Raw genomic sequence first — 57,671 nt, 5'->3', positions numbered from 1 at the left:
TGCGGACTCGTCGCCGGCGGCGGCTGGTGGGCGCTTTACCGGTATGGCCGGCCGCTCGTCAGCATCCGTCGCGCGGTGTGCGCGGCCGATCCGCGGATGCCGTTCGTCAGCACGACGGTTCACGCGCTGCTGCAGATCGTCACCGTCGCGCTCGGCTCGCCGCTCGGCCGCGAAGTCGCGCCGCGCGAGATCGGTTCGCTGCTCGCCGGGCGGTTCGCCCATGCGGCGGGACTCACGCCCGACGATTGCCGGCTGATGGTCGCGTGCGGCGCCGGCGCGGGGCTCGCGGCCGTCTACAACGTGCCGCTCGGCGGCGCGATCTTCGTGCTGGAGGTGCTGCTCGGTACGTTCGAGCTGCGTGCGCTGATCGTGGCGGTCGTGACGTCCGCGATCGCGGCGATCGTCGCGTGGATCGGCCTCGGCAACGAGCATCAGTACACGGTGCCGGCGTTCGTGCTGAGCACGCCGCTCGTCGCATGGTCGGTCGTCTGCGGGCCGCTGTTCGGCTTCGCCGCGTACGGTTTCGTGCGGCTCACGACCCGCGCGCGGGCGAACGCGCCGAAGGACTGGCGGCTGCCGGTGTTCGCGCTGCTCAACTTCGCGGTGATCGGCTTGCTAGCGATCGGGTTTCCGCAACTGCTCGGCAACGGCAAGGGGCCGGCGTCGCTGGGTTTCGACGGCACGCTGACGATCGGGCTTGCCGCGGCGTTGCTGGTGCTGAAGGTGCTGATCGAGGCCGGCAGCCTGCGGGCCGGCGCGGAAGGCGGATTGCTGACGCCGGGCCTCGCGAACGGCGCGCTGCTCGGCGTCGTGCTCGGCGGGCTGTGGAGCGCCTTATGGCCCGGCGCATCGCTCGGCGGATGCGCGCTGATCGGCGCGACCGCGTTTCTCGCCGCGTCGATGCAGATGCCGATCACGGCCGTCGTGCTGATGCTCGAATTCACGCGCGCGAATCACGACTGCCTCGTGCCGATGTTGCTCGCCGTGGCCGGTTCGCTCGTGGCGTACCGGTTCGCGCAGCGGGTGGCGGAGGGGCGTGCGCGGGCGATCGCAGCTGTCAGCACGCTGGAAGCGGCTGCCCGCTAGCCGGGCTCACGACCGGCCACATCCAAGGTACTGGCGAGCGCGACGAACCGCACCACGACTTGGCGTGTTCGGCGGGCGTCGCGTGGATACTGGAAGGGCACGGGGCGCGCGCGTAATTCCCTTTTGAAGTGGATTAGAACCGAACATCTCACGGTAAGACCCAACAATCGGGGATTATATTTCTTGAGCGTATCTCGCTCATAACTCTATAATATTGTGAGTTATCAGAGATAAAGCGTTCTAAGATCCACTATGTTGGAATTAAGTTTCCGCAAGCCCGACGAAATCGTCACCCTCCTTTGTGCGCGGCTTCGCACGGAGCGGCTCGCGTTGCAACTGACGCAGAGCGACGTAGCCGCGCGTGCCGGCGTCGGTGTCAATACCGTGTCCAATCTCGAAGCTGGCCGCAATGTGAGCCTCGAGACGGTAATCCGTATAGCGATGGTTCTGGGACGAAGCAAGGAACTCGAGGGACTTTTCCTGCCGAAGCTCGATAGCCTGGAAGACGTTCACCGGTATGAAAAAAGTGCCAAACGCCGGCGCGTCAAGAGGGGTAACCAGAAATGATCGAGCGGATCGATGTCTACTACGACGGCTGGGGGGAACACTGGCTGTGGGGATCGATGGTTTCCACGACCGCGATCACGGGGCGCCCGTTGGTCGTATTCGAATATAGCGACGACGCGCGCAAGAGGGGGCTGGAACTGTCGTCTTATGCGCTCCCATTGCATGGGGCGAGGCTGCGCAAGGACTTTCCGGTCCACCAGCTTGGATTGCCCGGACCGGTCTATGACGCGTTGCCCGATGGATGGGGCATGTTGCTGATGGACCGCTTGTTCAAACGCCGCGGTCTCAACGCCGCACGTATCGGGCCGCTGGAGCGATTGGCTTACATTGGCAACCATGCAATGGGCGCCCTGTCGTTCGAGCCTGTCGCGCCCGAGATCCTGGCGCCGCGGCAGGATATCCCCCTCGCTCGGCTTGCGGCCGAGGTACAGGAAGTTCTCGATGGCGAGGGTGGCGAATTCCTTCATCAATTGCTGCAGGTCGGTGGCTCTCCGCAAGGCGCCAGGCCAAAGGCCCTGGTCTATCGTGATCCGCGGTCCGGCGTATTTACCACGGCCGCGGTGGCGGGCTTTGAAGCGTGGTTGGTCAAGTTCCCGGCTTGGCAAGAGCATCCCGAGGTGTGTGCGATCGAAATGGTCTACGCCGAGTGCTTGCGCATGTGCGGCATCGAGACCCCGGACACGCTGCATTTCAATTTGCCTGACGGGATGGCGGCATTTGCGTCCCGGCGTTTCGATCGACTGGACGGTCTGCGCGTGCCCATGCAAAGCGTTGCCGCGTTCACCGGCGCCGATTACAAAACGCCGGGTGCGCTGGATTACGTGAATTTCTTGCGCGCCACTCACATGTGCACCAACGACGTACGCGAGAAGGCGCGGGCGTTTGAACGGGCTGTCTTCAATGTCGCATTCAACAATCGCGACGATCATCCGAAGAACTTCGCGTACGTCATGTCGCGATCCGGCGAGTGGAAGCTCGCGCCGGCCTACGACGTGACATTCTGCGAGGGGCCGGGCGGTTACCACCAAATGGACGTCATGGGCGAGGCGCTGCGGATCGACCGAGCCGCATTGCTCGGACTGGCAAAGGAAGCGGAGCTTCCCGCAGCCGCTGCCGGCGACATGATCGACGGAATGTGCGGCGTGGCCAGCCAGTTTTCGACCATTGCGAAGTGCCGCTACGAGGGGATCATCACCGAAGACACCCTCATGGACATCCAGCGCCGAATCGACGAGAACGTTGCGCTGCTGCACTAGGGGCTCGGCATGCGCGACATCATGGGGTATTGCGTGACGACGATGCTGTTCTCGGGCGTCGTGTTCGTCGGGGCGATGTATCTGTTCTGACGACGTGAGGCGAGAGGCGGGCGGGGCTGAGCCCACCTCCCGCCAGCTTGATTCCAGCCTGCCTGTCAGCCGCGCGACCGCGCGTCGGCGCGCTCGTGCCCGTGACGCAACGCGAGGCTCGCGACCGCCGCGACGACGAGCGCGGCTGCCAGCAGCGTCAGTCCGTTCTTCGCGTTGCCGGTCGCCTGTTCGATCGCGCCGACGACGGTCGGCCCGACGAAGCCGCCGAGCAACCCGCACGTATTCACAAGTCCGAGCCCGCCGGCCAGTGCGCTGCCCGCGAGGCGCGACGCCGGAAACGTGAACACGATCGACTGCACGACGAAGAACGTCGACGCGGCCACGCACACGCAGAGCAGCCCCGCCACCGGCGACGCATGCGCGGCGCCGACCATCCCGGCCGCCATCACGACGAGCCCCGCGCACAGCATCCGCCGCGAATGACGCGATTCGCGTGCGAAGCGCGGCAGCGTCCCGGCCCCGAGTGCGGCGGCGAGCCAGGGCAACGACGTCAGCAACCCGACCGCCACCGGTGAAAGACGTCCCGACGCGCCGATGATGCCCGGCAGGAAGAAGATCACCGTGTAGATGGTCAACTGGTGGCAGAAGTACACGAAGATCGCGAGCCAGATCTGCGGATCGCGCAGCGCGGCGCCGAATGCATGGCCGCCGTGCGCGGCGACGCCCGCGTCCTGTTCGGCCGCGAGCTTCCGCTCGAGCGCGCGGGCTGTTTCCGGCGCGAGCCACGGCGCGGCGCTCGGACGGTCGGGCAACCGTGCCCACACGACGAACGCGAGCAGGATCGCCGGAATGCCTTCGATGACGAACAGCCATTGCCAGCCGTGGAAGCCGAACGTGCCGTCGAGCTCGATCAGCGCACCGGCGAGCGGCCCGCCGACGATGTTGGCGATGCACACGCCGAGCAGGAAGTAACCGGTCGCGCGCGCACGCTCCTCGCGGCCGAACCAGTACGTCAGATACAGCATCACGCCCGGAAACAGGCCGGCTTCGGCCACACCGAGCAGCAGGCGCATCACGTAGAACGACGTCTCGCCGCGGACGAACGCCATCGCGACCGACAGCGCGCCCCACGTGATCATGATCCGCGTGATCCAGAAGCGCGCGCCGACGCGATGCATGATCAGGTTGCTCGGGATCTCGAAAAGCGCGTAGGTCAGGAAGAACAGCCCCGCGCCGAGCCCGTACGCGGCCGACGAAATGCCGAGATCGACCCCCATCGAATGTTTGGCGAACGCGATGTTGGTGCGGTCGAGAAAGCTGATCACGTAGGCGGCGATCAGCAGCGGCATGAGTTTGCGGAACAGCAGCCGGTTCAGCGACGCGTGCGCGTCGCCGGCGGCGGAAGGCAAGGCCTGGGCGTGATGAGTGGACATGCGGACGACTCCGGTAAGGGCGAACCGGCGCGCACGGCAAGCACGGCGCGCCGCGTTCGGCAAATGCCGCTGCGGTCGCAGCGGATGGGCAGACGACGGAGCCGCGCCGGCGGCGCTCGAATGGAGCGGGGCGATCAAGGGCGCCTTGTCACTGCGCTTGCGGATGCTGCTGTTGGGGGATGGCCCTGCGCTCAGAAATTCACCGCGTCCCCGCCCTTGAGCGCGAGCATCGCGCGCGCCTCGGCCGGCGTCGCGATCTCAAGCGACAGGCCTTCGAGCACCTGGCGCATTTTCAGGACCTGGGCGGCGCTCGATTCCGCGAGCTTGCCGGGCGCGATCCACAGCGAATCCTCGAGCCCGACGCGTACGTTCGCGCCCTGCGCGGCGCCGATCGTCGCGAGCGGAACCTGGTTGCGCCCGGCGCCGAGGATCGACCACACGTAATCGCCGCCGAACAGGCGGTCGGCTGTGCGCCGCATGTGCATCAAATCCTCCGGATGCGCGCCGATCCCGCCGAGCAGCCCGAATACGCTTTGCACGAAGAACGGCGGCTTCGCGAGCCCGCGATCGACGAAATGCGCGAGGTTGTACAGGTGCGAGATGTCGTAGCACTCGAATTCGAACCGCGTGCCGTTCGCGCCGCAGCGCGTGAGGATCGTCTCGATGTCCGCGAACGTGTTCTTGAACACGAGATCGCGGCTTTTCTCGAGATGCTCGCGCTCCCACGGATGCTTCAGCTCGCGAAAGCGCTCGAGCATCGGGTACAGCCCGAAGTTCATCGAGCCCATGTTCAGCGACGCGATCTCGGGCTGGAAGTGCAGTGCGGGTTGCAATCGTTCGTCAACCGTCATGTGCGGACTGCCGCCCGACGTGAGGTTGATCACCGCGTCGGTCTGCGCCTTGATGCGCGGCAGGAATTCGGCGAACACGGCCGGATCCTGCGTCGGCCTGCCGTCGGACGGGTTGCGTGCGTGCAGGTGCAGGATCGCCGCGCCGGCCTGCGCGGCCGCGACCGCGGCCGTTTCGATTTCGTGCGGCGTCACGGGCAGGTACGGCGACATCGACGGCGTATGGATCGCGCCGGTCGGCGCACAGGTGATGATGACTTTGCGAGCGTTTGCCACGGATGGATTCCTTTCGATGAACGATGCAGGAGGGCTCAGAGCACTTCGACGTTGCCGCAGACGGAGATCGCCTGGCCCGTGATCCCGTGCCCGCCCGGCGAGCACAGGAACAGCGCGGTCGCGGCGATTTCGGCCGGATCGGTCATACGCCGCAGCGAGATCTTCTCGAGATAGCGCTTTTCCATTTCGTCGTAGCCGATGCCGAGCTGCTGCGCGCGCGCCTCGATCACGCGGCGCATTCGCGGGCCGCGCACGATGCCGGGCTGGATCGCGTTCACGCGGATGCCGAGCGGCCCGAGCTCGATCGCGAGGCTCTTCACGAGGCCGACCACCGCCCATTTGGTGGCCGCGTACGGCGTGCGGAACGCATAGCCGAGCCGGCCGGCGACCGACGACAGCGCGATGATCGCGCCGCCGTGTTTCGACTCGCGCAGCAGCGGCACCGCGCGGCGGGCGAACTGGAATTGCGCGCTCAGGTTGATCGCGACGGTCTGCTCCCACTGCACGGGGTCGATTTCGTCGATGCCGCCGGTCGGGCCGGCGATGCCCGCGTTGTTGACCAGCACGTCGAGGCCGCCGAGCGTGGTCGACACGTCCGCGAACACGCGCTCGACGGCGGCCGGGTCGGATACGTCGGCGAGCGTCGCGCCGATCGCACGGGCCGCGGCGCGCGGCGGCCGGTCGGCGAGCGCCGCGATCGCGGCTTGCGACGCGTCGCACACGTGCACGCGCGCGCCGCATTCGGCGAACGCGTTGGCGATTTCGAGGCCGATGCCCGACGCGCCGCCCGTCACGAGGACGCGCAGGCCGTCATAGGGTTTCAGTAGTTCGGAAGCTGTCATGCCGGGTCGTCTCCATCGTTGGTGTAGTGGGATGGCGGCCGCTCGTGCGGCGGGCGGCCGTGGCAAGCGGTCGCTACGGTTTCGCGTTCACGGTCCGCGGTGTCTGTTCGGCCCGCAGCGTCTCGGCGAGATCGTGCGCGGCGCCGCCGATGTCGAGCGCGATGCCGGCCCGCACGCCCGCGCCGTCGCGCCGTTCGAGCGCATCGACGATCGCGCGGTGCGCATCCATCGAGCGCCGCATGTGCGGGATGTCGAGCGCGACCATGTTGAGGAACGGGCCGACGCGCATCCACAGGTTCTCGACGATCGCGAGCGTGTTTTCGCTGGCGCCGTGCGCGTAGATCGCGCTGTGGAACGCGAAATTGCTTTGCAGGTAGGCGCGCGAGCGGCCGGCCTCGGCGTGCGCCTGCATCGTTTCGCAGGTCTTGCGCACGGCCGCGATCTGCGCGTCGGTCATTCGGGCGCACGCGCGCTCGGCGATGCCGCCTTCGAGCGCGATGCGCACGTCGCGCAGTTCGTCGAGCATGTCGAGCGTCATCGGCGGGACGACGAGCGCCCGATTCGGGCCGTCGACCAGCGCGCGTTCGGCGCGCAGCCGCGTGAGCGCGGCACGCACGGGCATCGTCGACGAGCCGACCGCCTCGGCGACGCTGCGCAGGCTCAGCGCCTGGCCAGGCGCGAAGCGGCCGCTCATCAGCGCTTCGCGCAGTTGCTGGTAGACCTTGTCTCCCATCGTTTCCTGTTCGATGGCTTTCAGGGCGGGCGGAACGATACGAGGCGGCAAGGCGGGGTTCTCCTGGGTTTGATCTGCGATCTGTGATCACACTGGCGATGGGTGAAGTCTTGACGATCGGGGGAGCCGAGTCAAGTCGAACGGGATCGGGGAAAACGAGGGGGCGGGTGGGCGAACAGGCTCGCAGACCGATGCGTATCCAGTCGCTCTTTCTTGTCGAAACCCTTCCATTCAGGGCCGCGACAGTCGGCAATACTTTTCCACGTCAAGGTTCGATCCGGGTCTCGCGGCACGGGTCCCGCGTTGCGCAACATCGATCGGGATGGCATGGAGCCGAGCCACGCTATTCAACGGGCGCACATGTTAGGACCATTGCTACTTCAACGAGCCGGGCGCGCGGTATCGTACCGATCGCGCAAATTTTTGGAGCTTGTCATGAGGGGAGTCCGGATCGCTGCCGCGTTCGCGTGCATCGCGTTTCAACCGGCGATGGTCGTGGCGAAGGACGCCGCACAGCCGTCGCCCGAAGCCGGCTCACGGACTCACCTCCAGAACTTCAAGGACATGGTGCTTGCGGAGTGCCTGGCTACCGCTTATAAGCACGAGCCCGGCGCGAGCACGGACATCGGCAGCAGCGCCAGCGCGTTGCGCGACTGGACCTACTACGACATGGAACGTGCACCGGACGTGATTCACGCGCTGGTCGCGAAGTATCTGGCGCGCGACTATCGGAATCCGATTGTCGAATCCGAAGTCCGGGATGTGAAGTTCGACTTCCTGAAGTGCATCGATCTGTATCACGGCAAGGAACTGGACGCTGCGGCGAAGAAGCTCGTATTGCGCCCGAACGGTACCTACCGGGCCGAGCATTCCCCAAAGCCGCGGTAGCGATCAAACGCCGCTGCGCAATGCAGCGGCGCGCCGTGCGTCATTTCCCCGGCGCTATTCAAGCGTCCGGATCGAATTGCTGATGCCGCGCGCGCAGTCGATCACCGCCGGCGCGAGCTTGCGGCGCGCGTCGTCGAACGTCCAGCGGCTCGTCGGTGCGACCACGTGCACGGCCGCGACCGGCTGTCCCTGACTGCCGAGCACCGGCGCCGCGATCGACATGTCCCCGATGAACAATTCTTCCTGGTTGGTCGCGTAGCCTTCGCGCCGCGCGCCATCGAGCAGCGCGACGAGCTCGTCGAGCGCCGTGACCGTGCGCGGCGTATGCGGCGTGCGCACCATGCCGTCGAGCCGCGCGCGCGCATCGTCCGGCGGCAACGCGCTCAGGAACGCACGGCCGGAGCCCGTGCAATACATCGGGATACGGCTGCCGATCGGCATGTGGATCGGCACGAACTTGGTGGACACGAAACGCGCGACGTACACCATTTCATCCTCGTCCGGCTCGGTGAGGTTGGTGGTTTCGCCGGTCAGGTTCGTGAGCTCGGACAGGAACGGATTCGCGACGTCGATCAACGTGTCGGCCGCGAGATAGTTGAAGCCGATCCGCATCACGTGCGGTGTGAGCTGGTAGCGGCGCGTGACCGGATGCTTGCGGATGTAGCCGAGCTTCTCGAGCGTGTAGACCATTCGCTGCGCGGAGCTTTTCGTCATCCCGGCCGCGTCGGCCACTTCCGCCAGCGTCATCGTGCGCCGTTTCGCGCTGAACGCGCGCAGCACGTTCAGCCCTTTCTCGAGCGACTGGTTGAACAGCAGATCGTTTGATTGGTCGGGCAAGGTGTCCATGGCGAGGGGCGCGAGCGATTCGATATCGCATCATATCGTATCGAATATCGATACGCAAAAATCTGTTTGCGATATTTTTGATTCGTTCTAAGATCGGGTCATCGTCGCAGTGTCGATCAGCGGCCGGCCGGCGCATCGGATTATTCGAGAAGGAGTCACCATGGTTCCGTTCATCAAGCGGTTCGGCGCACTGGCCGCCGGTTTCGCCACCTGTATCGCACTCTCCACGGCTTCGGCGAGCGCCGTTGCCGCCGAGCCCACGCTGAAGGTCGGCGCGACGGCCACCGGCGTGCCGTTCACGTTTCTCGACGTCAAGAGCAATTCGATCCAGGGGATGATGGTCGATGCGATCACCGCGGCCGGGAAGTCGGCCGGGTTTCGCGTCGACGTGCAGCAGACCGTGTTCTCCGCGCTGATCCCGTCGCTCACCACGCAGAAGATCGACATCATCTCGGCCGCGATGCTGAAGACGCCGGCGCGCCAGCAGGTCGTCGATTTCTCCGACACCGTCTACTCGTTCGGCGAAGGTCTGATCGTGAAGGCCGACGACCCGGGCCGCTACACGTCGATGGACGATTTCAAGGGGCAGGCGGTCGGCGCGCAGGTCGGCACGGCCTTCGTCGACGCGCTCAACAAGAAGGGCATCTTCAAGGAAGTCCGGACCTACGATTCGATCGCCGACATCATGCGCGACGTCGCGCTCGGGCGCATCAAGGCCGGCTTCGCCGACCAGCCGATCGTCGCGTACCAGATCGAGCACGGCGTCAATCGCCAGGTGCGGCTCGTGCCCGAATACCAGAGCGTCGTGAAGGGGCAGGTGTGCTTCATCGTGCGCAAGGGCGACACCGCCATGCTCGAACAGCTCAACGGCGCGATCCGCAAGATGAAGAGCGACGGCACGCTGCAGCAGATCCTGCAGAAGTGGCACATGAGCTGAGCGTCCGCGCCCGAGTTCCGACCGGTATCGCCCGCGCGTCGCGGGCATCCCCAGCGGCGGGCCGTCCGGGCGTCGCATAGGAGACCTCATGTTTTTCCAGAACGCGATCGATTTCCTGCCGATCCTGCTGAAGGGCGCGGTGGTCACGATCGAGATCACCGCATGCGCGTTCGTGCTCAGCTCGGTGCTCGGGCTGATCCTCGCATTGCTGAAGGTGTCGCGCAATCGGGCCGTATCGACGGCCGGCAGCACGATCATCAACGTGATCCGCGGGCTGCCGATCATCGTGCAACTGTTCTATATGTACTTTGTGCTGCCCGATCTCGGCGTGCAGCTGTCGGCGTTCCAGGCTGGCGTGCTGGGCCTCGGCATCGCGTATTCGGCGTATCAGGCCGAGAATTTCCGCGCCGGCATCGAGGCGATCGACCGCGGCCAGATCGAGGCCGCGCACGCGATCGGCATGCGCGGCCCGATGATCATGCGGCGCGTGGTGCTGCCGCAGGCGTTCCGCATCGCGCTGCCGCCGTACGGCAACACGCTGGTGATGCTGCTGAAGGATTCGTCGGTCGCGTCGACGATCACGGTCGCCGAGATCACGCGCGCCGGCCAGCTGATCGCGTCGTCGACGTTCCAGAACATGAGCGTCTACACGCTCGTCGCGCTGCTGTATCTCGCGCTCGGCCTGCCGCTGATGTTCGGCGTGAACCGGCTCGGCAAGCGGCTCGCACTGAGGAGAGGCGCATGATCCGGATCGATTCGATACACAAGCGGTTTCAGCAGCACGCGGTGCTGAAGGGCGTGAGCCTCGACGTGCGGCAGGGGGAGGTCGTGTGCCTGATCGGGCCGTCGGGTTCCGGCAAGTCGACCGTGCTGCGCTGTATCAACGGCTTCGAGACCTACGACGAAGGGTCGATCACGATCGACGGCGTGAAGGTCGACGCGCATTCGAAGCGGATCCACGAACTGCGAATACGGGTCGGCATGGTGTTCCAGCGCTTCAACCTGTTCGCGCACCGCACCGCGCTCGAGAACGTGATGGAAGGGCCCGTGCACGTGCGGCGCATGCCGGCCGCGCAGGCGCGCGAGCAGGCCCGCGCACTGCTCGACAAGGTCGGGCTCGCGCACCGGATGAATGCGTATCCGTCGGAGCTGTCGGGCGGGCAGCAGCAGCGCGTCGCGATCGCGCGCGCGCTCGCGATGGAGCCGCAGGCGATTCTGTTCGACGAGCCGACGTCGGCACTCGACCCCGAGCTCGTCGGCGAAGTGCTCGGCGTGATGCGCGGGCTCGCTCGCGACGGGATGACCATGGTGGTCGTCACGCATGAAATGGCATTCGCCCGCGAGGTGGCCGATCGCGTGTGCTTCCTGCACGACGGCACGATCTGCGAGAGCGGACCGGCGCGCGACGTGCTCACGCAGCCGACGCATCCCCGTACGCAGGAATTCCTGCGCCGCCTGCTGGCGTCGGACGGCGCCGACCACCCGGATCGAACATGAGCGCAACGAACGCGGCACCCGGATGGCCCGGCTCGCGGTGGCCGGATTCGCTGTGGGCGGCGACCGCCGCGCCGGCGCCCGATACGCCCGCGCTCGACGCGTCCGCGTCGTGCGACGTGGCGATCGTCGGCGCCGGCTTCACCGGCCTGTCGACCGCACTTCATCTGGCCGAGCGCGGCGTGAACGTCCGCGTGATCGACGGCGCGCAGCCGGGGTGGGGCGCGTCGGGCCGCAACGGCGGGCAGGTGATTCCCGGGCTGAAATACGACCCCGACGAACTGGTGCGCCGGTTCGGCGACGCGGCCGGCGAGCAGCTTGCCGGCATCGTCGGCGGCGCGGCCGACACGGTGTTCGACCTGATCGCGCGGCACGCGATCGACTGCGATGCGCGTCGCGAGGGCTGGATCCAGCCGGCGCCGACCGCCGCGATGCTCGATACGGTCGCGCGCCGCGCGCAGCAATGGGCCGCGCGCGGCGCGCCGGTCGACGTGCTCGGCCGCGACGACGTCGCGCGACGGCTCGGCACGCCAGCGTATGCGGGCGGCTGGATCGATCGCCGCGCGGGCAGCGTGCAGCCGCTCAGCTATACGCGCGGCCTGGTGCGCGCCGTGCAGGCGAGCGGGGCGGTCGTGCACGGAGCGACCCGCGCCGTCGGGCTGACGCGGGCCGACGGCCGCTGGCGGATCGCGACGTCCGGCGGCGCGACGCTGTCGGCCGAGCGCGTCGTGATCGCGACCAACGGCTATACGGACGGGCTGTGGCCCGGCTTGCGTCAGTCGGTGATCGCCGCGAACAGTTTCATCGTCGCGACGGAACCGCTCGCGCCGGCGCTTGGCCGCGACATCCTCGCCGGCGGCGAAGTCGCGTCGGATGCGCGGCGCCTGCTGCTGTACTTTCGCCGTGACGCGGCCGGGCGCCTGCTGATGGGGGGGCGCGGCCCGTTCGCGGAACCGCGCGCGCCGAGCGACTGGCGCCATCTCGAACGCGCGACGACGCTGCTGTATCCGCAACTGAAGGGCGTGCGGTTCGAATACCGCTGGGCGGGGCGCGTCGCGATCACCGCGGATTTCCTGCCGCACGTGCACGAGCCGGCGCCGGGCGTGACGATCGCGCTTGGCTACAACGGCCGCGGCATCGCGATGGCGACGACGCTCGGCAAGCACCTGGCCGCGCATCTGTCGGGCGATGCGCAACTGCCGCTGCCGTTGCGCGTCACGCCGATCCGGCCGATTCCGTTGCACGGGCTGCAGCGCTTCTACATCGCGGCCGGGGTCGCCTGGTATCGGTTGCTCGACAGCCTGTCGTGACGCAGGCGCGACAAGATCGCCGTCCAGGTCGCCATCCGTCGTCCGATCGGGCAGAATCGGCCAGCCCAGTTTCCACCGACGGATGCCGGATGACCGAACCGAATGACCCGACCCAATCGCCCGGCCGCCGCGCTTACGCGAGCTTCGCGCAACGCTATGCGGACATCGCGCCGACGAAGGCACACAACGCGCTTTACGAGCGGCCGGCTACGATGGCGCTGCTCGGCGACGTCGACGGCCTGACGGTGCTCGACGCCGGCTGCGGGCCTGGCATCTGCAGCGCGCATCTGGCCCATCACGGCGCGACCGTGCATGCGTTCGACGTGACGCCGGAGATGGTCGCGCTCGCGCGAACGCGCTGCGCCGGGCTGGCGGTCGACGTCACGGAAGGCGATCTGGAGGCGCCGCTCGCGTGGCTGCCCGACGCGTCGGTCGACAAGGTGCTGTGCTCGCTCGCGCTCGACTACGTGCGCGACCTCGCACCGACGCTGCGGGAATTCCGGCGCGTCGCGCGTGCCGGGGCAACGCTCGTGTTCTCGATGGCGCATCCGATGCGCGACTGGTTGGACGAACGCACGCGTGGCGACGGCACCTACTTCGATACCTCGCGCTTCGGTTTTCACTGGTCGGGGTTCGGCGAGCCGCGGCCGTACGTCGAAGCCTGGCGGCGGCCGCTCGCCGACATCCTGAACGCGGTCTCCGACGGCGGCTGGCGGCTCGACCGCTTCGTCGAACCGAAGCCGCTGCCGGAAATGAAAGCCGTGTCGGAACGGCTTCATGCGGAGCTGTCGCTCGCGCCGGCGTTTCTCTGCATTCGCGCGCGCTGCTGACGCGGCGCTGCGCTCGGCCGGCGTTCAGCGCTGCGGCGACGGGTCCGTCAGCGTGCCGAGAAACGCTTCGATATCCTTGATGTCCTGCGCCGTCATCGCAGGCTTGTCGCCCGGCTTGCGATCGAACGGCGCGTCGGTCACGTCGACGTTCGCGCGATATTTCGGCGGGATGTCGTCGTATTCGTCGATCTTGCCGTCCGGCCCGCGCGGATAGAACTTCTGCGGCGAGATGCTGCGCTCGTTGTAGAACGCCATCACCTGGTCGAGCGTATGGAATACGCCGTTGTGGAAGAACACGTGGCGCGTCGCCGCGTTGCGCAGCGTCGGCGTCAGGAACATCCCACAGTACTGCGTCTGGTCCTTCAGGTCGTCGCGGAACGGCCCGCACACGCCGAGATCGTGGAACGCCGGGTTGCGGTTCTGCGCGAGCGCGCGGTTGCGCGGCGCGCCCAGCGCCTCGTACTGGTAGTCGGTAAACATCGGCGGCAAGCCGTCCTTGCCGGGCTTCGACAGGTGGCAGCCCGCGCAATTGGCCTTGTCCGGATCGTTGAACAGGCGCAGCCCGCGCAACTCGGCCTGCGTGAGGCGTGCGCGGCCTTCGAGCCAGCGGTCGTACTTGCTGTCGTACGGATGAAACGACGGGTCCTCGACCTGGTAGCGCGCGATCGCGAACATCGCTTCCGATACCGCGAGCTGCGGCGTGGAGAACACGCGCGCGCCGAACAGCTGCTCGAATTGCGCGCGATGCGACGACTGCGCGAGCTTGCGCGCGACGTCGTCGACGCTCGCGTTCGCCATCTCGACCGGATTCAGCAGCGGCCCGAACGCCTGTTGCTGCAGCGTATCGGCGCGGCCGTCCCAGAACATCCCGCCCTGCGGCACGAGCTGCGGCGCCGCCGACGTGCCGGCCACCTTCTGCGCCTTGACGACGCCGGCCGCCGCCGTGGCCTGCTGCGCGACACTGGGCGCGGCGTCGTTCTCGCCGGCATCGGGACCGATGCTGAAGTTCGGCTGGCGGTACAGGTACATCAGCGACGGCGGCGGACGATAGCCCTGCTGCGTCATCGCGAGGCCGCCCGGCTGCACGTCGAGCGCATTCGGCGGGCCGTACGCGTGATCGGGGCTGTGACACGACGCGCACGACTGCTTGCCCGACGCCGACAGCGACGGATCGTGGAACAGCGCGCGTCCGAGCTGCGCGACCGCCGACAACGGCTGTGCGGCAGGCCGCTGCAACACGACCGGATGCAGGTTCGCGCCCGTCCAGTCGGCGACCACGGCGCCGATCGCCGCCGGCACCTGCGCGGGAAACGCGATCGCGAACGCGCCATAGCCGAGCACGGCCGCGCCGAGCACGAACGCCGCGCGGCGCAGCAGGCGGAAAGGGGCGCGCGGCGCGGGCGCGCCGGCGGCATCGGGAGACGGAAACGCGGGGCGAGCTGTCATGCTGTCGGTCGAAAATCGGGCGCCGCACGAGGCGGCGCGTTAAATGGAAACGGCCGGCGCGCGATGCGCCGGCCATGCGCTCAGGCCGTCCCCGTCAGATCGCCGGGGCCGCGCTCAATGCGGTGCCAAGCGTCGGGTCGAGATACAGCGGCGTCGTGTTCGGCTTCGACGTGAAGTCGAACAGGTTGCGCAGGTCGCCTGCCGTCGCATCGAACGAACCGCCGCCGATCCGCTGGCCGCCGAGCCAGTTGTCCTCGATGAAGCGCACGATGGACGCCTGGTCGAGCATCGTGTGGTCGACGTAGTTCTGCTTCGCGTACGGCGAGATCACGACCAGCGGAATGCGCACGCCCGGGCCGCAGCGGCCGTTCACGGTCGCGCCGTTCACGCCGGTGGTGCCGCCCGTGCCGCACTTGCCGGGGCCGTTGAGCTGGTCGACCGGGTCCGACGATGCGTGCGTCGGCGCCGTGTACACGTGGTCGTACCAGCCGTCCGAGTCGTCATAGGTGACGATCACGGCCGTGTTCTGCCAGTCCGGCTGCTGCTGCTGCAGGAAGTTGACGACCTTCGTCACGAACGCCTGCTCGTCGAGCGGATCCGAATAGCCCGCGTGCCCGTCCTGCGCGGCCGGCGCCTTCAGGTAGCTCACCGAGGGGAAGTTGCCGGCCTTCACGGCGGCGAAGAAGTCGTCCGTGTCGTACTGGTGGTTCGCCGGTTCGGGCGTCTTGCCGTCGGTCTCGACGCTCGAACCGATCGCCGCGATCGAGCTCGGACGCGTGTGTTGCGGGTTCGCGGTCGACGCGTAGTACTGGAACCAGTTGTGATGCGGGATGTAGTCGGCCGTCGCGGCGTTTACGGCGGTGGCGACCGTGCTGCGCGCGCAGCCCGTCGTGCCGTTGCCGTTCGTCGTCGACAGGTTGAAGCCGCCCATGAAGCCGCCCCACGTGATCTTCGCGGCGTTCAGCAGGTCGCCGATGTTCTTGCCGGTCATCATCGCCTGGTCGGTCGTGCTCGAACACACGTCGAAGCCCGGGTCGACGTCGTTGATCATCGTGAAGCCGCCCTGGCCGTCGTTGATGTAGTACGAGGTCGCGGCGAGCGTCGACGGCTGCTTCGACGTCTTGACGATCTGCATCCCGTTGGTCTGGCCCGACACGACGTTCAGCGCGCCCGGCGTCGACGGGCCGTAGACCGTCGTGTACGTGTTGTCGCTCATCGCGAAGCGCTGTGCGTAGTTCCACAACGCGGTCACCGTGTTGCCGTCGAAATAGCCCATCACCTGGCCTTTCGTGCCGAACGCGCCGGCGCCGCCGGACGAGCCCTTGCCCGTGTACTTCGGGAACAGGTCCGCAAGACCGTTGTCCTCGGCCTGCTGTTCGGCCGTGTACGCGTGGTTCTGGTCGGCGGTCGCGGCCTGCGTGCGGTCGAGGCGGAACGGGTTCGCCGCGTCGGTGCCGTTGGCCGTGTTCGTGAAGTTCGGGTTCGCGGTGAGCAGCGTGCCCGTCAGGCCGTTCGGCGTCGGCGTGCCGGGTTTCGCGGTGAACGCCGGTTCGCCCGACGGGTTCGTCGCGTTCGGATAGGTGCCGAAGTAATGATCGAACGAGATGTTTTCGCCGTAGATCACGACGACGTGCTTGATCGGCGTGGCGGTCTGCAGCGCATCCTGCGACGACACGGCGGCCGTCGGCGTGGAATCGTCACTGCCGCCGCAGGCGAACAGCGCAAGCGTGGCGCCGGCGCAGGCGGTGACGAGCAAGGCTTGACGGAACATCGGGAAACTCCAGGGTAAGGCCTTCGATGGTGGAGAACGGCCCCGTCGCCGTGTCGGTTCGGCGCGGAGCTCGTGAGGAAGCACGCGCATTGGAACAGCCGCGTATGAAAATATGGGGACGGAGTGTTTTCGCGACGGTTGCGCCGCGGTATCGGTTTCATTACGACCCGGCGCGATGCGAAAGACAACGGAAAGGGGCGGACTGTCCGCAACCTCCACGTCACAGGTCGCCGCATGCCGGTCGCTTGCGACGCCAGCATTGCCGGGCGGGCGACGGGCAGCCGCCGGCCGGATCCTTGGCAGGGCGTCGCGCGTCGCTTTTTTGACAATACGGTGACGCGTTCATACGATGAACGCCTGCCGTGCACCGTGCGGCTTCCGACCGTCAGGGAGTATTGAGCGTGCCGATCCCCGTTCTGTTTGCCGTTCTGTGCGCGGCGTTCCTGCACGCATCATGGAATGCGCTCGTGCGCAGCAGCGGCGACCGGCTGCGCTCGGCCACGGTGCTGCAGATCGCGATCGGGCTGTTCGCGCTGCTGTTCCTGCCGGCCGCCGCGCCGATCACGCCGGCGAGCTGGCTCTGCGTCGTCGCGTCGGCCGTGATCCACGTCGTCTACACGCTGCTGCTCGTCCGTGCTTACGAGCACGGCGACCTGAGCGTCGCGTACCCGGTCGCGCGCGGCACCGCGCCGCTGCTGGTCACGCTCGGCGCGGCGGCGTTCGCGGGCGAGCGCCTGAACGTCGGCGCGCAATGCGGGCTCGTGCTGATCTGCGCGGGCATCATGGCGATCGGACTGGAGCGCGGGCGCGGCGCGAAACACCGGATGATGCAGGTGCTGCCGACCGCGTTCGCGACCGGCGTGTCGATCGCGGCGTACAGCGTGGTCGACGGGATCGGCGTGCGCGAGAGCGGCAGTACGGTCGGCTATACCGCGTGGATGTTCGTGCTGACAGGCGCGATGATGGCCGCGTACTACCGGCTGCGGGCGGGGCCGCTGCGGCTGACGCAGGATGTCGGCGAAACGGCGAAGGCGGCCTGCGGCGGCGTGTTCGCGGCGCTCGCGTACGGCATCGTGATCTGGGCGATGGATCGCGCGCCGATGGGGCCGGTGTCGGCGCTGCGGGAAACGAGCGTGGTGTTCGCGGCGCTGATCGCGCGCGTGTATCTCGGCGAGCGGCTGACGCCGCGTCGGGCGGCAGGGTGCCTCGTGATTGCTTGCGGCGCGCTGCTGATCAGTGCGTTCGAAGCGGTGCGGTGAGCGCGCCGGCGCGGTGCGCCGGGCCGGTCAACCTTCCACCGGCATCGCGCTCGTGCACTTGATCTCGTCGAGACACACGCTCGAATGCACGCCGCTCACGCCCGGAATGCGCATCAGCGTTTCGAGCAAGAACGTCGACAGCCCCTTCAGGTCGTGCGCGACGACCTTCAGCACGTAGTCGATATCGCCCGTGACCGAGAAACATTCCTGGATCTGCGCGAGATCCGACACGAGTTTCTGGAACTTCGACAGATCGCGGATATGCCCGCGCTCCATCGTCACGTGCACGAACGCGGTGACGCCGAACCCGAGCGTATCGGGGCACAGCCGGGTTTCATAACGGCGGATCGCGCCGATTTCCTCCAGCCGCCGATGGCGCCGCAAGGTCTGCGCGGGCGACAGCCCGACGGCCTTCGCTAGGTCGAGGTTCGACGCACGGCCGTTCTCCTGCAACACCGACAGCAAGTGGCGATCGATGCGGTCGAGAAGCGGTTCAGGCATTTTTGTTTCCTCATCTGTCTCCTGGGCGCAATCTTATCTCATAATGTAGGGTTTGCATGAGCGGGTTACGCAACCCGATTTCGCCGTCGCGACGCTAAACTGACGCCGGATTTTCGTGTTCGGCCGCGGCAATGCGGCATGGGCGACGAGTCGGCGGCCGGTCTGGCCGGCACGCCGACGCGAATCGGGTGTCGCCCGCGCGAAAATTGCAGTCCCCAACCCGGCGTCCCCACGAACGGCCGCCGGCACAGCAAAAACAGCGCCCGGCACACCGAGGCGCGCCGCACCGCTTCCGGCGGAGGCGGGAAGAATGGAGAAGACATGGTTTCTGGAAACGAGAGCGCTGGCCTCAAGCGCGGGCTGAAGAACCGGCACATCCAGCTGATCGCGCTCGGTGGCGCGCTCGGCACGGGGCTGTTCCTCGGCATCGCGCAGACGATCAAGATGGCCGGCCCGTCCGTGCTGCTCGGCTACGCGGTGGCCGGCATCGTCGCGTTTTTCATCATGCGCCAGCTCGGCGAGATGGTCGTCGACGAACCCGTCGCCGGCTCGTTCAGCTATTTCGCCGACAAATACGTCGGCCACTTCACCGGTTTCCTGTCCGGCTGGAACTACTGGGTGCTGTACATCCTCGTCAGCATGGCCGAGCTGTCGGCCGTCGGAATCTACGTGCAGTACTGGTGGCCCGGCGTGCCGACCTGGGTGTCGGCGCTGGTGTTCTTCGTCGCGATCAACCTGCTGAACCTGGCGAGCGTGAAGTCGTACGGCGAGACGGAATTCTGGTTCTCGATCATCAAGGTCGCCGCGATCGTCGGGATGATCGGCTTCGGCGGCTGGCTGCTCGCGAGCGGGCAAGCGGGGCCCGAAGCGAGCATCGCGAACCTGTGGCGGCACGGCGGTTTCTTCCCGAACGGCGTATCGGGGCTCGTGATGTCGATGGCCGCGATCATGTTCTCGTTCGGCGGGCTGGAACTGATCGGCATCACAGCGGCCGAGGCGGACGATCCGAAGCACAGCATTCCGCGCGCGACCAACCAGGTGATCTACCGGATCCTGATTTTCTACATCGGCGCGCTCGCCGTGCTGCTGTCGCTGTATCCGTGGGAAAAGGTCGTCACCGGCGGCAGCCCGTTCGTGCTGATCTTCCATGCGCTGAGCAGCAACGTGGTCGCGAACGTGCTGAACGTCGTCGTGCTGACGGCCGCGCTGTCGGTCTACAACAGCGGCGTGTACAGCAACAGCCGGATGCTGTTCGGCCTCGCGAAGCAGGGCAACGCGCCGAAGGTGCTGTGCTCGGTGAACAAGCGCGGCATTCCGCTCGCCGCGCTCGGCGCGTCGGCGCTCGCGACCGGCGTGTGCGTGCTGGTCAACTACTTCATGCCGGGCAAGGCGTTCGAGGTGCTGATGGGCCTCGTCGTGTCGGCGCTGATCATCAACTGGGCGATGATCACGCTGATCCACCTGAAGTTCCGCCAGGCCAAGCGTGCTGCCGGGGACGAGACATCCTTCCGCAGTGTGGGCTATCCTTTCACGAATTACCTGTGCCTGGCGTTCATGGCCGGCATTCTCGTCGTGATGTACCTGACGCCGGATCTCCGCCTGTCGGTGTACCTGATCCCGGTATGGCTCGCGGTGCTCGCGATCGGGTATCGCTTCCGTCAGAAGAATGCGGGCTTGGCGGTGCACGACGGCGTCTCCGCACGCTGACGCAGGCCACGACCGACCATTGTTCCAAACGAGACCGACTCAAGCCATGTTCGAACACATCGACGCGTACCCGGGCGACCCGATCCTGACGCTCAACGAGAATTTCCAGCAAGATCCGCGCGACCGGAAGGTCAACCTGAGCATCGGGATCTATTTCGACGCCGAAGGCCGGATCCCGGTGATGGGCGCCGTGCGCGAAGCCGAAACCGCGCTGCAGCGCGACAGCGGCCCGAAGCCGTACCTGCCGATGGTCGGCCTGGCCGCGTATCGCGACGCCGTGCAATCGCTCGTGTTCGGCGCCGATCACCCGGCCCGCGCGGCCGGCCGCATCGCGACGCTGCAGACGCTCGGCGGCTCGGGCGCGCTGAAGGTCGGCGCCGATTTCCTGAAGCGCTATTTCCCGGATTCGCAGGTGTGGCTGAGCGATCCGAGCTGGGAAAACCACCGCTTCATCTTCGAGCGCGCCGGCTTCACGGTGAACACGTACCCGTACTACGACGAAGCGACGGGCGGCCTGAAGTTCGACGCGATGCTCGCGGCCATCGACGCGCTGCCGGCGCGCAGCATCGTGCTGCTGCACGCGTGCTGCCATAACCCGACCGGCGTCGATCTCGACGAAGGCCAGTGGGAGAAGCTGATCGACGTGATCGAGGCGCGCGGCCTGCTGCCGTTCGTCGACATGGCGTACCAGGGCTTCGGCGCGGGGCTCGATGCGGACGCGTTCGCCGTGCGCGAGCTGGCCCGCCGCGGCGTGCCGACGCTCGTCGCGAACTCGTTCTCGAAGAACTTCTCGCTGTACGGCGAGCGCGTGGGCGGCCTGAGCGTCGTCTGCGAGGACGCGGCCGCCGCCGACCGCGTGCTCGGCCAACTGGCCGGCGCCGTGCGCTCGAACTACAGCAACCCGCAGACCTACGGCGCGAAGGTCGTCGCGGCCGTGCTCGGCACGCCGGCGCTGCGCAAGCAGTGGGAAGAGGAACTGTCGGCGATGTGCCGCCGCATCGCGCGGATGCGCCAGTCGATCCACGACGGCCTGCGCGACCACGTGAGCGGCGAGGCACTCACGCGCTACGTGAAGCAGCGCGGGATGTTCACGTACACGGGCCTGACCGACTCGCAGGTCGACGCGCTGCGCGAGGTGCACGGCGTGTACATCCTGCGCTCGGGCCGGATGTGCGTGGCGGGCCTGAACGACTCGAACGTCGGCATCGTCGCGGACGCGATCGGCAAGGTGCTGAAGAGCGGCGTCTGAACGCGGCGCGCCTCGGCGCGTCACGATGAAGAACCGGCTGTGTCCCGTCGCGGGAGCAGCCGGTTTTTCGTTGGGCGGCCGTCATGTGCGATGCCCGGCTGACGCGCGGGCGGGCGCGGCGGTACGATCACGGGATCGCATGCACGACCGAGGAGCAGAGAAACGACATGGGCATCCGGATCATCCAGCTCGGCACGCCGCGCGCGGCCGGCGAAGGCCTGCGGATCGGCACGGTGCGGCGGCCGCCGCGCGGCGTGCCGAAGGCGGAATTCGCGTCGCGCAACTACTATGATGTATGGTTGCCGACGCTGTCGCCGAGCCCCGAACTCGTCGCGCAGGCGCAGGCCGCCGAAACCGACGCCGAATGGAAGGCGTTCAAGCGCCACTTCCGCGCGGAGATGGCGCACGGCGATCCGGCGAAGGTGCTGGACCTGCTGGCCGCGCTGTCGGCGACCACCGCGTTCTCGATCGGCTGTTATTGCGACGACGAAAACCATTGCCACCGCAGCGTGCTGCGCGAGCTGCTCGCGGAGCGCGGCGCGACGATCGAGCCCGACGCGGGCTGAAGCGGGCGGAGGCGGCGTCGCGCGGCGGCGCGATCGTGCGGTGCGGCGAACCGGTTGACGTGGGTCAAGCGCGCGGCCGCGCGCGCCACTATGCTCTCGTCATGGAGCCATCACGACGATGACAGACCGACAGATGCACATTGCTTTCCCGTCCGAACCGCCGGAATACTGCGCGCGCGACCTGGTCGTCGCGTTTTCGGCGCTGGTCGACGGGCGTTGCGTCCAGTGCGCGGTCACGGCCGAGGCGCTGGAGGACCATTTCGGCGCGCGCTCGCTGCTCGAGCGCGATCTGCTGAGCGCATTCGACGCGCACCGCCCGGCCATCGAGGCGATGGCACGACGCATGCTCGAGGAAATCGGCGGCCGGCCGGTGCTGCTGCACAGCGGGCACTTCCGGCTCGAAGGCTGATACCGCAGGAGGGCGCATGACACTGCAGGGCAACATTCACGAACGCGACTGGTCGGTCGAAGTGGAGACGCGCCCGTGCGAATCGGGCGAGTTCCGCTGCCGCGTGTCGGTCGAGCACGGCGCCGGCGCCGCGCGGTTTCATCATACCTTCGAGCACAGCCACGCGTATCCGACGGAGCGCGAAGCGATGATCGAAGGGCTGCGGGCCGGCATGACGTGGATCGAGATGAAGGCGTCGCAGACCTTCAACGTATGAACGGTCCCGCGCCAGCCAGGCGCGGGCAGACTATCGGCCGGCCGCGATCGAACCATGCGCGCCGCGCCACGGGAAACACGTGCCCCCGCACGGCGATGCGGACGGCACTTGCAAGGCGGTCGACGAGCGGCGGCCCCGTCAGGAGACACGACATGGGCGTGGGCATGCAGATCGCCTGCCTGGGATTCACGGGTTCGGCGGCGGTCGAGGCCGAAGCCGGCGCGCAACTGGTGAGGCTCGAACGGTTTCGCGCATTGATCGACGGCTGCCACCTCGCGATCGAATTGCGCACGGCGGCCGATGGCGAGCGCGTGTACGACGTACGGGTCGACCTGGTGATGCACGACGCGGCGCTCAGGCCTTTGCCGCTGCCGCCATGCGTCGGCGCCGATGTGGACGATGCGCTGCGTCGCGCGTTCGCGCAGGCCGAGCACGCGCTGATCGCGTGGCAGCGGGGCGCCGCCACGGCGGCGCTGCGCGACACCATGCAATGACGTGGCGCCGGCGATCCGGCGCCCTGCGTCAGACCCGCGCGAGCGCTTGCGCGTCGATGATGCGCACGCGCTTGCCGCGCGTTTCGACGAGCGCTTCGCGATGGAACCGCGAGAACATCCGGCTGACGGTTTCGAGCTTCATCCCGAGATAGCAGCCGATTTCCTCGCGCGTCATCCGCAGGTTGAATTCGGTCGCCGAATAGCCGCGCGCCTCGAACCGCGACGACAGGTTCAGCAGGAAATGCGCGACGCGCTGCTCGGCCGACATCGTGCCGAGCAGCAGCATCTGGCTCGATTCGCGGACGATCTCGCTGCTCAGCATCTGGTAGAGAAAGTGCTGCATCGGCTTCATCTCGCGGCACGCGGCTTCGAGCGCGCCGAACGGGATGATGCACACCACGCTGTCCTCCAGCGCGATCGCGTCGCAGCAATGCTGGCCGCCGCCGATGCCGTCCATCCCGAGCGTTTCGCCGGCGATCTGGAAGCCGGTTACGTGCTCGCGGCCGTCGCGATGCATCATCACCGTCTTGAACGAACCCGCGCGCACCGCGTAGATGCTCTGGAACGGATCGTCGGTGCGAAACAGCGCGTCGCCCTGGCGGACCTGCCGCGTCGTGCAGATGATCGCGTCGAGGCGGCCGTATTCGGCGGGCGTCAGGTGCGGCGGCAGGCACATCGAGCGCATCGCGCAGGCCGAGCAGCGGGCGGCCGGATGTTTGGCGGCGTCGGCGCGCGCGGCCGGGCGCAGCGGGATCGTTGGCCGGGGTACGACGGACACGTCGGCGGCGAAGGCGGTGGCGGTGGACATGAGTCGCTCCGGCTCGTCAGGTGCGGCGCACGCGAGCGTGCACCAGGGATTCGATCACATGGCATGCGGCGTCGAATTCGACGGTCTTGTCGAAGAAGTAGTCGGCTCCCGCCGTCGCGCATGCCTCTCTGAATGCCGGTGCCGAGTGGTTCGTCAGCACGATCGTGACGATGCGCGGCGCGGCTTTCGACAGCATCCCGATCAGGTCGAGACCGCTGCCGTCCGCGAGCCGCACGTCGACGATCACCACGTCCGCGCCACTGCTGCGGATATGCGTCCACGCGTCCTGGCCGTCTTCCGCTTCGCCCACGACCGCAACCCCGCGGATCGCGCCGACGAGCAGCGCGATCCGCTGGCGAACGGCGACCGCATGATCGACGAGAAACACCCTGAGCAAGGCGGGCGACAGGCTGGCATTCATGCCGGCAGTATCGTGTTGCGCCGCCGAAATTGAAATCGGCCGAATTGGAAGTTCGTGTAGGCCGCTTCGACGCGGTGTAGGGCGTTTCCTACACCGCGTACGGGAAATCGCCGGTATGAATCCGACGAGGCGATGCCGCGCGAGCGGTGCGAACGGTCGCGCGGCCGGGTCAGCCGGCGCCGCGCGCGGCCAGTGCGTCGCGCGCGGTGCGGCAAGCGGCCAGGTCCCACGCGGCGCAGCCGACGCTCTTGAACAGCAGCGGGCCGCCGCGGGCGAAGGTGCCGTTCAGCACGTCGGCGAGCGATGCGACGTGCCGCCAGTCGACTTGCGCGACGATCAAGTCGCCGGCTTCGTGGCGCGCGCCGGCCGGATCGTCGACGACGAGCCGGCTGCCCCGCACCGTGTTCGCGTCGATCTCGGCGGCATCCGCGGTGAACGCGCCGACGCCGACCACGAGCCGGCCTTCGCGCACGGCTTCGCGGTAGACGGGCGTGCGGCTCGTCGTCAGCGTGACGACCACGTCGATCGCGTCGGGAATCGCGTCGCCGTCGAGCGGCGCGAGGTGCGGCGCATGCGCGCGGTGGGCCGCGCAGAACGCGGCCGCGCTGTCCGCGCGCGTGCCGCGCACGTGAAGGCGCGCGTCCGGAAAGATCGCCGCGAGCGCTTCCGCATGATTGGCGGCCTGCTTGCCGGTGCCGATCAGCAGGATCTCGCGCGGCGCGGCGCCGTGCAGCGCGTGGATGCCGAGCGCGGTGATCGCCGCCGTGCGGCGGCCGGTGACGGTCGGGCCGTCGAGCGCGAAGCGCATTTCCCCGGTGGCGGCATCGTACGCGGTGACCTGGCCGAGGATCGTCGGCAACCCGCGCGCCCCGTTGCCGGGGCACACGTTCACGAGCTTGTGGCTCGCCAGGTCGTGCGCGCTCGACGGCATCGACAGCATCACGCCGCCACCTTGTAGCGGCACGACCAAGCGTTCGGGGCTGACGATCTCGCCTGCCGCATACTCGACGACCGCTTGCGTGAGCGTGGCGAGCAGCGCCGGGTAGTGGAGCAGCGCGGCCGTGTCGGCCGCGTCGAAAACGGGAATCGGGGAAAGGGCGGTCATCGTGTACGTCGGGGGCGTCGGTGAGTGTGGTCGGCGGACGCATGCCGCGCCCGCCGCGGGTCTGCCGGATACCGTGACACAGGGCAGTGGATCGAATCTATACCACTTGCTGGCGCGCCCGCAACCCAGAAAATAAAGCGCTTCGTGGATTTTGGTTCTAATATCTGGCCAGAAGGCTCGCCGATGCCGCGCTGCCCGCCCGCTCCGGTATAGTGCGAACCCATTCCAGATCCCACGCCCGCGAACGGGCAGGAGCCATACGATGATGTCCGCGCGCCCCGACTCACTCGAAGGCGGTTTCAGGCCGCTGCAGATCTACGAGCAGGTAGCCGAAAAGATCCGCGACGAGATTCGCGCCGGGCGCTACGCGGCCGAATCGCGGCTGCCGTCCGAGCGCGAGCTCGCGGCGCTGTTCCAGGTCGGCCGGCCGGCGGTGCGCGAAGCGCTCGGCGCGCTGCAGAACGAAGGTCTCGTCTTCACGAAGCGCAATTCGGGCACCTACGTCGTCGCGGCGCCGCTCGACGTGCTCTCGCGGCACGGCGACGCGCACACCGTGCTCGAGGCCGATTTCAGCCCGACGTCGACGCTCGACGTGCGGCTGATCCTGGAGCCCGCGATCGCGCGCCTCGCGGCCGCCCATGGCCGCGCCGACGCCGGCGCCGAGCGCTATCTCGCGCAGATGGAAACCATCACCGACATCGACGATCCGCACCAGCGCGCGCTGTGGAACGAGAGCGACCGGCTGTTCCACCGGCAGCTCGCGCTGATGACGGGCGACGCGCTGATCGTGAAGATCGCGGACGAGGTCGCGAAGACGATGGACCAGCCGCTGTGGAAGCGGCTGAAGGACGACGGCATCTACGACGCGGGCCGGATCCGGCTCTACGTGTCCGAACACCGGCTGATCTACGAGGCGATCGTGTCCGGCGATGCCGATGCGGCTGCGTTCTACGTCGAACAGCACATCCGCCGCGTGCGGCGCGACATCGCGCCGAAGTGACCGGCCCGCGCGCGCATCCGTTCTGGTCTTCAATATGACCAAAATGCCGACGATTATTTTTAAATTGCTTGCGATGTGACCACGCATGTCCTACATTGGTTTCACACAAAACCAATCAGGAGACATCATGCGACACCTCGTGACCGCGCTTTCGGTGGCCGTCGCCGCTGGCGCGCTGACTTCCGCGCATGCGCAGGAGGTCGTGATGATCGGCCATTCGGCGCCGCTCACGGGCCCGCAGGCCGCCAACGGCAAGGACAATGAAAACGGCGCGCGGCTGGCGGTCGACGAGCTCAACAAGGCTGGCGTGAAGGTCGGCGGAAAGACCGTGACCTTCAAACTGGTTTCCGAAGACGACCAGGCCGACCCGAAGGCCGGCGTGCAGGTCGCGCAGAACCTCGTCGACAAGGGCGTCGTCGCGGTGCTCGGGCCGTACAACTCGGGCGTCGCGATCCCCGCGTCGCGCGTGTATTCGAACGCCGGCGTGCCGATCCTGCCGGTCGCGTCGAACCCGGCGCTGACGAAGCAGGGCTTCAAGAACATCTTCCGGATCGGCGCGAGCGACGAGCAGCTCGGCGGCACGATGGCCACGTTCGCCGCGAAGACGCTGAACGCGAAAACCGCCGCCGTGATCGACGATCGCACCGCATACGGGCAGGGCGTCGCCGAGCAGTTCATGAACGTCGCGAAGGCGAACGGGATCAAGATCGTCGACCAGGAATACACGAATTCGTCGGCCACCGACTTCCTCGGCATTCTCACCAAGATCAAGGCCGCCAACCCCGACGTGATCTTCCTCGGCGGCTATGCGGCGCAGGGCGCGCCGATGGCCAAGCAGATGAAGCAGCGCGGCTTGCGGGCGAAGCTGCTCGGCGGTGACGGCATTTGTTCGGCCGACATGGGTAAGGTCGCGGGCGAGGCGGCGTCGATCGTCTACTGCGCGCAGGGCGGCGTCGCGCTCGAGAAGACGCCGGCCGGGCGCGCATTCCTGAAGAAGTACCACGACACCTATCACACCGATACGCAGGTCTACGGCGTCAATTACTACGACGGCGTGAAGCTGCTCGCCGACGCGATGGTCAAGGCCGGCACGACCACCGACAAGGCGAAGCTGAGCGCGCAGCTCGCGAAGTCGAACTACGCGGGCGTCGCCGGCACCTATTCGTTCGACGCGAACGGCGACCTGAAAGGCGCGCCGACCACCGTCTACGTGATCCGCAACGGCCTGCCGGAACCGTACGCGAAGTAATCCCGTCACCGGACGGCGGCCCGGCCGCCGTCCTTCGTTTCAACGCATCCAATTCGTCATGAAGATTTCCCGATCCCTTTCCACCGTCGAAGTGCATACCGGCGGCGAAGCGTTTCGCATCGTCACGAGCGGGCTGCCGCGGCTGCCCGGCGCGACGATCGTCCAGCGCCGCGCATGGCTCAAGGCGCATGCCGACGAAATCCGCCGCGCGCTGATGTTCGAACCGCGCGGCCATGCCGACATGTATGGCGGCTATCTGACCGAGCCCGTGTCGCCTAATGCCGATTTCGGCGTGATCTTCGTGCACAACGAAGGCTATAGCGACCATTGCGGACACGGTGTGATCGCGCTGTCGACAGCGGCCGTCGAGCTCGGCTGGGTGCAGCGCACGGTGCCCGAGACGCGGGTCGGCATCGACGCGCCGTGCGGCTTCATCGAGGCGTTCGTCCAGTGGGACGGCGAGCATGCGGGGCCGGTGCGCTTCGTCAACGTGCCGTCGTTCATCTGGCAACGCGACGTGTCGGTTCAGACGCCCTCGTTCGGCACCGTGACCGGCGACATCGCGTATGGCGGCGCGTTCTATTTCTATGTCGACGGCGCGCCATTCGACCTGCCGGTGCGCGAATCGGCGGTCGAAAAACTGATTCGCTTCGGCGCGGAAGTGAAGGCGGCCGCGAACGCGAAGTATCCGGTCGTGCATCCGGAGATCCCGGAAATCAACCATATCTACGGCACGATCATCGCGAACGCGCCGCGCCACGCGGGTTCGACGCAGGCGAACTGCTGCGTGTTCGCGGATCGCGAGGTCGACCGCTCGCCGACCGGCTCCGGCACCGGCGGACGCGTCGCGCAGCTCTACCAGCGCGGACTGCTCGCGGCGGCCGACACGCTCGTCAACGAATCGATCGTCGGCACGGTCTTCAAGGGGCGCGTGCTGCGCGAAACGACGGTCGGCGGCCTCCCGGCCGTGATCCCGGAAGTGGAAGGCAGCGCGCATATCTGCGGGTTCGCGAACTGGATCGTCGACGAGCGCGATCCGCTCACGTACGGATTTCTCGTGCGCTGAGCCGGGGCGCCGGTCGCCCCCCATTGGTCCCCGTTACGCCCCCTTCGCGCGGCGTTCAGGTCGTCGCACCAGGTTTGGCGCGTCGTTCCGGTTGCCGGACACGCGCCTTTTTTGCGTGAGCGCCGCCGCAACACCGCGGCGCGTGTGCCGGCGCAAGGCCGCCGCGGGTCGGCCGCGCGAGTTTGGTACGATGCAGCCTTTTCAGCCGAGCTCCACCCGCGTGAATCGCCGAAACGTGTCGTCAGTGCGTGCCTTGTGCGCCAGATGGGTCGCGCGCGCCCAACCCGTCGCAGCGGCCGCCGTCGCGCGGCTCAAGCCTCTCGCCGCCACCGCGTGGCGCCATGTCCGCCGCCCGACGCGCCGTGGCGTACTGCTCTCGGCCGCCGCCGTGCCGGCGCTGTTCGCGCTGTACGTGGTCGTGCTCATCCCGTTCACGCCGGGCATCGGCGACATCCGCAAGGCGCGCGTCGACCAGCCCGCGCAGGTGCTGTCCGCCGACGGCAAGCTGCTGGCCGAATTCAAGCCGTCGAACCGCGAATGGGTGGCGCTCAAGCAGATCTCGCCGCACATGGTCGACGCGCTGATCGCGACCGAGGATCACCGCTTCTACGAACACCACGGACTCGACTGGAAGCGCACGGCGTCGGCCGCGCTCCATACGTTCTCGGGCAGCCGCCAGGGCGGCTCGACGATCACCCAGCAGCTCGCGCGCAACCTGTATCCGGACGAGATCGGCCGCGCGCCCACGCTCACGCGCAAGGTGAAGGAGGCGATCACCGCGCTGAAGATCGAGGCCGTCTACAGCAAGGACCAGATCCTCGAGACCTACCTGAACACGGTGCCGTTCCTGTACAACGCGTACGGCGTCGAGATGGCCGCGCGCACCTATTTCGACAAGTCGGCCGACGAACTCGACGTGCTCGACAGCGCGACGCTCGTCGGGATGCTGAAAGGCAACAGCTACTACAACCCGGTGCTGAACCCCGAGCGCGCGCTGCAGCGGCGCAACACGGTGCTCGGCCAGATGGTGAAGTACGGCAAGCTGTCGCCCGCGCAGTTCGCGCAGTTGCAACGCCGGCCCCTGCGCATCGACTTCGAGCGCCAGAAGGAGCCGCCGGGGCCGGCGCCGCATTTCGCGCAGCAGTTGCGCAAATGGCTGATCGCGTGGGCCGACCGCAACGACTACAACATCTACTCGGACGGGCTGATCGTCCGTACGACGATCGACTCGCGGCTCCAGCAGATGGCGACGCAGGCGCTCACGCTGCAGGGCAATCAACTGCAGGGTATCGCGAACAATGCATGGAGCGGCCGCGACGGCTGCGGCACCGACAACGAGGTGTTCCGCACCTTCATGCGCGAATCGGCCGAGTACAAGGCCGCGCAGGACGCAGGCAAGGACGACGCGGCGGCGATGAAGCTGCTCGCGTCCGACCGCGGCTTCCTGCACGCGCTGTGCAAGGCGAAGACCGACGTGCAGGCCGGCTTCCTCGCGATCGACCCGCGTGACGGGCAGATTCGCGCGTGGGTCGGCAGCCGCGACTTCACCCGCGAGCCGTTCGACCACGTCGCGCAGGCGCGGCGTCAGCCGGGCTCGACGTTCAAGCCGTTCGTCTATGGCGCCGCGTTCGCGAGCGGGATGAAGCCGGACGATACGTTCATCGACCAGCCGGTCGAGATCCCGTTGAAGGGCGGCGAGATCTGGCGGCCGAACGACGACGTGCCGCCGTCGGGCAAGCCGATGACGCTGCGCGACGCGGTTGCGCTGTCGCGCAACCGGATCACCGCGCAGGTGATGGAGAAGGTCGGGCCGGGCGCCGTCGCGCGGCTGGCGCGCGACATGGGCGTGCGCGAAAGCCCGCTCGAACGCGTGCCGTCGCTCGCGCTCGGCACGAGCCCCGTCACGTTGAAGGAAATGGTCGCGTCGTACGCGACGATCGCGAACGGCGGGCTGTACGTCGAGCCGCAGATGGTCACGCGCATCGAGAACCGCCAGGGCGACGTGCTCGCCGAGTACGCACCGGCGCCGCCCGAGCGCGCGCTCGACGCCGAAACGGACAAGATGCTGCTCGACGTGATGCGCGACGTCGTGACGCGCGGCACGGGCGGCAGCATCCGCACGCGCTTCGGGGTGCGCGGCGACGTGGCCGGCAAGACCGGCACGACGCAGGACAATGCGGACGGCTGGTTCATCCTGATGCAGCCGGGCCTCGTCGCCGGCGCGTGGGTCGGGTTCGACGACGGCCGCGTGACGCTGCGCAGCGATTACTGGGGGCAGGGCGCGCACAGCGCGCTGCCGATCGTCGGCGATTTCTTCCAGCGCGCGCAGCGCGCCCGGATCGTCGATACGAAGGCGAAATTCGATACCGAGCCGTCGCCGGGCTGGTTCGGCTCGCTGCGCGAGCGCGTGACCGACCTGTTCGACACGTGGTTCCCGTCCGAGCCGAAGAAGGCGTCCGCGCCGGTCAGGACGCCGCGCGTCGAACGCCCGGCCGAGACCGACGAAGGGGCGGCGTCGGAAGCGTCGGCCGCGTCGGCGCCGGATGCCGCGTCCGGCGGCATCGTCGAGGAATGGGTGCCGGCGTCGGAAGTAGCCGCGTCGGCCGCGGCGCTGTCGTCGGGCGCATCGCAGCCGCCGCAGCCTGCGCAGCCGCCCGCGGGCGCGAGTACGACGAGCGGAAGCGGCGCCGGTGTCGGCGCCGCCCCTTCGGCCGTGCCGGCCCCACCGCCGATCCCGGAGCCGGCGCCGGCCGCGCCTGACTCGACCGGCGCTTCGCAGTGACGAAGCCATTCAGATTCCGCGCGATGCTGCCGTAATCAAGTTGTCACGATAGCTCGCGCGGTCGCCCCCGCGCTTCTCCGATGCGACTTTCCACTGACTATGCCGCGCTCGCGCGCGACGACCTTTCCGTGGGCGTCCCGCTCGGCTTCGACCTCTACGACGCCGACGGCGCCGCGCTGCTGCCGGCCGGCACGACGCTGGCCGACCCGGCGCAGCACGCTTTCCTGTTCGACCATTTCCGCCCCGTGCGCCGACGCGACGCCGCCGACACCGATCCACGCGCGTCCGCGGCGACGGGCGCCCCCGCCACGCGCATGGGCTTGTCGGCGGGCGCCGCGATCGGCATCCGCCGGCGGGTCGGCACGGCGCGCGCGCTGCAGCGGTGCCGGCTGATCGGCGTCGGCGCGTCGGGGGCGCTGTTCGTCGAGCCGCAGCCCGCCACCGCGCTCGAGTTCGCGCGCGGCGACGACGTCGAAGCGGTGGCGGTCGGCCGCGCCGCGGTGTCCCGTTTCGGCGCGACGGTCGAATCGGTGCAGGCGTCGGGCGCGGCGCCATTCATGATCCTGTCGCCGCCCGGTTTCGTCGACCGGCTGCGCACGCGCGCCGAGCCGCGCGTGCCGGTGCGCATCGCGGCCGGCTGCCGCGGCGCGGCGGACGAAGCGGAAAGCATCGGGGTGGTGCACGACCTCAGCCTGAGCGGTCTGTCGATCGCCGTCGGCCGGGCGATCGCGGCACCCGGCGAGCCGTTGTGCGTGATGCTGCCGTACGAAACCGGCGGCCGTGTCGAGCGGCTGGCGCTCGCCGGCACGGTGCGGGCCGCGCATGCCGATCCGGCGGTGCCGGCGCTGACGCTGCACCATGCGGCGTTCGACGACATCGACGCCGCCGACCTGATTCGCCTCAAGGCACTGCTGTTCGACAGGCAGATGGCGTCGGCGGATATCGACCGCCTGCGCTGACGCCTGGCCCGCGCACGGCCGTCACCCTATCGCGGTATTCGGTGCACGAACGTCGATAATCGTCTGATGAATTAACCTATTCCCGTGCGATTGTACGGTTTCGGTCAACAGTGAATTTGCGATTTAAGTATTTACCCTGATAGTCGAGCCTCCTAGACTTTCACTCATGCGCAACGACTCCGAGTCCGAAGCGCCTGACAAAACAATCCTGGAGGTAACGCATCATGAAATCGCTGATCAAGGCAGTTGCACTGGCCGCCCTGGTGGCCGCACCGGTCGTGTCGTTCGCCCAATCGAACCAGCAGCCGCTGACGCGCGCGCAAGTGCGCGCCGAACTGGTTCAGCTCGAAAAGGCCGGCTACAACCCGAACGACTGGATCAACTATCCGGAAAACATCCAGGCCGCCCAGGCCAAGATCGCGGCCGCGCAGAACGCCGGTGCGCAAGCCGACGCAACCGGCTATGGTTCGAACCCGGTCGCGACGTCGCAGTCGGGTCAGCGCGCGGTCGTGCCGGCCGTGAGCGACCGCTCGTCGGTGTACTTCGGTCACTGAGCCGGCTGTTGTCTCGCGGCCCCGAAGGCCGCGGCCGAAGCCGTATCGGAAAAGCCCGCACACGTATCGTGTGCGGGCTTTTTGCATCTCTTTCATCGAGTACGGCAACGCACGAATTGCCGTCGGCCGAACCGTTCGCAAATAGCCTGCGGCTTGCATGAGCGACACGCCGGTCACCGATCGGCGCCGATTCAGCAATACCTTGCCGTGAACGGTCACGTCTCTCGCCGCGCCGACCCGCTGACAATCCGCGGCGCGTGCGCTAGCATCGCGGTCGATGTCGGCGCGGTGGCGCGGCCCATGCACACGGGGCGCGACAAGGCACCGGGTTCCACACTTCAACGAACAACAAAGGAGCATCCATGCGTGTCTTGACCGGTCTGCTGAGCTCGCTGGCGCTGGTGGCGGGCGTCGCCCATGCGCAGGCGAATTGCGCGGACGCGACGGATCAGGCGACGATGACGGCGTGTGCCGATCGCGCGTACAAGAAATCCGACGGGGAACTGAACCGGACCTACCAGGCCGTCACCGCGCGCCTGCGCGATGCGCAGCCGCTTGCCGACAAGCTCGTGAGCGCGCAGCGCGCGTGGATCGCGTACCGCGATGCGGAGTGCCGTTTCTCGAGCGCGAATGTCGAGGGCGGCAGTGCATACCCGATGGTCGTATCGACCTGCCTCGACGATCTGACGAAAGCGCGCACCGAAACGTTGAAGGGCTATCTCGCCTGCGAGGAGGGCGACCTCGCGTGCCCAGTGCCGGCGAAGTAACCGCCATGCGCGGGCCCGCCGAGGCCCGCGCCGCACCGGCTACACGTCGTCCGTTACACGTCGCCGTTACACGTCGTCCGTTTCGTCGAGCAGCTTGTGCCGCATCGCGTAACGCACGAGCGCCGCTTCATGCGGCATCTGCATCTTTTCGAGGATCCGGGTTTTGTAGGTGCTGACCGTCTTCGCGCTCACGCACAGCGCATTCGCGATCTCGGTCAGCGTCTGGCCCGCGGCGATTCGCCGGAACACGTCGAATTCGCGATCGGACAGCCGCTGGTGCGGCAGCGTCTCGGCCGGCTCGTTCAGGCTCTGCGCGAACTGCTCGGCCATCGCCAGGCTCACGTAGACGCCGCCCGACGCCACTTTCGTGACCGCGCCGACCAGCTCCGCGCTCGCGCTTTCCTTCGTCAGATAGCCGGACGCGCCCGCGCGGAACGCGCGCACCGCGTACTGCTGCTCCGCGTGCATCGTCAGCACGAGCACGCGCAGCGCGGGCTTCTCGTCCTTGATCTGCTTGATCAGCTCGACACCGTTGCGGCCCGGCATCGACAGGTCGAGCACGAGCACCTGCGCGGGCGTCGCACGCACCAGCGCAATCGTCGACGGGCCGTCGCAGGCCTCGCCGGCCACCTCGAATCCGGTGGCGTTCTGGAGGATGTGCCGCAGACCGTCGCGTACGAGCGTATGGTCGTCGGCGATGAGCACCTTGATCATGTGATGAGCGTGTCCTGTTGAACGGTGGCGAGCGGAAACGCGACGGTAATCGAGAAGCCGCGCGCGAGCGCGGTGTCGATCGTCACGGTGCCGCCCAGCATGTGTGCGCGTTCTCGAATGCCGATCAGGCCGAACGACTTGTCTTCGTGGGCCGCACCGCCGGGCGCCGCGCCGCGGCCGTTGTCCGCGACGCGCAGCACGCAAAAGCCTTCCTCGACGTCGAGCCGCAACGCCACGCGCGTCGCATCCGCATGGCGCGCGACGTTCGTCAGCGCTTCCTGGACGATGCGGAACAGCGTGGTCGCGCCCGCGCTGGTGAACGTGAGGCCGCCCGTCTCGATGTGGCGCTCGACATCGATCCCGTAGCGGTTCGTGAAATCGTTCGCGAGCCATTCGATCGCGGGCACGAGGCCGAGATCGTCGAGCATCACCGGCCGCAGGTCGGCCGCGATGCGCCGCACCGACGCGACCGTCGCGTCGATCAGCCGCCGCATGCCTTGCAGGTGGGTCTGCACGCCATCGTCGGGGTGCGCGCGGCCGGGCGTGCGCAGTTGCTGCTCGACGACCGACAGGTCCATCTTCAGCGCGGTGAGCTGCTGCCCGAGGTCGTCGTGCAGCTCGCGCGCGATGCGCGTCTTCTCCTCTTCGCGCACGTTCTGCAGGTTCGCCGACAGTTCGCGCAATTCCTCGCGCGATCGCTTCAGCGCGTTCTCGGCCCGCAGCCGCTCGGTGATGTCGCGCAGCATCACCGTATAAAGCTTGCCCGACGCGTCGCGGATCTGCGAGATCGACGCTTCGATCGGGAATTCCTCGCCGTTGGCCCGCAGCCCGAACAGTACGCGCTGGCGGCCCATCTGCCGCTCGGACACGCCCGTCACGCCGAACTGGTCGACGTGTTTCGCGTGCGCGGCGCGGAACCGCTCCGGAATGAAGCGCGACAGCGGCGCACCGATCGCCTCCATCGCGGACACGCCGAACACCTGCTCGGCCATCGGATTGAAGATCACGACCGTCTGCTTCTCGTCGATCGTGATGATCGCTTCCATCGACGAGCGGATGATGCCCATCATCCGTGCCTCGTTGAGGAGGCCGCGGCTGCTCGCGCCGGCATCGGCGCGGCTGCGCAGCAGCGCATGGACGAGCGCCGCGAACCCGAACGACGCGATCAGCCCGGCGGCGAGCACGGTGCCGGCCGCACGCTGCGCGCCGGTCGCGCTCGGCCGGCCGTCCGCGGAATAGGCGAGCGTCAGCGCGGTGCCGCCGAAATTCAGCATGTCGGTGCGCCGCATCAGGTCGGGCGACGCCGACGCTTCGTCGGTCGTCGTCTCGACGCTGGCGATCGCGCGCGGATCGCCGCCGGCGCTCATCCACAGGTCGATCCCGCGTTCAGTATCGAGCGCGCGCTCGAGCAGGCGCCGCGGGCTCAACGCCGCGAACAGTACGCCGTCGGCGGCGGTTTCGCGCGCGCCGGACGGTCTGGCCGCCGCAAGCGACGAGGCCGTCGCGGGCAGGAACAGCGTCAACGTGCGGGCGTCGCGGGACGTATCGTCGTCGGCCGAATGAACGCCGAGCGCGATATCGCCGGTCCGCAGCGCATGCGCGAGCGGCGCCGCGTCGGACGCGCCGAAGCGCTCGACCGGCGCATTCGACGCGGGGGCGCTAAGCGTCGCTGCCGCGAGCGGGCCGGCCGGCGGCGGTTTCGTGCCGGCGAGGGCGCTGCGCGCCGCGGGCGTCAGCGGCGCATAGCCGATCTGCCGGACCGGCGAGCGGGCGCTGTCGAGATCGAGCGTCTCCGCATAGCGACGCCATTGCTCGGGCGTCATGGTCGGGACGAGGCCGAACGCGCCGCGCGCGCCTTCGAGCACCGCGACGCCGGTCTGCAGTTCGTGGCGCAGCATCGCGGTCACGTGCGCCGTGCGGCGTTCGAAACGCGTATGAACGGCGGCTTGCCACTGCTCGCGCACCAGCAGCGCGACGCCGAGCGACAACACCGCGCCCGCGCACAGCGCAACGACGCCGGCCGCGAGCGGCTGGCGTAACATGATCTGCAGGGGCGCGGGCCCTCGGGCGCCACGCGTCGGGGTTCCACTGGCGGTCATTCGATGGCCATTCTGTTGTTCGGGCTACCCAAGGCGCTCGGGCAGGGCGGCACAACCGGAAAACCTCGCACCGGCTGCGTGCAACGACTATTTTGAAGATGAAATTGTGCGCGTTTTACACGTTTTTTGTAATGGGGTCGGTTGAAATCGCGGCAAACGGCGTGAAGCAGGGGCGCGCCGGCCCCGCTTGATGCGCGTCAACCCGCGTGTCGGCACGTGGGGCAGACTGTTCGGCAGGCAAGCCGGCGCCGGGCCGGCTTGCGGCAACGGGCCGTGGTCGCGCAACGCGCGATGCGCGCCCGGTCGGAGGGACGGACCATGTACAAGCGGATTTTCGTCGGGCTCGACGGCAGCCCGAGCGCGCGTCTCGCGCTGAACGAGGCGATCCGGATCGCGGCGGCGTCCGGCGGCGAAGTGACCTGTGCGTACGTCGTCGAACATCGGCCGCAGCTCGTCGACGTCGACGCAGGCTTCGCCGCCGAGCGCGACGGCGATGTCGCGGCGACCGATGCCGCGACGCCGGTGCTCGACGACGCGAAAGCGGCGCTCGCGCAGCAGCATGTGCGGGGCACGGTGCGCGCGCTCGACGCGTATGGCGAGGACATCGCGGCGGTGCTGATGCGCACGGCGGCCGAAGCCGACGCCGACCTGATCGTGATGGGCACGAGCGGCCGGCACGGACTGCGCAGGCTGTTGCTCGGCAGCGTGGCGGAATCGCTGCTGCGCGCGGCCGACCGGCCCGTGCTGCTGGTGCGGCACGGCGAGGCGCGGGCGTCGGCGACCGCGTAATCGACGGCGGTACGGTTGGCGATGCCGCCCGTGCATCTGCGGGCAGCGGGCTGCCTCGCGTGCCTGGCCGGATATCGGCACGATCCGCGTGCCGGGGCGGGCCGCCGGGAGTCTTGGCGGTGAGCGATCGAGCGTCGACGGTTGCGTCCCGGCACGCAGTTCTGGCAGCATCGGCCGGTGTCCGCTTGTTCGCCGCGCGCATGGCCGCGGCGATCGACGCACGGACATCCGGCGGCACCGGTCGCCTGAATCGGGACGGACCGGAAGGGCCGCCGAATGCCGGTTTCCAACCTTACCGACGTCATCCGCCATGCCGATTTCCGCGACCGACCTGATTCGCCAGTTCGACCTGCAGCCGCATCCCGAAGGCGGCTATTTCCGTGAAACCTACCGCGCGACCGATTCGGTCGTGCGCCCGGCCGATGGCGCGCGACGTGCCGCATCGACCGCGATCTACTATCTGCTGTGCGACGGCGCGTATTCGTCGTGGCATCGCATCCGCTCCGACGAGGTCTGGCATTTCTATGCGGGCGACCCGATCGAAGTGTGGGTACTCGACGCGCGCGACGGGCTGACGATCCACCGGCTCGGCAACCCGCTCACGCATCCCGGCACCGTGTTCCAGGCGGTCGTGCCGGCCGGAAGCTGGTTCGGCGCGCGCTGTGCATCGCCCGAGCATGTCGCGCTCGTCGGCTGCACGGTGGCGCCGGGGTTCGAATTCGCGGAATTCGAGCTCGCGGATGCGGCCGCGCTGGCGGCCGAGTTTCCCGACTACGCGGAACACGTCGCGCAGCTCGCGCCGCGCTCGGACGTGTGACTGTCACGGCCGAGTCACGCCGGGCGCGAAGCCCGTGCCGATGGTCGGTGTTCCGCGCGAGCGCGGCCAAACCCGTTTAGAATGCGCAGGATGCACCGGTCGGTCGCGGACATGCCGCGGCGGCCGTTGCGCCGCCGTACCGACGGCCCTGTCGCGCGGCCCGCATGTCTTCCAGGAGCGCCGCCGTGTGGCACTTTCCGATTGCTATTCCATCGTCGCTCGGCCCGTGGGCCGTCTTCGCGAGCGTGTTGATCACGCAGCTCGGCGTGCCGGTGCCGGCCGTGCCGATGCTGATTCTCGGCGGCACGATGGCGGCGATGGGGCAGGCGTCCTGGGCCAGCATGTTCGCGGCGGCGATCGGGGCGACGATGCTGGCCGATTCGCTGTGGTTCTTCATGGGCCGTACGCGCGGCCGGCGCCTGCTGAATGGCCTCGTGCGCTTCTCGCTGTCGCTCGACACGACGCTGCGCTTCGCCCGTAACGTATTCGAAAGGTACGGCGCGCCGTTGCTCGTGCTGTCGAAATTCCTGCCGGGTCTCGGCCTCGTGTCGGCGCCGCTGCTCGGCACGACCGCGATCGGCATTGGCGTGTTCCTGTTCTGGGATCTGGCCGGCGCGTCGCTGTGGGCGGCGTTCTGGCTGATCGGCGGCGCGGCCATTCACGACCAGATCGTCCAGTTCGTGCTGTGGGTACGCGCGAGCGGCGGCACGATCCTCGACGCGTTCCTCGCGATCTTCATCACGTTCCTGCTGTACCGCTGGGTGCGCCGCGTGCAGTTCCGCCGCTATCTCGCGCAGGTACGCATCTCGCCGCCGCAGCTCGTCGAGATGATGACGTCCGACGAACCGCCGCTGATCTTCGATGCGCGGCCGAAAGCGATTCGCGAACGCGAGCCGTACCGGATTGCCGGCGCGCTGCCGGTCGATCTCGATTCCCCGGACCTGCTCGACCCGGAAGTGCTGAAGCGGCCGATCGTCGTCTATTGCGTATGCCCGAACGAGGCCACGGCCAAGCGTCTGATCGCGAAGATGCAGCGCAAGAAGATGATCCACAACATCCGGGCGCTGAAGGGCGGCCTCGATGCGTGGGAAAAGCACGGTTATCCGGTCGAGCCGCTGCCGGCCGATCTGGATTCGTCGCGGTACTTCGTGCGGCCCGATCACGATGGGCTGGAAGGCGAATATACGGTGCGGGCGACGTTGTCGAAGTGATGTAGCTGCGGTTGCATGCTTCGGCGCTCGAGAGCGCATATTGTCCTATCTTGATTCGTGTATTTTCGACCAACGAATTTCACGGCACCATCGCCATTTATCTCGCAATGATTCGGCCGACCCTATCATGGGTATCTGGCCGCGATCGAACGATTGGCACTGTGTCTAAAATTGCGATGCGCTTATCCCAATAAAGTCGCTTCCATCTCATAATTAACACTCTGAAAACATTATAAAACATTAATTCTTGAGTGTTTTTTGAAAATTTCCAGTACTTGCAAAGAAAAAGCCGATGCTTTGCGTATCGCATTAATCATTTCTGACAATGCACGGGGATCGCTTCTGCTAGGATCGCGCAGTGGATGAGCGGGGCCATTGCGAGCGCTGTTTCTCAATCGCGACGCGCACGAGAGGCGTTGTCGCTCTGACTATCCGTTGCAAGCGCGTTAAAGATCAGACGGCGAATTAAGTTCGGTCCTATTTGCGCTGTATTCAAATAAGACTGCAAGTAGGGGCGCAGTGCGCGTCAACGAAGAATGAACAAGAAATGCTATCGGGTTGTATTCAATCGCGTGCGCGGCGTGATGATCGCCGTTCAGGAAAACGGTAGTTCACCGCGTGCGGTCGGGAATAAAGGCGTGAGCGCGCCGTCGGGCTTGGCGGGGTTGCGGATCGTTTGGCAACCGATCGCGATGGCGGCTGCATTATTGTTCGGTGTGCCGTTGTTCAGCTTTGCGCAAATCGCGCCGACTCCGGGCACGAGTACGCACGTGATTCAGACGCAGAACGGCATACCGCAAGTGAATATTGCCGCACCGTCTGGCGCCCGCGTGTCGGTGAACACGTACAACCAGTTCGATGTACAAAAACCGGGCGCGATCCTGAACAACTCGCCGACGATCGTGAACACGCAGCAGGCGGGGATGATCAACGGCAACCCGAACTTCGGTGCGGGCCAGTCTGCGCGGATCATCGTCAACCAGGTCAACAGCAATGCGCCGTCGCAACTGCGAGGGTACGTCGAGGTCGCGGGCAATCGTGCCGAAGTGATCCTGTCGAACAGTGCCGGTATTCAGGTTGACGGCGGCGGGTTCATCAATACGTCGAGAGCCGTTCTCACCACCGGCACGCCGTATTACGGCGCCGACGGCTCGCTCGGTGGCTTCAACGTGTCGCGCGGCCTGATTTCCGTCGGCGGTGCGGGACTGAATGTATCGAATGTCGATCAGGTCGACTTGATTTCGCGCGCGGTACAGGCCAATGCAGCCATTTACGCGAAGAACCTGAACGTCGTCGCGGGTGCGAACCAGGTCAACCACAGCACGCTGGCGGCGACACCAATCGTTGGCGACGGTGCGGCACCGGCGATCGCAATCGACGTGAGCCAACTTGGCGGTATGTACACGAACAGGGTCTTTCTCGTATCGAACGAATTCGGTGTTGGTGTCGCGAACGCCGGGACGATCGCGGCACAAGCGGGCGACCTGACGCTGCAATCGAACGGTCAGCTTGTACTGACTGGCAAGACGACCGCAAGCGGCAATCTCACGGCGGCCGCAAACAGCGTTCAAAACAGCGGCACGACGTATGCGCAACAGAGCGCGAACGTTTCAGCAGCCGGTACGCTGTCGAACAGCGGCACGCTCGCTGCACAGCAAAATGCGACGGTCAGCGCGGGCAGCATCAATTCGACCGGGACGCTCGGCGCGGGTGTCAATAACGATGGTTCCGTCGGGACAAGCGGCGATCTGAATTTGTCGAGCGCCGGGAAATTGACGGCGAGCGGGCAGAACGTCGCGGGTGGGAGCGCGTCGATTTCAGGTGCTGCCGTGAGCCTCGCGGGTAGCCAGACGGCCGCGAACGGTAACGTGTCGCTGAACGCAAGCGCCGGGGACTTGACTCTCTCGAATGCGACAACGAGTGCGCAGGGCGCTCTCGATGTGAACGCAGCGGGTGCGTTGATCAACGATCACGGCACGCTGTCGAGCCAAGGCAATGCAACGTTGACCGCGGGCAGTATTTCGAACCAGGGTGGCAAGGTATCGGCGCAAGGTCCGCTGAATGTGCAGTCGAACGGCGCAATAGAGAATCACGGCGGCACGCTCGTTTCCGAAAATGCGATGCAGGTGCGCGGCGGTGCAATCGCGAACAACCAGGGCACGATTCAGAGCGCAGCCGGAATGAATATTTCGGGGAGCTCGCTGGACAATAGTGCAGGCCGCGTTACGTCGCTGAATTCGGACGGTCTGTCCATTACGACGAAGGGGCAACTGACGAATGCGGCCGGTACGACCGCACTCGGTGCACAAGGCGGTGTCATCGGTGGTAACGGCGGCGTGGAGATTCAATCGGGCAGCGTCGTGAACCACGGCACGGTCAGTGCACAAACGAATCTGAACGTCGGCACGCAATCGCTCGACAACGGCAGCGGCACGTTGTCGGCTGCACAAAACGCGGTGATCAATGCGGGTGCGCAGTTGACGAACGGCTCGGGCAGCATTACGGCCGGACAATCCGCGACCGTGAATGCCGCGACGCTGAGCAACGATGCGGGTTCGGTACAGGCAGCGCAGTTGTCGCTCGGGGCGACGAATTTGTCGAACCGCGGCGGTACCATTACACAAACAGGGACTGGCGCAATGAATGTCGCCGTCTCGAACACACTCGATAATTCGAGCAACGGCGTTGTTCAGACCAACAGCACCGACCTGAACCTGACGCCCGCAACGCTGATCAATGACCACGGGAAAATCACTCACGCCGGAACCGTTGCGCTGTCGATTTCGACTGGCGCATTGTCGAACCAAGGTGGCGCGATCGCGACCAATGGCGCGTTGAGCCTGAAAGCGACAGCCGTATCGAATAGCGCAGGTACGCTGGCCGCGCAGCGACAGGCGGCGCTCGATGTGCAGTCGCTCGATAACCATGCGGGCGGCTACGTCGGTGCGGACAGCATTACGTTGAAGGCCCAGGGCGCTGTCGATAACCGTGCGGGCACGCTCGAAGCGAACAATGGCGTTTCAGTGACGGCCGACAGTGTCGCTAACGACGGAGGCTCGCTTAAAAACGTGGGCACGAGCGCGTTGTCGGTCACGACGGCGAACGCGCTGACGAATACGGCGGGCGGCACCATTGGCGGCAACGGGGACGTCTCGGTGTCGGCACGCAGTGTCGATAATTCCGGCGGCTCACTTCTAGCAGGGCAAGCGCTTTCGGTGCAGTCGAACGGTACGATGGCGAATGCAGCCGGTCTTGTTCAGGCGAACGGGAATCTGTCGCTGCGAGCACAAGGCGCGGTCAACAACACTGCAGGGCAAATCGAAGCGAACGGCACGAATTCGACGCTCGCGCTGTCGGGAAGCAACGTCGACAACAGCGACGGACGTATCGCGAATATCGGCAGCGGTGCAACGACGATCGACGGCGGCGCGTCGATCACGAACACGAACGCGTCCGGCAAAGCGGGTGCGGGTACGATCGGCGGAAACGGCGATGTTACGCTGACCGCGCAAACCTTGACGAACGCTCAAGGTGGTCAGACGCTGTCCGGGCACGATCTGACGCTGAACGTTGCAAGCAACGTAGATAATACGAGCGGTGTGCTGTCAGCTGCGAACAACCTCAAGCTGAGCGCGGTAAATGCAGCGCTGTCGAATCGGGCCGGATCGATTCGTTCAAACGGCGTGCTGTCACTGAACACCGCATCGATCGACAACACGTCCGGCAAAATTGGTAACGACGCAGGCAGCGGCGGCGGTATTTCAATCCAGGCCGGCACGTTTGCCAACCAGAACGGCGTTATCGGCAGCGATCAGGACCTGACGTTGTCCGCAAGCGCGTTGAGCGGCGACGGGTCGATCGTAGCGGGCCGAAACGGTGCGGTGACGCTCGCGAGCGACTACACGCAGACCACGGCGAACAAGTTGCATGCCAACGGCGACCTCACGTTTTCCACGTCGGGTAAGCTGACGAACCAGGGCGTGCTGGACGCCAACGGCGCGCTGACGGTGAATGCCGCGAACGTGGAGAACCAAGCAGGCGCTGATCTGAATTCCAGCACGACGACGGTCAACGCGGACGGCGGCACGATCGATAATGCAGGTCGCATTGAAGGCGATACGGTCACCACCAACAGCGCGACGCTGAACAACGCCGCGACGATCATCGGCCGCGAAGTCACCGCCAATGCGAGCACGATCAACAATACCGGTGCAGCGGCGGTGATCGCCGCAGCCGAACGGGTGAATTTGTACGCGTCCAACCAGTTGTCGAACACGGGCGGCGCGAACGTCTTCAGTATTGGCGACATCAATATCGCCGCCAACGGTCAGCGTGACGCGAACGGGTTGCTCGCGAACCGTACGCAAAATGTCTTGAACGATCAGTCCGCGATGGAAGCGCAAGGCAGTATCGAACTTGCGGCTGGCACGTTCACGAACACGCGTCCGGCTCCGGAGGTGACCACCGAAACCACGAGCACGGCGAGCAAGCACGAAACCAAGCGTCAGAAATACATCGTTTGCGCGACGATGAACGCGGACCCGAACGGCGGGTGCTCGCAGGCAATGTGGGTCAACGGCTATAAGACGCCGCTCACGTCAACCTATAGCCCTTCGCAGGTTGTATCGGAAACGTCCGGACCGAGCGCGACTGACAAGGTGTTGGTCGTGAACGTGAACGGCAAGCAGCAGACGATTTACTACAACACGCTGACGACCAACGCGGACGGTACGGTTACGGTCAACTATTGGGATGCGTACGATCCGCACGTCAACTACGTTCCGGATACGGAATACACGACACGCAGCGACGGCCACAACGGTTATCAGCGTGTCGAAATCTGGCGAGACACGACGACCACGGTTCAGCAGGACAAGGTGAAGAGCCAGGCGCAACAGGCGCAACTTGTTGCTGGCAACAACATCGTGATGAAGAACGTCGGCACGATCAACAACGAATACAGCTCGATCGCGGCGGGCGGCTCGATCAAGATCGGCGATGCGGATGTGTCCGGCGGTGCAGGTTCAGGCAGCTACAGTGGCACCGTCGTGAACAACGTCGGGCGGACGCTGTATCAGTATCAGACCGACAACATCGTGTCGATGTACGCGTGGAACGAGGATACGACGCAGGATCGCGGCACGATCGTTCAGCCTCCGAAGGTGTATGCGCCGGTTGCCATTGGTGGAACAGGCGGCACGATCATCGCCAACCAGTCGGTAATCATCGACGCGAGGGATGTCAACAACCAGAACGTTGCAGCCCAGAATTCTTCGACTGGCGCGACTGGCGCTACGCTTGGAAATAATTCGGCCAATGAGGGCGTATCCGGTGGCAAGTTGACGCCAGTGGGTGCCGCAGGCGGGTCATCGACACCGGTTGGCGCACAGCAATCGGTCGCGAATGCGTCGGGCGCACTGCCGATCACGTTGCCGACGAGCGGTCTTTATTCGATTCACGACGCACCTGGTCAGCCGTACCTGATCGTGACCGATCCGCGCCTGCAGAGCTATACGAACTTCATTTCGAGCGACTACATGCTCGGCCAGTTGAACCTGAACCCGGCGAGCATCGAAAAGCGTTTGGGTGACGGGATGTATGAGCAGCAGATGGTGCGCAATCAGATCACGCAACTGACGGGGCGCACTTTCTTGCCGGGCTACGCGAGTGCCGAGGATGAATATCGCGCGCTGATGACGAACGGGGCGAATTACGCAAAAGCGTTCGGTCTGGTGCCGGGGATGGCGCTGACGGCCGCGCAAATGGATGCGCTGACGAGCGATATCGTATGGCTGGTCGATCAGACAGTAACGTTGCCGAACGGCAGCACGACGCATGTGCTGGCTCCGGTCGTTTACATGGCGCAAACGCATGCGAACGATCTGCAGCCGACTGGCGCGCTGATCGCGGCGGACGACGTTGAAATTCATGCGACGGGTAGCGCGACGAATTCCGGCGTGATCAAGGGCGGCACGAAAACCGTGCTGACGGCGACGGACATTTTGAATCGTGGCGGTACGATTTCGAGCAGAGGCACGAACGGTACAACGGTCGTGTCGGCAAGCAATGATGTGGTGAATGCGTCAGGCCAGATTACCGGCAATCGGATTGCCGTGCTGGCGGGCCGCGATATCGTCAACACGACGTTGGTCGATACGGTTGGCGCAACCGGCACGTCGGGTGCGAGCAATATCAGCACGAGTCTAAGCGGCCAGCAAGGCACGATCGCGGCAACGGGTGGTCTTGCCGTTCAGGCTGGTCGCGACCTGACGCTGCATGGTGCAAATCTGTCGGCTGGCGGCGATGCGATGGCATTGGCCGGCCGTAACATCAACGTCGATACGGTTCAGTCGACCACAAACCAATCGATGCAATTGAACGATCAGCGGCATTGGGAAGAATCCACCACGAAAAATGTGGCGAGCGGCATTAAGGCAGACGGCAATCTCGTCATGCAGAGCGGTAACGATACGGTACTCAAAGGTGCGACCGTTTCAGCCGGCAAAGATTTGTCAGTGATGGCTGGCGGCAACCTCACCGCGACGACGGTCACTGATACCGCCAAAATCGATAACGTCGCGACCGACGGGCGCGCACGCAAGGAAATCGATCATGCCTACGACGAAACCGCTGTAGGCACGACCTTTTCGGCTGGTCGCAATGCAGCACTGTCGGCTGTCAACGTTGCTGATGAGACGAAAGGTAATGTCACGCTGACGGGGTCGTCGGTTACCTCGGGCGCCGACAGCGCGGCGCCGGGCGGTGTCACGATTACCGGCAGCGGTAACGTGACGATCAACGAAGGCCGCGAGGAACACGACAGCTATAGGAAGGTCCAGACGAAGCGCGGCAGTTTCGTGTCGGGTTCGACCACCAGGGAATCGCACGACACGCAAGCGAATATCGGTGTCGCAAGCACGGTTTCGGGCGACACCGTGAGGATTCAATCAGGCAAGGACATTACAGTTCAGGGCAGCAATGTAGTCGGCACCAGTGATGTCGATCTGAAGGCGGCGCGTGACGTCCGTATCACGACCTCGCACGACACGGTGAAGTCGGCCAACAGCTTCGAGAAAAAACAATCGGGTCTCATGTCGAATGGAGGCATGTCCGTGTCGATCGGTACGCGCTCGATGACGGATCAGCGGTATTCCACCGAAGTGTCGAATACCGGAAGCATGGTCGGTTCGCTGAACGGTAATCTGAATGTGGCCGCCGGGAACGATCTGCACGCGACCGGTAGCACATTGCACGCAGGTAACGACGTGTCGCTCGAAGGTAAGTCTGTGAAGATCGACTCGGCTTACGACACGATGAGCGAGGCGAAGCAGCAGCAATACCGACAGGCCGGCGTGACGGTCGGCGTGACAAGTCCCGTCATCGCATTGGCGCAGACCAGCAGGCAGATGGTTGATGCAGCCGGCAAGACCACGGGCGATGCGCGTTTGACCGCGCTTGCAGCAGCAACGACTTGCCTCGCTGCGAAGAACGCCTATGATGCAACGGGTGGCGGCGGTCCCGCTGCGCTCGGAAAAACAGTCGGCGTTAATATTTCCGTAGGCGCGAGCAAGAGCGACAATCAATCGCAATCGCAAGCTAGTACGGCAGTCGGTAGTACGGTATCGGCCGGCCGAAACGTATCAGTGAAGGCAACCGGCGCTGGTGCGGATAGCACCGTCGATGTGATCGGAAGCACGATTTCGGCTGGAGGGAACGTCAAGCTCGCCGCTGACGGCAATGTGAATCTGCAAGCGCCTGAAAGCACCAGCAGCCAATCGTTGAAGAATAGCGGTGGTAGTTTTGGTGTCGGGGTATCGATCGGTGGCGGCAAGCAGACCGGCATCGCATTTACGGCCGGCGTCGCGGGGAATCGCGGAAACAGCGATGGTAATTCGACCGCCTGGACGAATACGCACGTTGCGGCAGGCGACACGCTCACGATTCAATCCGGCGGCGATACGAACATCAAGGGGGCAGTCGCGTCCGGCAAGCAAGTCGTCGCGGACGTAGGCGGCAACCTGAACATAGAGAGCTTGCAGGACACCGACCATTACAATTCGAAGCAGCAAGGCGCAGGGGTGTCGGTTAGCGTGTGCGTTCCGCCGTTGTGTGCCGGACCGTCGAGTGTATCGGGCAACATCAGTCAGCAAAAGATGAACAGCGACTACGCGGCGGTTGCCGAACAGTCGGGCATCAAGGCTGGCAACGGTGGGTTCCAAGTCAACGTCAAAGGCAATACGGACCTGAAAGGCGGCTTGATCGCGAGTAACGACAAGGCTGTACAGAACGGTGTGAACAGCCTGACAACGGCCACGCTGACGACGAGCGATATCCGGAACCATGCGTCCTACGACGCGTCGTCGGTCGGAATGTCGGGCGGTTACGGCGGTGGCATCGGTAAGAACCAGAAAGGCACGGCCGATAACGTGAATCCGGTGGCAGGAACCGACTTGCCGAAGACCGGCAGCGGATTAGCAGTCGCGTCCCCTGTCGTGCTCGGTGCGTCAGATGATGCGAGTTCGGTCACACGTAGCGGGATCAGCGGCGGCTCGCTCAAGATCACCGATAACGTCAAGCAACAGCAGATAACGGGCAAAACCGCTGACGAAACGGCCGCCAGCGTCAATCGAGATACATCGAACGCGGGTGGCGCACTCGCGCCAATCTTCGACAAGGACAAGATTCAGGCTGGCTTCGACATCACGAGCCAGTTTGTGAATCAAGCTGGCACCTTCGTGGCCAACCGGGCAAAGGAAGCGGATGCGGCAAAAGCGGCGGCAAAAGATCCAAATCTCACGCCGGAGCAGCGAGCAGCGGCCCAACAACGTGCCGATCAGTTGGCCGCAGAGTGGGGACCGAGCGGCACGTATCGTCAGGTGTTGACCGCGCTTACGGTTGCGGCCGGTAGCAACGTAACGGGAGGTATGGGTCAACTCGCGCAAAATGCGACGATTGCATACGTGCAACAGTTGGGTGCGAATCAAGTCAAGCAAATCGCCGATGGCCTTGGTAGTGACGAGGCGCGCGCAGCACTTCATGCGATCGTGGGATGTGCTGGCGGGGCGGCCGGCGGTCAAGCGTGCGGCGCTGGCGCGATGGGGGCTGCAGCAAGCTCTGTGATCGGAAGCTTGATGGCTCCGACGACCAATATGTCTTCAGAGGAGCGTGAAGCTCGCGACAACCTCGTGTCGAGCTTGGTTGCCGGGGTTGCAGCGATATCGGGTCAGGATATCGCGACGGCGGCGGGGGCCGCCAAAATTGAGGGCGAAAACAATCAATTTTCGATTGCCCCAACAGGGCCGCTGCCACCATTGGGCGGATACTTTGGGTCGCCGCGCGGGAAAGACGACAGTGGTATTGTCGATAACCGGACCGAGCTTGATCCGACCGCGAAAACCGGTCCGTTGATTAATCCGGTGGCGGCTGGTAAGGCGATACTCGATGCGATTGCGGGAATTCTTCCAACTGACGTTGCAGGGTTGGTTGATACATGGCTTGCATCGAAAGGCGAGGGAGACAATCGCCTGCCAATTCCCAAACCGGTGACTGCTGACAATGGTTTGCAGGTAAAATCGAATCCAAAACATACACCGGGGGCACCGGGAAATAATTGGAACGCCGGAACAGAGCCTCGCAATTCTCTAGATCTTTTCAACTCATCGGTTCCGGGCGATGGAGACGACCGCTATGCTATTGATTCAAACGGAAATATTCATCGGTTTACTGAGGATCGCAATGGGATATTTCATTGGACGGGATCGACCGGTGACGCCCAGGCAAAATTGAATGTATCGAAGATTCCAATCGAAGTGCGACGTGAACTTGGGTTTAAGGGGAAGTGACTATGATTTTTGGTGATCCGAACTGTTTTGCGATCTGGTTTGATCGTGTTGATTCGTGGTCAACGCCAGATTTTGAAAACGGATGCTTCGCATTTTTTATTGGAAAAACATTAATTTGCTCGCAAAATTCAACCCTTGGCGTTGACCTTCATCTGCTGTCGAAATTGCCTTGCCTGGGAAAATCTGTCGAAGATGATTATATTTTTAATGCGCCGATCGCTGAGGCTTATTCTGTCTTATATGAACGCGCGTTTCCGTCAGCAGATTCAGATGCCGAAAGCAGTGATTACACTCACTTAGTGTCTGCTCGCAGCCTGTTAGATGAGGGACATAACGTATTTCTCGTGGAGTCTGGATCAAAAGCACGCCTCATCTATGGCATGGATGGCAAGCCCGTAAGTGTCTTCGACGTATTTATCGATCGAGGGGAATTTCAGCGTATCATCCGCACCGCCACGACGTGGCGAGCATAGATATCGACAGCATAAGTGGTGCGACTTGGGGTGCCGTCGACCGATATGATTAGGCCATAAAAGGAGACAAGTTGTCAGAAAAGGCAGGATTGATTCATGCCGGTCTTGCGCTTCAAGATCTATCGAATTTATTTGATAGCTTGATGTTTGATGGCAAAAAGTCTTACGGAGATCCACGCTTCGGTCGGTAAAAATTTTCAGGTGACGATTGTAAAATTCCATCTGAATATGGGTTCGAGGAATGGTAGATAAAATCAAGATTATTAAACAGATGGTCCGATCTATTAAGGTCAATCCATAAAGAATGCGAGAGACCAAAAAACTTCCGCTCGTCGTTGATCTGGACGGCACGTTGACGGTTTCGGATACCTTGATGGAATCCGTGATCCGTGTCGTCAAGCGAAAGCCAGCAAACCTACTGCGCCTGCCTTTCTGGCTCGCGGGCGGTCGCGCCGCCTTCAAGGCCAAGGTCGCGGAGCATGCCGATTTTCGAGCGGAAACGCTTCCGTACCGCGAACCGCTAATCGACTACCTCACCCGTGAACGCGAGAACGGTCGAAAAATCGTCCTCGCAACTGCCGCACATTGTTCGATCGCTGAGCGTGTGAGCACGCATCTCGGCCTGTTCGATCGTGTCATCGCTACCAGTGGCGACACGAATGTCAAGGGGGAGGCGAAACTGGCCTGCATTCGCGAGCAGATCGGCGACGACTTCGTGTATGCGGGCGACAGCAAAGCTGACTTGCCGGTTTGGGCGGGCGCGAGAGGTGCCGTACTTGCTGGCGTTTCCTCTGATGTCGCCGCAGATGTCCGCGGCCACGTCCCCATCGAACACGAGTTCACGAATGTGCGTGCAACGTTCTTGACGTGGTGCAGGGCCCTGCGTGTCCACCAATGGCTAAAGAACCTGCTGCTGTTCGTCCCGCTGCTGACAGCCTTTGCATTTCTTGACGTCGACAAAGTCGGCGTGCTTGCACTGGCGTTCTTGTCAATGTCGCTTGGCGCGTCGGCAACCTACATTTGCAACGATCTTTGGGATCTGGACAGTGATCGCAGACATCCACGAAAGCGTGATCGTCCCTTTGCGAGCGCGGTGTTGTCGATCAGTCACGGCATTGCATGCGCAGCGGTACTGCTGACATTGGCGTTTGCATTGGCGTTGGCGGTGTCGGCCGAATTCACCGGCATGTTCGCGCTCTATCTGTTCCTGACGACCGCGTACAGTTGGCGCTTGAAGTCGGTCGTACTACTCGATGTGGTCGTTCTGTCATTGCTGTACACGTACCGAATCGTCGCAGGAGCAGTTGCAGCGGAAATCATGGTGAGTCGATGGCTTCTTGCGTTCTCCGTGTTTGCTTTTCTCAGCCTCGCACTCGTGAAACGTTGCTCCGAATTGGTGTTCTTGCGCCAGAGTAACAAAAGCGCGACGGCAGGTCGGGATTATCGAGTGAGCGACCTCGAAGTCCTTTGGCCGTTTGGCATCGGTGCTTCCCTCGCTGCGGTGGTCGTGTTCGGTCTGTTCATCAACGCCCCGGAAACGGTAGATCGTTACACAATTCCGCATCTTCTCTGGTTCGTGCAGATCGGATTGATCTACCTGTTCGGTCGTCTATGGATCGCAACGGTGCGTGGCGCGATGCACGACGATCCGATAGTCCATATTCTCGAGAATCGCGGTAGCTTCAGCATGCTTTGCGTCATGGTGGCGATCGTGCTGGCCGCTCACTTCTTGCCAGCTCCGTGAGCGGCACAGTTCCTATGACAGAAAAAAACCGAAACCGCGTGCTGGCGTTCTGCCGCTTCGCCATCGTCTATGTGCTGTTGTTCGTATGCGCCGGAAACATCACCAACAGCATGTTGCTGAAGTGGGGCTTTCGTGACGACCAGAAAGGGGATTTTGCAACCAGCTACAGCCTCGTCGGCATGATGAACGGCGAGGCACCGAAGCCGTATGTCTATCGCTCGTCGTTCCCGCGAGCCGCAAAATGGGTAGTCGAGCGGCTTGGCCAGGAAAAGCAGGAAAAGCTTTTCAAATCGATCAAACGGCATGATTCGCTGCGCAACGCCTATTTCACGAGTGTGCCGGACCAATATTGGACACCGATCGTGGCACTCGTCTACCACCTGACGTACATCGCGATCGTGTTGTCGACGCTGTTCGCGCTGTTGCTGGTCTACAGGCTAGCCAGGCTACACGGCCTGAACTTCGGGCAATCCGTTGGCTTTCTGGCGGCGTTCGGCTTCGTCTATCCGCTCACGTTTCAGCAGGGCGGCTATTACTACGACTTCTTCGAACTCCTCGGCGTACTCGGTGCGTGCTATTTCCTGCTGAAGAAGCGGATGCTGGCATGCACGTTGATGGTTTCCATCTTCTCCCTGAACAAGGAAACGTTCTTCCTTGTTCCGCTTGCGCTATTTTTCCTGCACGAGCGCGACGTTCCGGTATCGAAACGAGTCGGTTGGCTGGTGTTGCAACTTGTGATCTGCGTGGGCACTCGCCATTTCATCATGAGCGGCTACGACGCGAATGCTGGTGGCTTCGTCGAATTTCACGTGTGGGATAACCTGAAATTCTGGCTTAATCCCTTGTCTTACCTGTCGTTCTACAACCTGATCGGTAAAGGCATCTTTACGCCAAGTCTCGAAAATCCGCTGATGCTTGTACCGCTTGCGGTTTTCTTCGGCTCGGCGTGGCGCGCGACGCCACATCGATACCGTATCTATTTTTTTGCGGCATTCCTGCCGGTATTGGTGTTGTTCTTCTTTTTCGGCTACCGCGATGAGGCGCGAAACTTTTCGGTCGTCTTTCCCGCCATCGTGCTGATCGCGCTCCATGGCGCAAATCGGTTCAATATGATTTTTGACGGGAACACGGGTGCATCCGATGACATCCGTACTAACACCACGCCCCGGCCGGATGTGACAGTCGTGACGGAGGCCGCGCGGTGAACTGGCTGATCGTCGTCGCAAGTGGTTTTTTCGGCGGTGTCGCGAGCATCTTGCTCCGAGTTGCGGCGCTCAAGGGCATCGCACTTGGTGAGTCCAGCATGTTGCCATGGATCGCCCGCGGGGCGGCCATAGGTGCCTACGGTGTCGGCTTCCTCCTTTACGCACTCGCGCTGCGCAAAACAACGCTAAGCGTGGCGTATCCGGCGATGGTGGCGATTTCCATGCTCGTGGTGTTGTCGTTCACGGCTTTGCACGAACACCTGTTGCGGCCGATGCAGGTCGTCGGCGCTGTCGTCATCCTGATCGGGGTCTGGATGGTCACGCGGTACGCGTAATCGAGAGAATCAAATAAATGAAGCAAATCCGAGGGGGTAGCCTTGTCGCGGGGTCGTTGCTATTTGCTTCAACTTGTACGATGGCGCAGTCGGTTCCGCTGGTTGGCAACGACCAACAGGCACGCCAGCAGGAAGAGGCCCGCGAGCGGGAACGAACCGTTTCCGCGCCAGCCGTTCGCTCGAGCGTCGCAGCGAGTGCAGGCTATCCAGCGCCTCCGGCCGAAACACCGTGCTTCCGCATTGACCGCTTCACGCTCGATGTTCCCGATTCGCTGCCGGATGGCTTGAAAACTCAGGGCGCATCCGCGTTGCCGATGGATCGTTTCGCATTCGCGCGCGAATGGCTCGAACACTACACGGGCCAATGTGTCGGCAAACAAGGGCTGGACGTTTTCGTCAAAGCATTGTCGCAAGACATTCTTTCGCGCGGGTACATCACGACACGCGTGCTGCTGCCCGAACAGGACCTGTCGACCGGCACATTGAACGTCTCGCTCATTCCCGGCGTGATTCGACGCGTGCGTTTCGCTGATGAAAAATTGCGTGGCACGTGGAAAACCGCGTTCCCAACACGCGACGGCGAACTGAACTTGCGCGACCTTGAACAAGGTCTGGAGCAGATGAAGCGCGTTACGAGTCAAGACGTGTCGATGCAGATCGTTCCGGCCGACGTGCCGGGAGAAAGCGATGTCGTGCTCGATGTGCGGTCCGACTTACCGCTTCAAGATGGCGGTACTCGATGCGAACCTGTCCGTGCCGTTCGCGATCGCAAAGCAGCCGTTCCGATACGTGACGAGCATCCACGGCCAATATACCGGGAACTCGCTGTACTACATCGACGATTTGACGATTGGCAGCAGGTACACCGTTCGCGGGTTCGACGGCGAAACGATGCTGGCGGCGGCACGCGGACTTTACTGGCGCAATGAGTTGCAGATGCCGATCGGACAGACCGGACAGGCGATTTACGCGGGATTGGATTACGGCCGTGTGTGGGGACCGCAACCAATTGCTCTGGTCGGTACGCAGATGGCTGGGGCGATGATCGGCGTGAAGGGCAGTGTAGCAACGCGCTTCGGCGGCTATGGCTACGACCTGTTCGCAGGAACCCCGGTGTACAAGCCGTCCGGACTTCCGACCGCGCGCGTGACAGTCGGATTTCAAGTAACGGCGCAGTTTTGAGCGGGATCGTGATACCGTCTTGATCTGCGTTGTATTTGGCCATGGCGAAATACGACAGCAACCGAGGCAGGAAGATAGATTTTCTCAAAATCGCCTGGCGTGAAACTACCGATCCTCCCTATAATCCCGCCTGCATATTCCGTGCGCGAGATTGCGCACATTCGACGCGCGTTCGTTCGCGCCGAAAACGATGCCCCCGTTTGCCGCTCGTCACGCGCACAGCCGCGTCAGGCGGTCGACCCAGGGTGTATTCCGTGAAAGGCTATCCGTATTTCCAGATTGCTCTGGCAAATTCGGATAATCCGCAGCAATTCCAACCGAATTGACACGGCGTCCACGTCGTTTCTCATTCAGAAATCGACACCAGGGATTATTTCGTTTTCGGCTCAAAAATCGGCATGACCGGGCGCGCATTGCCATCGACACAATGACGGCGCCCCTCGTGGCTGCCAGGAGACGAATTTGAAACAACCAGAAGACCAACTGCACCGCGGGCTGGAAGAACGGCACATCAACCTGATGGCGCTCGGTGCGACGATCGGCGTCGGCCTGTTCCTCGGCTCGGCCACCGCGATCCGCACGGCCGGCCCGGCCATCCTGCTGACCTACCTGCTCGGCGGCCTCGCGATCTTCCTGATCATGCGCGCGCTCGGCGAAATGGCGATCACCAACCCGGTCGCCGGCGCCTTCAGCCGCTATGCGCGCGACTACCTCGGCCCGTTTGCCGGTTACCTGACGGGCTGGACCTACTGGTTCGTGTGGATCGTCACCTGCATGGCGGAAATCACGGCGGTCGGCGTCTACATGCACATGTGGGTCCCCGGCGTGCCGAACTGGATCTGGGCGCTCGCGGCGCTGCTGGCGATGGGCTCGGTGAACTTCATCGCGGTCAAACTGTATGGCGAATTCGAATTCTGGTTCGCGCTGATCAAGATCGTCACGATCGTGCTGATGATCATCGGAGGCGGCTTGATGATCGCGTTCGGCATCGGCAACGGCGGTATCGCGACCGGCATCTCGAATCTATGGTCGCACGGCGGATTCATGCCGAATGGAATCCATGGCGTGATCGCCGCGCTGCCGATCGTGATGTTCGCGTATCTCGGCGTGGAGATGCTCGGCCTCACGGCCGGCGAGGCGCGCAACCCGGAGAAGTCGCTGACGAAAGCCGTGAATTCGGTGTTCTGGCGCGTGCTGATTTTCTACATCGGCGCGCTGTTCGTGATCATGTCGCTCTATCCATGGGACCAGATCGGCACGCAGGGCAGCCCGTTCGTGATGACGTTCTCGCGGCTCGGCATTCCCGCCGCCGCCGGCATCATCAACTTCGTCGTGCTGACCGCGGCGCTGTCGTCGTGCAACAGCGGCCTGTTCAGCACCGCGCGGATGCTCTATAACCTCGCGCAGCAGGGCCAGGCGCCGGCCGCGCTCGGTCGCGTGAACCGCAGCGGCGTGCCCGTGTACGGCGTGGCGGTGTCGATCGCGCTGCTGCTGATCAGCGTGTTGCTCAACTATCTCGCGCCGCAGCACGTGTTCACGTGGCTCACGTCGGTGTCGACGTTCGGCGCGATCTGGACGTGGTGCGTGATCCTGATCGCGCAGATGCGTTTTCGTCGCACGCTGTCGGCCGACAGGATCGCGCGCCTGCCGATCCGCGTGCCGTTCTATCCGCTCGGTTCGTTCGTCGCGCTCGGCTTTCTCGCGCTGGTCGTCGTGCTGATGGCGCTCACGCCCGACACGCGCGTCGCGCTCGTGATCGGGCCGGTATGGATCGTGCTGCTCGGCATCGCGTACGCGCTGTTCCATGCGAACCGTCCGGCCGAGTCGATGCCGACGAAGTCGTAAGCCGCGCGGGCAGGATGCCGCGCGACCGTTCGCGATCATTGATCGCGATCATGCACGCGCGGGCCGGACGGCCTATGCTGAACGAACGCATTGCTTGTCCGCGCTTCGCGTGGCACCGCGCCGGTCCCCGCGACCGCGGCGGCAGTCCGGCCGCCGCGTGCCGCTACCGCGCGAAGCGCCCGTCGTCGTTCAGCGACGACGTGCACGCACGGAGGCCTTCGCCATGCAGCCTGCCCAGCCCATCCCGACGCTCGCTCGGATCGCACTGGCCGTCGATTCGACGCCCGAATCGTTGACCGCCGCGCGTTACGTGCGCACGCTGCTGCGTCCCGGCATGCGATTGCGCATCATTTGCGCGGTCGACAATCCGCGTCTCGTGCTGCCCGACATTCCGCGCATCGACGCGCTACTGACATCCGCGCGCGAGGACATGATGCGCGAAGCGCAGGCTACCGGCGAGCGGATCGCGGCGCTGTTCGACGACAGCGACATCGAAGTCGAACTGGCGGTCATCGATACGTCGGTCACGGGCGGCTCGGTAGCGGACGCGCTGGTGAACGATACGTCGACGTGGCATGCGGACGTGCTGGTGATCGGCGCGAATCCGCATCACGGGCTGTTGCGGCTCGTCGAAGGCGCGATGTCGGACATGCTGACGAAACGCGCGCGCTGCGCGCTGCTGATCGTGCCGGGCACCTATGGACGGCCGTCGGACGGCACGCTGCAGCGGCTGATGTTCGCGGTCGACGGCAGCGAGCCGTCGCTGCACGCGGTGCGCGTCGGCCTCGGCTTCGCGGCGCCGACGACGTTGCTGTATGCGGCGTACGTGATCGATCGCGCGGTTCGTCTGACGGATGTCGTGCCGGTACGCGCGCTCGAGGATGCATACCGCGCGGAGGGCGAGGATGCGCTCGCGAAGGTCGGCCCGCTGTTCCATGCGACGGGCAATCCGACCAAGCGCGCCGTCGTCGAAACGCGTCCGACCAGCGACGACGTGGCCCATGCGCTGATGCGCGATGCCGTGCACTGGCGGGCCGAGCTGCTGGTGGTCGGCACGCATGGCCGTCGCGGCATCGCCGCGTGGCTGATCGGCAGCGTCGCGCGGCGGGTCGCGCATCTCGCGGAAGTGCCCGTGCTGTTGGTGCGCGGCGCGGACTGAGTCGCGCCTCATGGCGGTGGAAGCGGTTCTGGATTGACCTGCATCAGAAGCGCCGCGCATATCGCGTGAGACAGTGATGGAACATCCGGCGCCGCGGCCGGTCTGCCGCGCCTGCATGCGAGTGGCGATCACGGTCGCACGCGCCGCCGTCACATGTCACATCGTTTCAGGAGTCGCGCCACGTATTTGTCCGGCGCGTCATCCGACCGGGAACTCTCTGGCACGAGGGTAGGCAACCGACGGTTGCCTTGGAGGACGGGCGGGGTGGAAGTCACCCCGTCCGCTTTCCGCGTGGCCCCGTCGAATTCATTTCCCCGAACGAATGGTTTGGAACGCGGCCGCGTCGAGCGGCGCGTCGTCGCGCGCGGTCACCTCGATACGGATCGCGGCGAGCATGGCGGATGCACGGCGCGACGCCGGCGTGGCGGCCGGGTCGTGCGCGCGCCCATTGCACGGCCCCGTGCCGCGCATCGGTTACGTGCGCGGATCA

Annotated in this window: 47 protein-coding genes and 2 pseudogenes (2 of these 49 only partly in view); 35 read left to right on the top strand and 14 right to left on the bottom strand. The window is 65.2% G+C overall.

Features of this window, described 5'->3' with window-relative positions:
* The 4 genes and pseudogenes from C5F75_RS23430 to C5F75_RS36445 all read left to right on the top strand — a co-directional run.
* Positions 1-1,086, top strand: the 3' portion of a protein-coding gene (locus tag C5F75_RS23430) for a chloride channel protein (RefSeq protein ID WP_059574460.1). It extends 249 nt beyond the left edge of the window; only the last 1,086 of its 1,335 coding nucleotides appear in the window; the start codon falls outside the window, past its left edge; its stop codon occupies positions 1,084-1,086.
* 252 nt (positions 1,087-1,338) lie between these two features.
* Positions 1,339-1,653 carry a helix-turn-helix domain-containing protein gene (locus tag C5F75_RS23425; RefSeq protein ID WP_081066607.1) on the top strand — a complete coding sequence of 105 codons (315 nt, stop codon included), beginning with the start codon at positions 1,339-1,341 and terminating at the stop codon, positions 1,651-1,653.
* Complete coding sequence (locus C5F75_RS23420; RefSeq protein WP_059574457.1) at positions 1,650-2,909, top strand: type II toxin-antitoxin system HipA family toxin; 1,260 nt, start codon at positions 1,650-1,652, stop codon at positions 2,907-2,909. The genes C5F75_RS23425 and C5F75_RS23420 overlap by 4 nt, the downstream gene beginning before the upstream one ends.
* Positions 2,910-2,999: pseudogene (locus C5F75_RS36445) on the top strand (TIGR00366 family protein); the annotation flags it as partial. It abuts the gene before it with no gap.
* 65 nt (positions 3,000-3,064) lie between these two features.
* Here the strand turns inward: C5F75_RS36445 and C5F75_RS23415 are convergent.
* From C5F75_RS23415 to C5F75_RS23400, 4 genes are all read right to left on the bottom strand, one after another.
* Complete coding sequence (locus C5F75_RS23415) at positions 3,065-4,393, bottom strand: MFS transporter (protein ID WP_059574455.1); 1,329 nt, start codon at positions 4,391-4,393, stop codon at positions 3,065-3,067.
* Positions 4,394-4,584: 191 nt separating this feature from the next.
* On the bottom strand, positions 4,585-5,517 hold the full coding sequence (locus tag C5F75_RS23410; RefSeq protein WP_059574452.1) for a BKACE family enzyme: 933 nt from the start codon (positions 5,515-5,517) through the stop codon (positions 4,585-4,587).
* A 35-nt stretch (positions 5,518-5,552) separates the two neighbouring features.
* A complete protein-coding gene (locus tag C5F75_RS23405) occupies positions 5,553-6,359 on the bottom strand; it encodes an SDR family oxidoreductase (RefSeq protein WP_059574450.1) in 807 nt (268 codons plus the stop codon).
* Between the two features lie 73 nt (positions 6,360-6,432).
* Positions 6,433-7,143 (bottom strand): GntR family transcriptional regulator, encoded by a 711-nt coding sequence (locus C5F75_RS23400; RefSeq protein ID WP_104012790.1) that lies wholly within the window; start codon positions 7,141-7,143, stop codon positions 6,433-6,435.
* 384 nt (positions 7,144-7,527) lie between these two features.
* On the opposite strand from C5F75_RS23400, the gene C5F75_RS23390 reads away from it, so the two are divergent.
* Positions 7,528-7,980 (top strand): type VI secretion system amidase immunity protein Tai4, encoded by a 453-nt coding sequence (locus C5F75_RS23390; protein WP_059574667.1) that lies wholly within the window; start codon positions 7,528-7,530, stop codon positions 7,978-7,980.
* A 54-nt stretch (positions 7,981-8,034) separates the two neighbouring features.
* Here the strand turns inward: C5F75_RS23390 and C5F75_RS23385 are convergent, their stop codons facing one another.
* Positions 8,035-8,826, bottom strand: coding sequence for an IclR family transcriptional regulator (locus C5F75_RS23385; protein ID WP_059574447.1), 792 nt, complete (start codon positions 8,824-8,826; stop codon positions 8,035-8,037).
* Positions 8,827-8,986: 160 nt separating this feature from the next.
* On the opposite strand from C5F75_RS23385, the gene C5F75_RS23380 reads away from it, so the two are divergent.
* The 5 genes from C5F75_RS23380 (at position 8,987) to C5F75_RS23360 (ending at position 13,397) form a co-directional block, all read left to right on the top strand.
* On the top strand, positions 8,987-9,763 hold the full coding sequence (locus C5F75_RS23380) for an ABC transporter substrate-binding protein (RefSeq protein WP_059574445.1): 777 nt from the start codon (positions 8,987-8,989) through the stop codon (positions 9,761-9,763).
* 88 nt (positions 9,764-9,851) lie between these two features.
* Positions 9,852-10,508, top strand: a complete 657-nt coding sequence (locus tag C5F75_RS23375; protein WP_059574444.1) for an amino acid ABC transporter permease — start codon at positions 9,852-9,854, stop codon at positions 10,506-10,508.
* Positions 10,505-11,260 (top strand): amino acid ABC transporter ATP-binding protein, encoded by a 756-nt coding sequence (locus C5F75_RS23370; protein ID WP_059574443.1) that lies wholly within the window; start codon positions 10,505-10,507, stop codon positions 11,258-11,260. The genes C5F75_RS23375 and C5F75_RS23370 overlap by 4 nt, the downstream gene beginning before the upstream one ends.
* On the top strand, positions 11,257-12,567 hold the full coding sequence (locus C5F75_RS23365) for an NAD(P)/FAD-dependent oxidoreductase (RefSeq protein WP_059574442.1): 1,311 nt from the start codon (positions 11,257-11,259) through the stop codon (positions 12,565-12,567). Before C5F75_RS23370 ends, C5F75_RS23365 begins: the two co-directional genes overlap by 4 nt.
* An 89-nt stretch (positions 12,568-12,656) precedes the next feature.
* Positions 12,657-13,397 (top strand): class I SAM-dependent methyltransferase, encoded by a 741-nt coding sequence (locus C5F75_RS23360; protein WP_060011350.1) that lies wholly within the window; start codon positions 12,657-12,659, stop codon positions 13,395-13,397.
* Positions 13,398-13,421: 24 nt separating this feature from the next.
* On the opposite strand, the gene C5F75_RS23355 is transcribed toward C5F75_RS23360, so the two are convergent.
* Both C5F75_RS23355 and C5F75_RS23350 read right to left on the bottom strand, forming a co-directional pair.
* On the bottom strand, positions 13,422-14,843 hold the full coding sequence (locus tag C5F75_RS23355; protein WP_060011353.1) for a cytochrome-c peroxidase: 1,422 nt from the start codon (positions 14,841-14,843) through the stop codon (positions 13,422-13,424).
* 94 nt (positions 14,844-14,937) lie between these two features.
* The gene (locus tag C5F75_RS23350; RefSeq protein ID WP_060011354.1) at positions 14,938-16,614 is read right to left on the bottom strand and encodes a phospholipase C; all 1,677 of its coding nucleotides are present in this window, start codon (positions 16,612-16,614) and stop codon (positions 14,938-14,940) included.
* 401 nt (positions 16,615-17,015) lie between these two features.
* Here C5F75_RS23350 and C5F75_RS23340 point away from each other — a divergent pair, with 401 nt between their 5' ends.
* Positions 17,016-17,873, top strand: a complete 858-nt coding sequence (locus C5F75_RS23340) for an EamA family transporter (protein WP_059574438.1) — start codon at positions 17,016-17,018, stop codon at positions 17,871-17,873.
* 27 nt (positions 17,874-17,900) lie between these two features.
* Here C5F75_RS23340 and C5F75_RS23335 read toward each other — a convergent pair whose 3' ends face one another.
* The gene (locus C5F75_RS23335; RefSeq protein WP_059574437.1) at positions 17,901-18,374 is read right to left on the bottom strand and encodes an Lrp/AsnC family transcriptional regulator; all 474 of its coding nucleotides are present in this window, start codon (positions 18,372-18,374) and stop codon (positions 17,901-17,903) included.
* A gap of 321 nt (positions 18,375-18,695) precedes the next feature.
* Between C5F75_RS23335 and C5F75_RS23330 the strand changes: the two genes are divergently transcribed.
* The 6 genes from C5F75_RS23330 to C5F75_RS23305 all read left to right on the top strand — a co-directional run bounded on the left by C5F75_RS23330 (position 18,696) and on the right by C5F75_RS23305 (position 23,055).
* Complete coding sequence (locus tag C5F75_RS23330) at positions 18,696-20,081, top strand: amino acid permease (protein ID WP_060011356.1); 1,386 nt, start codon at positions 18,696-18,698, stop codon at positions 20,079-20,081.
* A gap of 46 nt (positions 20,082-20,127) precedes the next feature.
* Positions 20,128-21,330, top strand: coding sequence for an amino acid aminotransferase (locus C5F75_RS23325; protein WP_060011358.1), 1,203 nt, complete (start codon positions 20,128-20,130; stop codon positions 21,328-21,330).
* Positions 21,331-21,497: 167 nt separating this feature from the next.
* Complete coding sequence (locus tag C5F75_RS23320; RefSeq protein ID WP_059574665.1) at positions 21,498-21,896, top strand: DUF488 domain-containing protein; 399 nt, start codon at positions 21,498-21,500, stop codon at positions 21,894-21,896.
* A gap of 118 nt (positions 21,897-22,014) precedes the next feature.
* A complete protein-coding gene (locus C5F75_RS23315) occupies positions 22,015-22,305 on the top strand; it encodes a DUF1488 family protein (protein ID WP_059574434.1) in 291 nt (96 codons plus the stop codon).
* A 16-nt stretch (positions 22,306-22,321) separates the two neighbouring features.
* Positions 22,322-22,561, top strand: a complete 240-nt coding sequence (locus C5F75_RS23310) for a hypothetical protein (RefSeq protein ID WP_006479066.1) — start codon at positions 22,322-22,324, stop codon at positions 22,559-22,561.
* Positions 22,562-22,713: 152 nt separating this feature from the next.
* On the top strand, positions 22,714-23,055 hold the full coding sequence (locus tag C5F75_RS23305) for a hypothetical protein (RefSeq protein WP_059574433.1): 342 nt from the start codon (positions 22,714-22,716) through the stop codon (positions 23,053-23,055).
* Positions 23,056-23,083: 28 nt separating this feature from the next.
* On the opposite strand, the gene C5F75_RS23300 is transcribed toward C5F75_RS23305, so the two are convergent.
* From C5F75_RS23300 to lhpI, 3 genes are all read right to left on the bottom strand, one after another.
* Positions 23,084-23,863, bottom strand: a complete 780-nt coding sequence (locus C5F75_RS23300; protein WP_059574432.1) for a helix-turn-helix domain-containing protein — start codon at positions 23,861-23,863, stop codon at positions 23,084-23,086.
* A 16-nt stretch (positions 23,864-23,879) separates the two neighbouring features.
* Positions 23,880-24,284, bottom strand: coding sequence for a response regulator transcription factor (locus tag C5F75_RS23295; RefSeq protein ID WP_060011360.1), 405 nt, complete (start codon positions 24,282-24,284; stop codon positions 23,880-23,882).
* 169 nt (positions 24,285-24,453) lie between these two features.
* Positions 24,454-25,389, bottom strand: coding sequence for a bifunctional Delta(1)-pyrroline-2-carboxylate/Delta(1)-piperideine-2-carboxylate reductase (gene lhpI, locus C5F75_RS23290; protein ID WP_059574430.1), 936 nt, complete (start codon positions 25,387-25,389; stop codon positions 24,454-24,456).
* Positions 25,390-25,651: 262 nt separating this feature from the next.
* Here lhpI and C5F75_RS23285 point away from each other — a divergent pair, with 262 nt between their 5' ends.
* From C5F75_RS23285 to C5F75_RS23255, 7 genes are all read left to right on the top strand, one after another.
* The gene (locus tag C5F75_RS23285; protein ID WP_059574429.1) at positions 25,652-26,389 is read left to right on the top strand and encodes a FadR/GntR family transcriptional regulator; all 738 of its coding nucleotides are present in this window, start codon (positions 25,652-25,654) and stop codon (positions 26,387-26,389) included.
* A gap of 127 nt (positions 26,390-26,516) precedes the next feature.
* A complete protein-coding gene (locus tag C5F75_RS23280; RefSeq protein ID WP_059574428.1) occupies positions 26,517-27,638 on the top strand; it encodes a branched-chain amino acid ABC transporter substrate-binding protein in 1,122 nt (373 codons plus the stop codon).
* Positions 27,639-27,696: 58 nt separating this feature from the next.
* Positions 27,697-28,704 (top strand): trans-3-hydroxy-L-proline dehydratase, encoded by a 1,008-nt coding sequence (gene lhpH, locus C5F75_RS23275; protein WP_059574427.1) that lies wholly within the window; start codon positions 27,697-27,699, stop codon positions 28,702-28,704.
* Positions 28,705-28,894: 190 nt separating this feature from the next.
* Complete coding sequence (locus C5F75_RS23270; protein WP_059574663.1) at positions 28,895-31,486, top strand: penicillin-binding protein 1A; 2,592 nt, start codon at positions 28,895-28,897, stop codon at positions 31,484-31,486.
* 80 nt (positions 31,487-31,566) lie between these two features.
* Positions 31,567-32,445 carry a PilZ domain-containing protein gene (locus tag C5F75_RS23265; RefSeq protein WP_059574426.1) on the top strand — a complete coding sequence of 293 codons (879 nt, stop codon included), beginning with the start codon at positions 31,567-31,569 and terminating at the stop codon, positions 32,443-32,445.
* 224 nt (positions 32,446-32,669) lie between these two features.
* Positions 32,670-32,999 carry a DUF4148 domain-containing protein gene (locus tag C5F75_RS23260; RefSeq protein ID WP_027783001.1) on the top strand — a complete coding sequence of 110 codons (330 nt, stop codon included), beginning with the start codon at positions 32,670-32,672 and terminating at the stop codon, positions 32,997-32,999.
* 362 nt (positions 33,000-33,361) lie between these two features.
* Complete coding sequence (locus C5F75_RS23255; protein ID WP_059574425.1) at positions 33,362-33,766, top strand: lysozyme inhibitor LprI family protein; 405 nt, start codon at positions 33,362-33,364, stop codon at positions 33,764-33,766.
* A gap of 66 nt (positions 33,767-33,832) precedes the next feature.
* Here the strand turns inward: C5F75_RS23255 and C5F75_RS23250 are convergent, their stop codons facing one another.
* Both C5F75_RS23250 and C5F75_RS23245 read right to left on the bottom strand, forming a co-directional pair.
* A complete protein-coding gene (locus tag C5F75_RS23250) occupies positions 33,833-34,480 on the bottom strand; it encodes a response regulator (protein WP_006483707.1) in 648 nt (215 codons plus the stop codon).
* Positions 34,477-36,579, bottom strand: a complete 2,103-nt coding sequence (locus tag C5F75_RS23245) for a PAS domain S-box protein (RefSeq protein ID WP_059574424.1) — start codon at positions 36,577-36,579, stop codon at positions 34,477-34,479. The genes C5F75_RS23250 and C5F75_RS23245 overlap by 4 nt, the downstream gene beginning before the upstream one ends.
* 318 nt (positions 36,580-36,897) lie before the next feature.
* Between C5F75_RS23245 and C5F75_RS23240 the strand changes: the two genes are divergently transcribed.
* The 11 genes and pseudogenes from C5F75_RS23240 (at position 36,898) to C5F75_RS23185 (ending at position 57,181) form a co-directional block, all read left to right on the top strand.
* Entirely contained in the window at positions 36,898-37,368 is a 471-nt protein-coding gene (locus tag C5F75_RS23240) for a universal stress protein (RefSeq protein ID WP_059574423.1), read from the top strand.
* Between the two features lie 310 nt (positions 37,369-37,678).
* Positions 37,679-38,185 carry a cupin domain-containing protein gene (locus tag C5F75_RS23235; RefSeq protein ID WP_059574422.1) on the top strand — a complete coding sequence of 169 codons (507 nt, stop codon included), beginning with the start codon at positions 37,679-37,681 and terminating at the stop codon, positions 38,183-38,185.
* A gap of 185 nt (positions 38,186-38,370) precedes the next feature.
* Entirely contained in the window at positions 38,371-39,396 is a 1,026-nt protein-coding gene (locus tag C5F75_RS23230; protein WP_059574421.1) for a DedA family protein/thiosulfate sulfurtransferase GlpE, read from the top strand.
* Positions 39,397-39,932: 536 nt separating this feature from the next.
* Positions 39,933-49,238 (top strand): hemagglutinin repeat-containing protein, encoded by a 9,306-nt coding sequence (locus C5F75_RS23225; RefSeq protein ID WP_081066606.1) that lies wholly within the window; start codon positions 39,933-39,935, stop codon positions 49,236-49,238.
* A gap of 2 nt (positions 49,239-49,240) precedes the next feature.
* Positions 49,241-49,711 (top strand): immunity 42 family protein, encoded by a 471-nt coding sequence (locus tag C5F75_RS23220; protein WP_081066605.1) that lies wholly within the window; start codon positions 49,241-49,243, stop codon positions 49,709-49,711.
* Positions 49,712-50,015: 304 nt separating this feature from the next.
* On the top strand, positions 50,016-51,455 hold the full coding sequence (locus C5F75_RS23215) for a UbiA family prenyltransferase (RefSeq protein ID WP_059574420.1): 1,440 nt from the start codon (positions 50,016-50,018) through the stop codon (positions 51,453-51,455).
* Positions 51,456-51,469: 14 nt separating this feature from the next.
* Complete coding sequence (locus C5F75_RS23210) at positions 51,470-52,660, top strand: hypothetical protein (protein WP_059574419.1); 1,191 nt, start codon at positions 51,470-51,472, stop codon at positions 52,658-52,660.
* On the top strand, positions 52,657-52,995 hold the full coding sequence (locus tag C5F75_RS23205; RefSeq protein ID WP_059574418.1) for a DMT family transporter: 339 nt from the start codon (positions 52,657-52,659) through the stop codon (positions 52,993-52,995). Before C5F75_RS23210 ends, C5F75_RS23205 begins: the two co-directional genes overlap by 4 nt.
* Before the next feature lie 17 nt (positions 52,996-53,012).
* Positions 53,013-54,177, top strand: a pseudogene (locus tag C5F75_RS23200) (ShlB/FhaC/HecB family hemolysin secretion/activation protein).
* Positions 54,178-54,639: 462 nt separating this feature from the next.
* Positions 54,640-56,022, top strand: coding sequence for an amino acid permease (locus C5F75_RS23190; protein WP_059574417.1), 1,383 nt, complete (start codon positions 54,640-54,642; stop codon positions 56,020-56,022).
* A 223-nt stretch (positions 56,023-56,245) separates the two neighbouring features.
* Positions 56,246-57,181, top strand: coding sequence for a universal stress protein (locus tag C5F75_RS23185; protein ID WP_059574416.1), 936 nt, complete (start codon positions 56,246-56,248; stop codon positions 57,179-57,181).
* A 487-nt stretch (positions 57,182-57,668) separates the two neighbouring features.
* Here C5F75_RS23185 and C5F75_RS23180 read toward each other — a convergent pair whose 3' ends face one another.
* Positions 57,669-57,671 carry the end of a hypothetical protein gene (locus C5F75_RS23180; protein WP_059574415.1) on the bottom strand. It continues 432 nt past the right edge of the window, so only the last 3 of its 435 coding nucleotides appear in the window; its start codon lies beyond the right edge, outside the window; its stop codon occupies positions 57,669-57,671.

It is taken from the genome of Burkholderia anthinoferrum (assembly GCF_002925705.1).
Classification (GTDB): Bacteria; Pseudomonadota; Gammaproteobacteria; order Burkholderiales; family Burkholderiaceae; genus Burkholderia; species Burkholderia semiarida.
This window is presented reverse-complemented; position numbering and strand designations above follow the sequence as displayed.

Excerpts from the sequence above, each read along its gene's own strand:
- C5F75_RS23315 (WP_059574434.1), top strand. The coding sequence starts at position 22,015 with ATGACAGACCGACAGATGCACATTGCTTTCCCGTCCGAACCGCCGGAA.
- C5F75_RS23320 (WP_059574665.1), top strand. The coding sequence starts at position 21,498 with ATGGGCATCCGGATCATCCAGCTCGGCACGCCGCGCGCGGCCGGCGAA.
- C5F75_RS23405 (WP_059574450.1), bottom strand. The coding sequence starts at position 6,359 with ATGACAGCTTCCGAACTACTGAAACCCTATGACGGCCTGCGCGTCCTC.
- C5F75_RS23250 (WP_006483707.1), bottom strand. The coding sequence starts at position 34,480 with ATGATCAAGGTGCTCATCGCCGACGACCATACGCTCGTACGCGACGGT.
- C5F75_RS23220 (WP_081066605.1), top strand. The coding sequence starts at position 49,241 with ATGATTTTTGGTGATCCGAACTGTTTTGCGATCTGGTTTGATCGTGTT.
- C5F75_RS23260 (WP_027783001.1), top strand. The coding sequence starts at position 32,670 with ATGAAATCGCTGATCAAGGCAGTTGCACTGGCCGCCCTGGTGGCCGCA.
- C5F75_RS23295 (WP_060011360.1), bottom strand. The coding sequence starts at position 24,284 with ATGAATGCCAGCCTGTCGCCCGCCTTGCTCAGGGTGTTTCTCGTCGAT.
- C5F75_RS23210 (WP_059574419.1), top strand. The coding sequence starts at position 51,470 with ATGACAGAAAAAAACCGAAACCGCGTGCTGGCGTTCTGCCGCTTCGCC.
- C5F75_RS23265 (WP_059574426.1), top strand. The coding sequence starts at position 31,567 with ATGCGACTTTCCACTGACTATGCCGCGCTCGCGCGCGACGACCTTTCC.
- C5F75_RS23185 (WP_059574416.1), top strand. The coding sequence starts at position 56,246 with ATGCAGCCTGCCCAGCCCATCCCGACGCTCGCTCGGATCGCACTGGCC.
- C5F75_RS23270 (WP_059574663.1), top strand. The coding sequence starts at position 28,895 with ATGCAGCCTTTTCAGCCGAGCTCCACCCGCGTGAATCGCCGAAACGTG.
- C5F75_RS23350 (WP_060011354.1), bottom strand. The coding sequence starts at position 16,614 with ATGTTCCGTCAAGCCTTGCTCGTCACCGCCTGCGCCGGCGCCACGCTT.
- C5F75_RS23385 (WP_059574447.1), bottom strand. The coding sequence starts at position 8,826 with ATGGACACCTTGCCCGACCAATCAAACGATCTGCTGTTCAACCAGTCG.
- C5F75_RS23335 (WP_059574437.1), bottom strand. The coding sequence starts at position 18,374 with ATGCCTGAACCGCTTCTCGACCGCATCGATCGCCACTTGCTGTCGGTG.
- C5F75_RS23285 (WP_059574429.1), top strand. The coding sequence starts at position 25,652 with ATGATGTCCGCGCGCCCCGACTCACTCGAAGGCGGTTTCAGGCCGCTG.
- C5F75_RS23255 (WP_059574425.1), top strand. The coding sequence starts at position 33,362 with ATGCGTGTCTTGACCGGTCTGCTGAGCTCGCTGGCGCTGGTGGCGGGC.
- C5F75_RS23310 (WP_006479066.1), top strand. The coding sequence starts at position 22,322 with ATGACACTGCAGGGCAACATTCACGAACGCGACTGGTCGGTCGAAGTG.
- lhpI (WP_059574430.1), bottom strand. The coding sequence starts at position 25,389 with ATGACCGCCCTTTCCCCGATTCCCGTTTTCGACGCGGCCGACACGGCC.
- C5F75_RS23355 (WP_060011353.1), bottom strand. The coding sequence starts at position 14,843 with ATGACAGCTCGCCCCGCGTTTCCGTCTCCCGATGCCGCCGGCGCGCCC.
- C5F75_RS23245 (WP_059574424.1), bottom strand. The coding sequence starts at position 36,579 with ATGACCGCCAGTGGAACCCCGACGCGTGGCGCCCGAGGGCCCGCGCCC.
- C5F75_RS23380 (WP_059574445.1), top strand. The coding sequence starts at position 8,987 with ATGGTTCCGTTCATCAAGCGGTTCGGCGCACTGGCCGCCGGTTTCGCC.
- C5F75_RS23325 (WP_060011358.1), top strand. The coding sequence starts at position 20,128 with ATGTTCGAACACATCGACGCGTACCCGGGCGACCCGATCCTGACGCTC.
- C5F75_RS23305 (WP_059574433.1), top strand. The coding sequence starts at position 22,714 with ATGGGCGTGGGCATGCAGATCGCCTGCCTGGGATTCACGGGTTCGGCG.
- C5F75_RS23420 (WP_059574457.1), top strand. The coding sequence starts at position 1,650 with ATGATCGAGCGGATCGATGTCTACTACGACGGCTGGGGGGAACACTGG.
- C5F75_RS23375 (WP_059574444.1), top strand. The coding sequence starts at position 9,852 with ATGTTTTTCCAGAACGCGATCGATTTCCTGCCGATCCTGCTGAAGGGC.
- C5F75_RS23390 (WP_059574667.1), top strand. The coding sequence starts at position 7,528 with ATGAGGGGAGTCCGGATCGCTGCCGCGTTCGCGTGCATCGCGTTTCAA.
- C5F75_RS23360 (WP_060011350.1), top strand. The coding sequence starts at position 12,657 with ATGACCGAACCGAATGACCCGACCCAATCGCCCGGCCGCCGCGCTTAC.
- C5F75_RS23240 (WP_059574423.1), top strand. The coding sequence starts at position 36,898 with ATGTACAAGCGGATTTTCGTCGGGCTCGACGGCAGCCCGAGCGCGCGT.
- C5F75_RS23425 (WP_081066607.1), top strand. The coding sequence starts at position 1,339 with ATGTTGGAATTAAGTTTCCGCAAGCCCGACGAAATCGTCACCCTCCTT.
- C5F75_RS23415 (WP_059574455.1), bottom strand. The coding sequence starts at position 4,393 with ATGTCCACTCATCACGCCCAGGCCTTGCCTTCCGCCGCCGGCGACGCG.
- C5F75_RS23370 (WP_059574443.1), top strand. The coding sequence starts at position 10,505 with ATGATCCGGATCGATTCGATACACAAGCGGTTTCAGCAGCACGCGGTG.
- C5F75_RS23280 (WP_059574428.1), top strand. The coding sequence starts at position 26,517 with ATGCGACACCTCGTGACCGCGCTTTCGGTGGCCGTCGCCGCTGGCGCG.
- C5F75_RS23300 (WP_059574432.1), bottom strand. The coding sequence starts at position 23,863 with ATGTCCACCGCCACCGCCTTCGCCGCCGACGTGTCCGTCGTACCCCGG.
- C5F75_RS23365 (WP_059574442.1), top strand. The coding sequence starts at position 11,257 with ATGAGCGCAACGAACGCGGCACCCGGATGGCCCGGCTCGCGGTGGCCG.
- C5F75_RS23215 (WP_059574420.1), top strand. The coding sequence starts at position 50,016 with ATGCGAGAGACCAAAAAACTTCCGCTCGTCGTTGATCTGGACGGCACG.
- C5F75_RS23225 (WP_081066606.1), top strand. The coding sequence starts at position 39,933 with ATGAACAAGAAATGCTATCGGGTTGTATTCAATCGCGTGCGCGGCGTG.
- C5F75_RS23330 (WP_060011356.1), top strand. The coding sequence starts at position 18,696 with ATGGTTTCTGGAAACGAGAGCGCTGGCCTCAAGCGCGGGCTGAAGAAC.
- C5F75_RS23235 (WP_059574422.1), top strand. The coding sequence starts at position 37,679 with ATGCCGATTTCCGCGACCGACCTGATTCGCCAGTTCGACCTGCAGCCG.
- lhpH (WP_059574427.1), top strand. The coding sequence starts at position 27,697 with ATGAAGATTTCCCGATCCCTTTCCACCGTCGAAGTGCATACCGGCGGC.